This is a genomic window from Pseudomonas sp. MBLB4136 (assembly GCF_051904765.1).
Classification (GTDB): Bacteria; Pseudomonadota; Gammaproteobacteria; order Pseudomonadales; family Pseudomonadaceae; genus Aquipseudomonas.
Map to the genome: position 1 here is coordinate 3,165,626 of NZ_CP196713.1, position 53,085 is coordinate 3,218,710.

The window sequence follows — 53,085 nt, forward strand, 5'->3', positions numbered from 1 at the left end:
TAGAGCGGCCTCGGGGTGCGCCGAGGCCATTGCACCGCCAGCTGCCGCTAGCTACGGCGCTTCCTGTAGAGCTTCGGCTCACCGCTGGGTCGCGTCTTGAAGCGCCGGTGCGCCCACAGGTACTGCTCCGGGCAGGCAGCCACCGCCTGCTCTATCCACTGATTGATGCGCAGGCAGTCGGCCTCCTCGTCGTCGCCGGGGAAGTCCGTCAGCGGCGGATGCACCATCACCTTGTAGCCCGACCCGTCGGCCAGGCGCACCTGAGTGAAAGGAATCACCCGCGCCCGCCCCAGGCGGGCGAACTTGCTGGTGGCGGTGACCGTGGCGGCCGGCACGCCGAACAGCGGCACGAAGATGCTGCGTTGTGCGCCATAGTCCTGATCCGGCGCATACCAGACCACCCCGCCGGCACGCAGCAGCTTGAGCATGCCGCGCACGTCGTCGCGCTCGATCACCCCCAGCAGGCGCTGTTCGCGACCGCGACGCTGGATGTAGTCGAACAGCAGGTTCTTGTGCGGTCGATACATGCCGTACATGTCCTGCTGCATGCCCAGCAGGCCGCCGCCCATCTCCAGGGTGGTGAAATGCAGGGCCATGAGGATCACCCCCTGGCCATCCGCCCGGGCCTGCTCTAGATGCTCGAGCCCCTCGACGCTGCCCAGCTTGCGCAGGCGATCAGCTGGCCACCACCAGCTGATCGCCATCTCGAAGAAGGTCATGCCGGTGGAGGCGAAGTTCTCCCGCAGCAGGCGCTGGCGCTCGGCCGCCGACATTCGAGGAAAGCACAATTCCAGATTGCGCGCGGCGATCTGCCGCCGCGAGCGTGCCAGGTGGTACATCAGCCCCCCCAGCCAGCGCCCCAGGCGCATCAGCACCGGATACGGCAGCAGCGAGACCAGCCACAGCAGGCCAAGCCCCAGCCACAGCGGCCAGAAACGCGGATGGAGGAAATAACCCCGAAACACTGGACGATCCATGAACGATCCCGCACGACATCAAAAGCCGGGCATTCTATCAGCACTTGCCCGAGGACTCGCCGCGGCTTGCGACCCACGGTGCTTCTCGCTATAAGTCCCCGGCAACTTTCGTGACATGCTTCCTTCTTCTATATAGGCGCACCAGGCAGACCATGAGCCAAGCCGATCTACTCGACCAAGACCCCGTGTTCCAGCTCAAGGGCAGCATGCTGGCCATCACCGTGCTGGAGCTGGCGCACAATGATCTGGAGCGCCTCGATCAGCAGCTGACAGAGAAAGTCGCCCAGGCGCCGCAGTTCTTCAGCAACACACCGCTAGTGGTGGCCCTGGACAAACTGCCCGAAGGCGAAGGCGACCTCGATCTCGCCGCCCTGATGGCACTCTGTCGCAAGCACGGCCTACGCACCCTGGCCGTGCGCGCCAGCCGCGAAGACGATATCGCCGCCGCCAACAACCTGGACCTGCCGGTGCTGCCGCCCTCCGGCGCCCGCGAACGCCTGCTGGAACTGACCCCGAAGCAGCCGGAGAAGCCGACCGAACCGGAGTTCAAGCCGAGCAAGATCATTACCAGCCCGGTGCGCGGCGGCCAACAGGTCTACGCCCAGGGCGGCGACCTGATCGTCCTGGCCCCGGTCAGCGCTGGCGCCGAACTGCTGGCCGACGGCAATATCCATGTCTACGCCCCCATGCGCGGACGCGCCCTGGCGGGCATCAAGGGCAACACCCAGGCGCGGATTTTCTGTCAACAAATGGGCGCCGAAATGCTGTCGATCGCCGGCCACTACAAGGTCGCCGAAGACCTGCGCCGCGAGCCGCTTTGGGGCGATGCGGTACACGTCAGCCTGTCGGGTGACGTGTTGAACATCACCCGCCTTTAACGGATACTGCGGCCAATTTTCAGGGACACAAAAGGGCATCCGGACGCCTCGTGCGGCCGCCAGATTCCCGCATTTATCTTCACATTTTGGGGTGAATCACCTTGGCCAAGATCCTCGTAGTCACGTCCGGCAAGGGTGGCGTGGGTAAAACCACCACCAGCGCCGCCATCGGTACCGGCCTCGCCCTGCGCGGGCACAAGACTGTCATCGTCGACTTCGACGTCGGCCTGCGCAACCTCGACCTGATCATGGGCTGCGAGCGCCGCGTGGTGTACGACTTCGTCAACGTGGTCAACGGCGAAGCCACCCTGAGCCAGGCCCTGATCAAGGACAAGCGCCTGGAGAACCTCTACGTGCTGGCCGCCAGCCAGACCCGCGACAAGGACGCGCTGACCCTGGAAGGCGTGGAGAAGGTCATCAACGAGCTGTCGCAGAACTTCGAATACGTGGTCTGCGACTCGCCGGCCGGCATCGAGAAGGGCGCCCACCTGGCCATGTACTTCGCCGACGAGGCGATCGTGGTGACCAACCCGGAAGTCTCCTCGGTGCGTGACTCCGACCGCATGCTCGGCCTGCTGGCGAGCAAGTCGCGGCGCGCCGAGAAGGGCGAGGAGCCGATCAAGGAACACCTGCTGCTGACCCGCTACAACCCGGAGCGCGTGACCAAGGGCGAAATGCTCGGCGTGGAAGACGTCGAGGAAATCCTCGCCATTCGCCTGCTCGGCGTGATCCCCGAGTCGCAGGCGGTGCTCAAGGCCTCCAACCAGGGCATCCCGGTGATTCTCGACGACCAGAGCGACGCCGGCCAGGCGTACAGCGACGCCGTCGACCGCCTGCTCGGCAAGGAAGTGGCGCACCGCTTCCTCGACGTGCAGAAGAAAGGACTCATGCAACGCCTGTTCGGAGCCCGCTGATGAATATTTTCGACTTCTTCCGCGAACGCAAGAAGGAAACCCCCGCCTCCATCGCGAAAGAGCGTCTGCAGATCATCGTTGCCCACGAGCGCGGCCAGCGCAGCCAGCCGGACTACCTGCCGGCCCTGCAGCAGGAGCTGGTCGAGGTGATTCGCAAGTACGTCAACATCGACTCGGACCAGGTCCAGGTCGCCCTAGAGAACCAGGGCAGCTGCTCGATCCTGGAGCTCAACATCACCCTGCCCGATCGCTGATCCGGCGCCCAGGTTTCTTTCGCTTCCCCCATCGGCGACCTCGGTCGCCGATGGCGTTTTCGGACCGCCCAGATGCCCCTCAGCCAGATTGAAATCCTCCACCAGGACGCCGCCCTGCTGGTGATCAACAAGCCTACCCTGCTGCTCTCGGTGCCCGGCCGCGCCGAGGACAACCGCGACTGCCTGGTCACCCGCCTGCAGGAGAACGGCTACCCGGAAGCGCGCATCGTCCACCGCCTGGACTGGGAGACCTCGGGGATCATCGTCCTGGCCCGCGACGCCGACAGCCACCGCGAGCTGTCCCGGCAGTTCCACGACCGCGAGACCGAGAAGGCCTACACCGCGCTGTGCTGGGGCCAGCCGGAGCTGGACAGCGGCAGCATCGATTTGCCGCTGCGCTACGACCCGCCGACCAAGCCGCGCCACGTGGTCGATCATGAGCTGGGCAAGCATGCCCTGACCTTCTGGCGCGTGCTGGAACGCTGCGGCGACTACTGCCGGGTCGAGCTGACGCCGATCACCGGCCGCTCGCACCAGCTGCGGGTGCACATGCTGTCGATCGGCCACCCGCTGCTCGGCGACCGCCTGTACGCCCACGAACAGGCCCTGGCCGCCCATGAGCGCCTGTGCCTGCACGCCAGCATGCTCAGCCTGACCCACCCGCAGAGCGGCGAACGCCTGCGCTTCGAGTGCCCCGCACCATTCTGAGCAACGCGCTCCGGCGCGCCTTGCCCCTCCCCACACACCCCAGTCAGTTGCGCCCAGAGGCATAAATAGCCGGCCGGCATAACGCATTACCCAATGTTCTAAGGCCCGGCCTTGAAGGGCGCGGGGTGCGCCAACATATTGTCCTGCGACGGGGCTTGAGGCCTCGACCCCAAGCACCGCGAACGAATCTCTGGTCAATTCGCCAAGGAGGTTTGCGATGTACGAATCCCTTCTCAATTTCCCCGGCGGCCTGCTCGCCGAGTTCGAACGCCTGCAACGCGAGTTGCAGCAGGAGCATGCCGGCCTCGGTCGCCCCGGCAGCATTCGTGCAGTGGCCAGCGGCGCCTTCCCGGCACTCAACGTCGGCAGCACGACCTCGAGCATCGAGGTCTACGCCTTCGCCCCCGGCATCGATCCGGCCAAGCTCGACCTGCAGATCGACCGCGGCCTGCTGACGATCGTCGGCGAACGCACGAGCGCCCAGCCGGGCGACAACGGCAGCCTGTCGGTATACGCCAACGAGCGCTTCTCGGGCCGCTTCAAGCGGACAGTCAGCCTGTCCGAAGATGCCGACCCGGACAAGGTCGAGGCGACCTACCGCGACGGCGTGCTGCACATCAGCGTGGCGCGGCGCGAGTCGGCCCAGCCTAAGCGCATCAGCGTCCAATGACAACCCAGGCATAAAAGGAGGAAGCCACGATGAGCGAGAAGAAAACCGTGAGCCGTTCCGAACGTGCCGAAGAACCGCAAACCCTGCTGCCACGGGTCGACGTGTTCGAGGACAAGGACGGAATCCTGCTGCTCGCCGACATGCCCGGCGTGCCCAAGGACCGGCTCGACCTGAGGGTCGAAAACGACACCCTGACCCTCGAGGGCGAGATCGCCGCCAGCACCCCGGACGACATGGAGGCGATCTACGCCGAGGTCCGCCACGGCCGCTACCGGCGCGCCTTCGCCCTCAGCAGCGAGCTGGACAGCGGGCGCATCGACGCGCAGTTCCGCGACGGCGTGCTGAATCTGCGGATTCCCAAGCACGAGCATGCGCAACCGCGCAGGATCGAGGTCAAGACGGCCTGAACCACCCGGCGGTCGAGCCCCCCGGCCCGACCGCCAATAAGCTTGGAGGTCATCGATGGATAAGCTCAATGAACTGAAACACGGCCTGGAAGAGACCTGGCACTCGCTCGGCGAGGGCTGGCGCCAGGTGCTCGACCGTGCCAGCGGTGCCCTGACCCGCTTCACCCCCAACGGCCGCAACAAACACGGCGAACAGACCGCGCCGGCGAGCAGCAGCGTCACTGGCGAGTACCCCTCGAGCAACTGGGCACTGCTGGCCGGCGACCTCTACGAGGATGCCGACAAGTTCGTCGTGCGCCTGGAGCTGCCGGGACTGGACAAGCAGGACCTGGACATCGAGGTGCGCAGCGACGTGCTGGTGGTGCGCGGCGAAAAGCGCTACGAACAGGAATCCACCAGCGGCCGCTACCGCATCCGCCAGTGCGCCTTCGGCAGTTTTCACCGCAGCATCCCCCTGCCCCTGCCGGTGATCGCCGACAAGGCCGCGGCCCACTACCGCAACGGCGTGCTGCGCATCGAGCTGCCCAAGGCCGAGCACGCCCGCGGCCGGCGCATCGAGGTGCGCACCGGCTGAGCGCGCCTGTCACCGCCCTGGCCGCTACTCGGCGTCCTGCCGACGCGGCCAGATCAGGCTGAAGCGCGCCCCTCCGAGCTCGTCGCTGCGACCGATCTGCGCCCGCCCCTCGTGCCAGTAGATGATCCGCCGCACGATCGACAGCCCCAGGCCGTGGCCACCGGAGGCGCGGGTACGGCTGTCGTCCAGGCGCAGGAAGGGGGTGAACAGGCGCTCCCAGGCCTCCTCCGGGACCCCTGGCCCGTCGTCCTCGACATCCAGGCGACAGCGCCGGTGGCCGATCCGGTAGCTCAGGCGCACCCGCGACTCGGCATGGCGCATGGCGTTGCTCAACAGGTTCTGCAGGGCGCGGTGCAGGTAGCGCGGCTCGCCCTCGACCCACGCGCCGCTGCCATCGGGGGCGTCCACCACCACCCCGCGCTCGACCCGCACATTGGCGCGCAACGGCGCCAGTTCGTCGATCACCTGGTCGATCAGCGCACCGAGGTCGACCGCCTGGAAATTCAGCGCCGGGGCGCCCTGCTCCAGGCGCGCGTAGGTCAGCATCTCGTCCACCAGCCGGTCGAGGTCCTGGATGTCGCTGTCCATTCCGTCCATGTACTTGCGCCGCGCCGCCTCGCTCTCGGCATCGCCAACCATCTCCAGGCCGAAGCGCAGCCGCGCCACCGGCGTACGCAGCTCATGGGACACCGCGCGAACCATCTCCCGCTGGATGTTCAGCGAGCGCTGCAGATGCTCGGCCATGGCATTGAAGGCGGCGGCCAGGCGCCCCACCGCGTCGGTACCGCGCGACGGCACCCGCGCATCCAGACGGCCGCTGGCGATGTGCGTGGCGGCGCCCTCCAGCTCGCGCAGGCGCTGCTCCAGCGGACGCACCAACAGGTAAACCATCAGGCCGATCAGGCTCAGGCCGATGGCGCCGATCAACACCAGCAACTGCGGCGGATAGGGGTCCATCTGGTACAACGGGCCGATCTCCAGCACCCAGTCGGTGTCGACGATGCCGGAGTACACGTGAATGCTGTCGCCGCCCTTGCCCAGGGCCATCACCGTATCGCCCTCGTCGACCCGCCGGCGCTGGTCGGCATCCAGGTTGGCCTGCTCCAGCTGGACCAGGCGCAGGTCAAAACCGAACTGCTTGGCCGCCTTCAACTCGGCCAGGCGTTGCGGCTGTTCCTCTTCGGGGTAGCGCACCAGCTCGTCGATCAGCAGGAACACGGTGGCACGCGCCAGCTGCTCGCTGATCTGCTGCACCTCGCCGGTCAGCAGCAACTGCTCCGACTCGCTGACCAGGCTGTAGATCTGCGCCGCATGGGGGCCGGTCTGCAGCACCAGCACCTGGCCACGCAACAGCCGCTTGCGCGCGCCGCCGTCGAGACCGGCCTCATCCAGGGCCTGGACGTGCAGCGGAATACCCAGCAGCCGGGCCCACACCGCCGTGGCCCGACGGCGCTCGACCTCGACCATGGGCTGCAGGTTGTCGGCCATCAGGCGGAAGGTGCCGCTGGCCAGGCGCTCGCGGTACTGGTCGGCGCGCACCTGATTGAGCAGCTGCAGGGTGCCGACGCCGAGCAGCGCGACCAGCACCAGCACCGCCAGCATGCCGGCGTAGATGCGCAGGAAGATGGAGTTCATTGCAGCGCTTCGGCGGCTTCGGCGACGAACAGGTAGCCCTTGCTGCGCACGGTCTTGATCAGCCGTGGGTGCATCGGATCGTCGCCGATCTTCGGGCGGATGCGCGAGATGCGCACGTCGATCGAGCGATCCTGGCCATCGTATTCGATGCCGCGCAAGGCGGTGAAGATCTCCTCGCGCGAGAGAATCCGCCCGGCATTCGCGGTGAGCAGCCAGAGCAGGTCGAACTCGGCGCTGGTCAGCTCGATGCTCTGCTCGCCCAGCCAGGCCTCGCGCATCGCGCTGTCGATCACCAGGGTGCCGAACTCCAGGCGCCGCGGTTCCTGCGCCGCGCTCGGCGCACTGCCCTCGTGCCGCCGCAGCAGGGCACGCACGCGGGCCAGCAACACCCGCGGGCGCACCGGCTTGCACACGTAGTCGTCGGCACCCATTTCCAGGCCAAGCACCTGGTCCATGTCGTCGGTGCGCGCGGTGAGCATCAGGATCGGCCCCGGGTAACCGGCGCGCACCTTGCGGCAGATCGCCAGGCCGTCCTCGCCCGGCAGCATCAGGTCGAGGATCACCAGATCCGGCTGTTCCTTGAGGATGCGCGCCGCCGCCCGCGCGCCATCGGCCTCAATGGCCACCGACAGGCCATTGCTCTGCAGGTATTCACGGGTCAGTTCGGCCAGACGCTGATCGTCCTCGACGATCAGGATTTGCCACGACTCTTGCTCCACTGCTGCCTCCCAAGGACAGATCAACCGGGGTCAAACTGGCCGGCATTGTAGCAACGCCGCACCCGGCCGCGACTGTTCAATCCCACGCCAGGGCGCCACAAGAGCGCCGCGCGGCGACCTGCACAGAGCAGGCCAACAAGCAAGCAAAAAACCTACATCTTGTGTTTGTGTGACGGGGGCAAAATAGCGCCGCAGAAGAATGAAAAAATCCGCCGCCACCACGACGAACGGTCCGCCGGGGGCAACCCCAGCTAACACGCGGGCTGGCGAATGTTACCCAAAGATAACCCACAGATTTATCCACAGGGGAACATCAAGCCTTGGCTTGTCTTCACCCAAGCACCGCACTATCTTGTATCTCCATCGCGCCAAACACCTACATGTTGGGTTTTGACAGCACGAACGACACAAGCACATTTGCACCCGAAAGGTCCAGACCGAGAACAAGAACAGTGCAGGTGAATGCTTCTGCTGCTGCCACCGCAGCAACAAGGCCGACCGCCTTCCCGCACGGCGCCCATCGCCAGGCGGGTACGAAAAACAGTGCAGAGTTCTTGCACACGAACCACTAGATATAGTAGTGCCGACTCCGGTCGACACTAGACTTTTGAGCCAGGACGGCGCCTTAGTCGTGCCCTCCCTGCCCAGTTTTGCAAGTCCCGTGCGCCCGGCTCTGCGGCCGGCGCATGGCGTTGTTGAAATGGAATGAACGGCGGGTACGCCGCGGCATAGCGTCCAACTATCAGAATTTCAGAGCACGGAGACCTACATGCATACCGACACCACTCGCGAGAATCCGCAGGCCAAGGCGCCGCAGGCCGCCGATGCCAGCCAGGACCTGGCCGCCACCGCGCCGGGCCAGCTGCGTGTGATCAAGCGTAACGGCACCGTGGTGCCGTACACCGACGACAAGATCACCGTCGCCATCACCAAGGCCTTTCTCGCCGTGGAGGGCGGCACCGCCGCCGCCTCGTCGCGCATCCATGAGACCGTCGAACGCCTGACCGAGCAGGTCAGCGCCACCTTCAAGCGCCGCATGCCGTCGGGCGGCACCATCCACATCGAGGAGATCCAGGACCAGGTCGAACTGGCCCTGATGCGCGCCGGCGAGCAGAAGGTCGCCCGCGACTACGTGATCTACCGCGAATCGCGCGCCCAGGAGCGCAAGCGCGGCGCCGCCAGCGACATCGCCCAGCCGCACCCGAGCATCCGCGTCACCGCCGCCGACGGCAGCGTCGCGCCGCTGGACATGGGCCGCCTGCAGACCATCATCCGCGAGGCCTGCGAAGGCCTGGCCGAGGTCGACGGCGCGCTGATCGAGCGCGAGACCCTGAAGAACCTCTACGACGGCGTGGCCGAGAAGGACGTCAACACCGCCCTGGTGATGACCGCCCGCACCCTGGTCGAGCGTGAGCCGAACTACAGCTACGTCACCGCCCGCCTGCTGATGGACAACATCCGCGCCGAAGGCCTGGGCTTCCTCGGCGTCGCCACCAGCGCCACCCACCACGAGATGGCCGAGCTGTACGCCAAGGCGCTACCGGCCTACGTGGCCAAGGGCATCGAGTTCGAGCTGCTCGACCCCAAGCTGCAGAGCTATGACCTCGAGCGCCTGGGCCAGGCGATCAACCACGAGCGCGACCAGCAGTTCACCTACCTGGGCCTGCAGACCCTGTACGACCGCTACTTCATCCACAAGGATGGCGTGCGCTTCGAGCTGCCCCAGGTGTTCTTCATGCGCGTGGCCATGGGCCTGGCCATCGAGGAGCAGGACAAGGAAACGCGCGCCATCGAGTTCTACAACCTGCTGTCGTCGTTCGACTACATGTCGTCCACCCCGACCCTGTTCAACGCCGGCACCCTGCGTCCGCAGCTGTCCTCCTGCTACCTGACCACCGTGCCGGACGACCTCTCGGGCATCTACAGCGCCATCCACGACAACGCCATGCTGAGCAAGTTCGCCGGCGGCCTGGGCAACGACTGGACCCCGGTGCGCGCGCTGGGCTCCTACATCAAGGGCACCAACGGCAAGAGCCAGGGCGTCGTACCCTTCCTCAAGGTGGTCAACGACACCGCCGTGGCGGTCAACCAGGGCGGCAAGCGCAAGGGCGCCGTGTGCGCCTACCTGGAAACCTGGCACATGGACATCGAGGAGTTCATCGAGCTGCGCAAGAACACCGGTGACGACCGTCGCCGCACCCACGACATGAACACCGCGAACTGGATTCCGGACCTGTTCATGAAGCGCGTGTTCGACGACGGCAAGTGGACCCTGTTCAGCCCGAGCGAGGTCCCGGACCTGCACGACCTGACCGGCAAGGCCTTCGAGGAGCGCTACGAGTACTACGAAGCCCTCACCGAGTACGGCAAGATCAAGCTGTTCAAGACCATCCAGGCCAAGGACCTGTGGCGCAAGATGCTCTCGATGCTGTTCGAGACCGGCCACCCGTGGCTGACCTTCAAGGACCCGTGCAACCTGCGCAGCCCGCAGCAGCACGTGGGCGTGGTACACAGCTCCAACCTGTGCACCGAGATCACCCTGAACACCAACAAGGACGAGATCGCCGTGTGCAACCTGGGTTCGGTCAACCTGCCGAACCACATCGTCGACGGCAAGCTGGACACCGCCAAGCTGGCGCGCACGGTGAAGACCGCGGTGCGCATGCTCGATAACGTCATCGACATCAACTACTACTCGGTGCCGCAGGCGAAGAACTCCAACCTCAAGCACCGTCCGGTGGGCCTGGGCATCATGGGCTTCCAGGACGCCCTGTACCTGCAGCACATCCCCTACGGCTCCGACGCCGCAGTGGAGTTCGCCGACAAGTCGATGGAAGCGGTCAGCTACTACGCCATCCAGGCGTCCTGCGACCTGGCCGACGAGCGCGGCGCCTACGAGACCTTCCAGGGCTCGCTGTGGTCCAAGGGCATCCTGCCGCTGGACTCCCAGCAGATCCTCATCGAGGCTCGCGGGCAGAAGTACATCGACGTCGACCTGAGCGAGTCACTGGACTGGGAACCGCTGCGCCAGCGCGTGCAGAAGGGCATCCGCAACTCCAACATCATGGCCATCGCGCCGACCGCGACCATCGCCAACATCACCGGCGTGTCGCAGTCGATCGAGCCGACGTACCAGAACCTCTACGTGAAGTCGAACCTCTCCGGCGAGTTCACCGTGATCAACCCCTACCTGGTGCGCGACCTCAAGGCCCGCGGCCTGTGGGACTCGGTGATGATCAACGACCTGAAGTACTACGACGGTTCGGTGCAGCAGATCGAGCGCATCCCCCAGGAACTCAAGGACCTGTACGCCACCGCCTTCGAGGTGGAGACCAAGTGGATCGTCGACGCCGCCAGCCGCCGCCAGAAGTGGATCGACCAGGCCCAGTCGCTGAACCTGTATATCGCCGGCGCATCCGGTAAAAAACTCGACGTGACCTACCGCATGGCCTGGTACCGCGGCCTGAAGACCACCTACTACCTCCGTGCCCTGGCTGCCACCAGCACCGAGAAGTCGACCATCAACACCGGCAAGCTCAACGCCGTATCCAGCGGCGGTGGCGACGGCCTCAGCGCGGCACCGGCCAAGGCCCCGGAGCAGGCCGCACCGGCGCCGGCACCCGTGCCGAAGGCGTGCGCCATCGACGAGCCGGACTGCGAAGCGTGCCAATAAACGCGCGAATCTGAGCGGCATTCGCGTCGTTGCCGCGTGAACCGACCCCGGTCATGGACACGGGGCCGGCCCACACGGCGCCTAGCGACTGCTCGCTCAGCTTCACGCTGGAATCGTTGAGGACTCGCCGCTTAGGCGAGCTCCGGAGAAAGGCGCCTGGCCCCTCCCCCGCGACCGACGGTCGCCACTGCGCCACGCCACAGACTAGTATTTAACTGTATATCCATACAGGCCGGTCATTCACCGGCCCTCAAGCAGGAGCCAAGCCATGCTGAGCTGGGATGAATTCGACAAGGAAGACGGCAGCGAAGCCGCCGTCGCCAGCAACACCAACGCCCAAACCACCGACCTGGGTCTGGACAAGCTCGACCAGGCCGGCGACGCCGCCGCCCACGAAGCCCGTGCCGTGGCCGCCGACGACAGCGCCGCGGTAGCCCGCGCCAAGGCTGCCCTCGACCAGCTGGACATCCAGGAAGGCCTGGACGAGCTGGAAGGCTCTGCCGCCCGCGTCGCGGTCGACGAGAAGCGCATGATCAACTGCCGCGCCGACCTCAACCAGCTCGTCCCCTTCAAGTACGACTGGGCCTGGCAGAAGTACCTGGATGGCTGCGCCAACCACTGGATGCCCCAGGAAGTGAACATGAACGCGGACATCGCGTTGTGGAAGAGCACCGACGGCCTGACCGACGACGAGCGCCGCATCGTCATGCGCAACCTCGGCTTCTTCTCCACCGCCGATTCGCTGGTGGCCAACAACCTGGCCCTGGCCGTGTACCGCCTGATCACCAACCCCGAGTGCCGCCAGTACATCCTGCGCCAGGCCTTCGAGGAAGCGATCCACACCCACGCCTACCAGTACTGCATCGAGTCCCTGGGCATGGATGAAGGCGAGATCTTCAACATGTACCACGAGATCCCGAGCGTGGCGAAGAAGGCCAGCTGGGGCCTGAAGTACACCCGCTCGATCTCCGACCCGACCTTCAACACCGGCACCGTGGAGACCGACAAGGAACTGCTGCGCAACCTGATCGCCTACTACTGCGTGCTAGAAGGCATCTTCTTCTACTGCGGCTTCACCCAGATCCTCTCCATGGGCCGCCGCAACAAGATGACCGGCGTCGCCGAGCAGTTCCAGTACATCCTGCGCGACGAGTCCATGCACCTGAACTTCGGCATCGACGTGATCAACCAGATCAAGATCGAGAACCCGCACCTGTGGGATGCGGCGATGAAGGACGAGGCCACCCAGATGATCCTTCAGGGCACCCAGCTGGAGATCGAATACGCCCGCGACACCATGCCCCGCGGCGTGCTGGGCATGAACGCGGCGATGATGGAGGACTACCTCAAGTTCATCGCCAACCGCCGCCTGACCCAGATCGGCCTGAAGGAAGAGTACCCGGGTACCTCCAACCCCTTCCCGTGGATGAGCGAGATCATGGACCTGAAGAAGGAGAAGAACTTCTTCGAGACGCGGGTTATTGAATATCAGACGGGTGGGGCGTTGAGCTGGGATTGATTCTGGCTTACTCACTGAAGAGTTAAGAGCGCTTTGCCTGAAATGGATGTTTGGGGTAGCGAGAGAAACTCAAAGCCCCGCCTAGTGCGGGGCTTTTTACTTGAACTACCGAATGAACATGACCGATAGAACCCCTCAAAAATAATTCTAAGCAGAGTGTGACATATGGTTCCTCTAGAGCAGCCAGACGAGGTAAATACTCCTGAAGAAACGGAAGAAATACCGTGCAGAGAGGCTCGAAGAACCATGCGCAAGCTCTATGAATCAGCACACACGCTATTTATGGAAAAGCTTGAGACCTTCATAGATAAAGCTGAATACCCTTTATCTTATGATCTCTCGGACGAAATTCGGAAAGTCTATTGGGGACCAGCCATAATGGAGCTCTCCATAGCCAACGACCTGAAAGAAACTATCAACCAGCTTCACTGCTGGTATGGACACTTAGTAGATTGGTCTCTCTGGATTGATGTACTCAAGCAGTTCGAAGGTGAACAGGAATGGTACATACGCCGGCAGTATGTTGAGCACCATGCGTTCTACTGCATGTTACAACCAAGCTCTACCCGCGAACGCTTCGGGTCTATAGCAACAAATGCCCTACATCAAGCCAGTCTGTTATTACAGGAAGGTTACAAGGATCAATTGGATCAAGACGAACATGGTTACTTGAGTCGCCGAAAACGTGAAGCACAGGTAAAACGGCTAGGAACAAATTACACTTGCTTTGCTCCTTTTCTGCAGGCACTGACTCACTTAGACAACAAGAGCTTCAGTACAGCAAGCTGCAACTTTCGCGACCTTGCCAGCCACGGAATTGCGCCACGTTTCGAGCAAGGCGAGACTAGTTTCGTGAGGCGCTATATAAAGCCTTGGAGCGAGTTAACAAAGAACCCTGACGGCACCGCGCAGTTTGTCGAGCATCCGACCAAGAAGGCGGTATGTTATGACTTCGGCGGTACCCAGCCATTGAGTCTCCAAAAGGCTTATGACGCCTGTTGGCAGGAATACCTTAAAGCAGTTCAATTGTTTCATGCCTACCAAACGCTGCTTAGAGAGCTTTTGTCCGCTCTCGCGTCACGTTCCCCGAGATAAAAGGGCAAGATAAAAGGTTCTTCGCGGACTCTGGGGAAAGAGCGAGTTGACAGTCAGGGAAATGGGTAGATTGGCAGTCGCCAAACACACCAACTCCCAGTCCCTGCTGTCGCCGTGCATCCTATTGATCTTGCCGCTTTCTGGCCAGGCTACGAGGTCGTCGCCTGCCGCCCCGCCGCTGAAAACACCCTGCTGATTGAGCTGGAGCCCCAGGCCAACCGGCTACCCCAGTGTGGGCGCTGTGGCCAGCCCTGTCCGTTGATCCACGAACGGCGCATGCGCCAGGTGCGTGACCGTGACCTGCTGGATCGGCGTGTTGTTCTGCAGTTACCCGTGCGCCGCATCGACTGCCTGACCTGTGGACGCGTGACCGAGCGTATCGACTGGTTGGGACCGGCCGCACGCCTGACTCGGCGCTTGCAGATCTGGCTCGAAGGCCTGTTGCAGCTCTTGCCGATAAGCCATGTCAGTCGCCTGACCGGCTTGCACTGGCACACCCTCAAGGCCATCGACAAGCGTCGATTGGAAGCCGCAGTGGGCGCCTTCGAGCCCGCTGACGTGCGGCGCTTGGTGATGGACGAGTTCGCCCTGCACAAGGGCCATCGCTACGCCACGGTGATCATGGATGCCGAGCGAACCCGCGTGCTGTGGGTCGGGCACGGCAACAGCCGCGAGGCTGTTCGGCCGTTCTTCGAGCTGCTTGGCGAGCGCTGCCAGCAGATCGAGGCGGTGGCGATGGACATGAACACGGCCTTCGACCTGGAGGTGAAGCGCCATTGCCCGCGGGCCGAGGTGGTGTACGACCTGTTCCATGTGGTGGCGCGCTACGGCCGCGAGGTGATCGACCGTATCCGCGTCGACCAGGCCAACCTGCTACGGCATGACAAACCGGCGCGCCAAGTGGTCAAGAGCAGTCGCTGGTTGCTGCTGCGCAACCGGGCCAACCTCAAGAGCGAGCAGGCGGTGCAGTTGCAGGAGCTGCTGCAAGCCAATCAATCACTGGCCACCGTCTACCTGCTCAAGGATGCGCTCAAGGACATCTGGTACGCGCCCGGCGTCTGGGAGGGCTGGCGGCGCTGGCGGGACTGGCAACGGCACGTCCGGGACAGTAGCCTGGCGCCGCTGCAGCGCTTCGCCAAGAACCTCAGGCGTTACCTCCGCGGCATCCTCGCCAGTGCCCGCTTCCCGATGCACACCAGCGTGCTGGAGGGGGTGAACAACCGCATCAAGGTCATCAAGCGCATGGCCTATGGCTTCCGCGACTCGGACTACTTCTTCCTGAAAATCAAGGCCGCCTTCCCCGGGAAAGTGCGATGAACCAGATAAAAGGGGGCAGATTTATTTTCTTCGTCGCCGGCCACTACCGGTTTCGCCCTTACGGCGAGTTACTTTCTCTTTGCACGCGCAAAGAGAAAGTAACCAAAGAGAAAGCGCGCCCGGCATCCGGGTTTCGCTACGCTCAACTCCCCTCGCTCCGGCGCTGTTCCGAGGGTCGGCAAGACGGGCCATCCATGGCCCGACATGCCTCGTTTGGCATCCATGCCAAACGTCCCTCTCCACAGCACCTCCACTCGGCCTCCTGACGGGATTCGGAAACCGCGTCGCCTGGTCTGATGGTGCAGGTAAATCAAATGAAAAAGCAGAGCGAGCGCATCACGGCTTTGCCGCAATACTCTCGCTCCTTATCGGTTCTAGAACACCAATCTTGCAGACGACGCCAAACGCCCCTTCAGGAGGCCGAGTGGAATCATTGCGTAAGGGTTGAGCGGCATGGATGCCGCGAGAGCCGCGATGGGCCAGGGATGGCCCTTCGCGGCGGGCCCTCGGAGCAATGATGGAGTGAGGGAACCCGCCGCAGGCGGGCCGGATGGCGGGGCTAGACCTTTTGGTTACTTTTGGGGCAATGCCAAAAGTAACCCGCCGTAAAGGCGGAACCATTGCCACGAACAAAGCTGCACCCGCACGGGTTACCCATCAGGAAAGAGGGAGAATGAGGATTGATCGTTCCCACGCTCCGCGTGGGAACGCCGCCCGGGACGCTCCGCGTCCCTTACGCAGAGTTCAAGGAGGAACTTCAATGGGGCGTAGCCGCTACGTCATCACCGAACCGGATCAGCCGCACTTCCTGACCTGCACGGTGATGGAATGGCTGCCGCTGTTCACCCGCCCTGCCCTGGTGGGCATCCTGCTCGATTGCTGGCGCTACCAGCGGGCTAATCAGGGCCTGCGCCTGTATGGCTATGTGGTGCTGGAGAACCACCTGCACTTCGTGGCCCAGGCGCCGGAGCTGGATAAGCGGCTCAGTGCCTTCAAGTCGTATACGGCGCGAAGGCTCATTGACCATCTGGAGCGCAACGGTGCCGAGCGTGTCTTGCAGCGGCTGCGCTTCGCCAAGCGCGCCCACAAGGTCGACCGGGTCTATCAGCTCTGGCAGGAGGGCTCGCATGCGGAGCTGGTGTACAGCGAGGCGGTGATGCGGGAGAAGCTGGACTACATCCATCTCAACCCGGTGAAGCGCGGGTACGTGGACCGGGCGGAGCACTGGCGTTATTCGAGTGCCCGGAATTATGCCGGGGTGGAGGGATTGATCGAGGTGGACCGCTGGGATACGTGACGCCGAGCGTCACCGGCTGCGTTCCCACGCGGAGCGTGGGAACGATCAAAACGCTCAACCCCCACGGGCGTTACAATGCCGCCACCACCGATTCCCCGAGCGGGCACGCCCCGGAGCCAGACTGCCGATGTTCACCCTTGTACACCTGGACACCCCACCACCCGAATCGCTGAAAAGCCAGGTCCTGCAGATGGTGGTGGACTACCTCGGCGACATCAGCCCGGTGTCGCTGACGCCCAGCAATCCCCTCTACCAGCTGTACCAATACGTGGTCGGCTACGAGGTGCACCTGTACCTGCAGGCCATGGACAGCGCCGTGGACAGCAGCGCGCAGCTGGTCCTGGCCCTGGACGATCTGGACCCGGCCCAGGTGCTGGGCTTTGCCCTGTACCTGCCAGCCCAGGACGACCCCGAGGCCTGCACCCTGGCCTATACGGCGGTACAGGCCAGCCACCGCCGGCACGGCGTTGCCCGGGCCATGCTGCGGCACATGGTCGCCCGTCGCCCCCATGCAGATCTGGCCTGTGTGGCGGGCAAGGTGCCGACCTTCGAGGCCATGGGTTTTCAGGTGCTAGCCGCGCACGGGCCGCAGGTGCTGATGAGTACACGGGAGCAGCGCGCGGACGGCCTGGTGGCCGTGCAGGACCTGGAGGCGATCTTCCAGTCCAAGGAAGTCCGGCAGATCCACGCCTACCTGGTGAAGCAGCACGGCCAGCAGGCCATGCGCGAAGCGGAGCAACAGCGCGATCACCAGCTCGACCAGCTGGCCCGGCAAGCCCAGGCGCTGGTACGCGAACGCCTCGCGTAGGGCGTCATCACGGACAGGCCACGCTTTAGCCCAATCCGCAGGCCTGGCGACAGCTGGCCACTAATCAAGGTCAAAACCCTATGAACCCGCGGCGCCGAGTATTTCGTTCGCTTTCCCTCCTGCTCGCGAGCCTCGCCTTACTCACCGGCTGCACGTTCTTCGTCGCCACGGCGAGGATCGACAGCCTCACGCTGGAGGTCGCGCCCCAGGCCAACAACGGCGTGCCGTTGGCCGTCGACTTCGTTGCAGTGCGCGATCCCGCGCTTCTCCAACGGCTTTCGCAGATCAGTGCCAGGCAATGGTTCGCCGAGCGCGAGCACTATCGCCGCGAGGCAGGCCAGTTGCTCGAGGTATGGAGCTTGGAGCTGGTGCCTGGACAGTTCATGGAATCGTCGGCCCCTCCACTGGCAGGCAGCAAGGCGGCGGAGCTGCTGGTCTTCGCCAGCTACGACAGTCCCGGTGCGCATCGCCTGCGGCTGGCGATGCACAGCCGCGTGTGGCTCAGGTTCGAGAGCAGGGAAATGCGTCTCCTCGACGAGTAGCCTGGATGGCCACCCTGCGCGCTAGATCTTCACGCAGGCGAAGATGGCGTTGCCGGAGTTCTGGTCCCAGGGGACGATCCTGTCGTAGTCGTGCTCGAACACATGGACGTCGAAATAGGGCCGCAGGATGGCCTGCAGCTCCTCGAATCCCACGGCGACCATGGGGTGTTCGTCGTGCCATACCTGGGTTTGCCCGGCGGTGGTTTTCTCGATACTGAGCCTGAGCGACTGCCGCTCGCCCTCACCGCGGTAGTTCCAGCCTGAGCTGAACCTGAACAGGCTGTCGTCCTGCCTGGCCGCATGGGTAACGAACAGGTCGCTGTCGATCCTGTTCTTGTCGACCCCGTTGAAGCAGAAGATGCCACCGGCCTTCAGGGCACGATGGACGCTGCCGACGCAGGCCTTGAGCTTCTCGATTCCAGCGCTGTAGTGGATGGAGTAGAGGAAACAGGTGATCAGGTCCAGCGGCTCGCTCACGCTGAAGTCGCACATGTCCTGCAAGGAAAACTGCGCCTGCGGACAACGCAGCGCGGCGCGCTCCAGCATCGGCAGATTGATGTCGAGCCCGCCGCTCCGGTAGCCGAAGTCGAGGAAATGGCGAACGTGCGGCCCGGTGCCGCAGGCCAGGTCCAGGTGCGTCCTGCCGCCGCCACCGAATATCTGGTGCAGCCGGTGAATACAGTGGCTTTGTGCCTGATAGTCGATGTCGGCACACATCAGGTCGTAATAGCCGGATAGGTCGGTATACAGGGCGTTGGCGGACATGGTGACCTGATGCTTTGGCGGGGGAAATTTTCGGTGGCGCATCCTACACCAGCCGCCGGCACGGCCGCCTGAATACCGGATTGGCGGACAAGGCCTGGCGCTGTTCCGCCCTGCGCCTGCGCGCATATGGGACTGGTGGACGATCCACGCCATGGACGGCACGACTCGCGGTGATCGCGCTCAGGTTGCTCGCGTGATGCCCCGGCGCGGACTTTCCATGGGGGGGCAGGCGCAGCAACGCCGTCGCCCGGATATCCCCGGCGGAACCGGTTTCGCCGTTCTCCACCCGGCGCGGCGGAGGTCCGATCTTGCGTGCCCGCCTCCCCCCGCGAGCTACATTTGCTGTACGTCCTTGCCGCCGAGGCAGCGGATGCCCGAGCAAACAGCCATTTAGACGGGGGTGAGCATGCCAGTTGAGAGTGCGTTTTACCGATGGCTGCGCCGTCACCTGCTGATGAGTTTCCTGCTGATGACGGCGAGCTTCCTGGCGTTTGGCTACTTCACCATCGACCTGGTGAGCCTTATCGGCAGCAATGCCGCCTTTATCGTCCGCCATGGCTGGCTGGCGCTGATGAGCGGCGGCCTGCTCCAGCTGGGCGAACTGACGCTGATCGCGCTGCTGGCCATGGCCTGCTACCTGCTCTTTCGGTTGTGTGAACAAGCCGTGCTGCAACGGCTGTCTGGCCGCGCTCGCACGATGGAGCGCGAGTAGCCACAGGCCGTCGGTGGAAAAGGCTGTGCCGCGTTCCACCCTGGAAATGACCGCTCAGCGCGTGCCGAACAGTGCCGTCCAGTAGATGCCCGCGTCGCTCTGGGGATCGACCGCGTAGGCCGCACCCAGGTCGCGGAACTGCGGGTTCATCAGCGTGGCACAGTGGCCGGGGCTGGCCAGCCAGCCGTCGACCACCTTGCGCGGGCTGTCCAACCCGGCGGCTATGTTCTCGCCGACCAGCCGGGCGTTGTAGCCGGCCAGTTCCGCCCGGTCTCCCGGGGTGCGGCCGTCGCGGCCGCGGTGGGCGAAGAAGTTGCCGTTGGCCATGGCCCGGCTGTGGACCTCGGCCGCCGCGCCCAGTTCGGCGTTCCAGCTCAGCGGCGGCGCGGCGGCGAAGGCCTGGCCGCCGCACTGGCGCGCCTGCCCGCGGGCGGCGTTTAGCTGCTCGAGCAACTGCTGCCCCTCCGCCTGCCAGTCAGCCAGCTGCGCCGACAGCAAAGGCCGCGCCAGCACGATGCGCCAGTCGCGCCCCGCCTGGCTCACGCCGATATCGACGAACTGCGGGTCCAGCAGCACCTGGCAGTAGTGGCTCTGCAACGCCGCCATGGCCGCCGCCGCATCGCGCGGGCCGGACAGGCTGATCGCCTGTGCGCTGACCATGGGATAGCCGGTGCGCCCCAGCGCCTGCTGCAGCTCCGCGCCGCCGGCGGCGGGCAGGACCAGGCGCGAATCGTCCGCCAGCGGCGGCAATACCTCGAATGCCTGGCCGGCACAACGCTGCACCTGAGCGCGATAGGCATTGATCGACTCGACCAGCCGCGCCTCCTCGGCCGCAAGGGCGGCGACGGCGCTGAGCAGCCCCAGCGACAACGCGGCGAAACGCACAATGGACGACGTGACACGCATGAGCAGCTCCCTTGACCTGACTGCGATCATCATGCGCGATTTCGCGCATTTGCGCTCCAGGTTGCCCCTCGATGATGGGCGCCCGGCAGCAGACGGCGGCCACTCGGAGTCCAGCGCCTGCATCAACGTGCAGGCGGCCTTTACGCGCACACGTCGACGATACGCCGCCGCTCTCCACCCTGGAGGCTGATGCACGGCATCGATCCACCGGCGGACCAGGGAACCTTCGCGCCATTGCCGGTACTAACCCCCACCATTCCTCCACTGTCGGGATTCCCTGCCATGCGCCCCCTCGTCCGCCTGTTTCTGCTGAGCACCGCCGCCCTGTCGTTGTCCGCCTGTTTCAGCGACGTCACGCCCATCGATCAGGCCGGCCTATGCACCTACAACACCGACCCGCAGGCGCAACGCTGCACGCCTGGGCAGATGGCCTGGTTCCGCCCGGAACAGGGCCAGCCGATCAGCGAGCAGATGGCCCTGAGCGTGGCGGCGGCCTACTGCGACTTCAACCACCAGGTGATGCACAACAAGGCCGGCGTGCTCTGCGTGTTCACCGACCAGCGCCTGGATACGGTCAAATAGCGGCTCGTCTCGCCCGCTCCACCGTCCTGCCGCCCGGGCGCGTCGTGCGGCTGGCGCGGGCGACAGCTGACGCGAGACGGCCCGCTCATCCCTGAGCTGAGCCAGGCGCCGTCGATTCAGTTTCGCGCCGAAAGCCGTTAGGCTGCAGGGCTACACGGCAGAACCAGGTTCCCCCCATGCACGACACACCCCTGCAAGATTTGGCCGCACCGGAAGGTGTCTGTTACGGCTGCGGCAGCCGTAATCCCCATGGCCTGCACGTCAAGAGCCACTGGCATGCAGATGGCGTGCATGTAGTGGCCGAGTACCGCCCGGACGACAAGTACTGCGGCTGGCCGGGCCTGGTCTACGGCGGGCTGATCGCCATGCTGGTGGACTGCCATTCGAACTGGGCGGCCATGGCCTACCACTACCGCGCGGAACAACGCGAAGCCGGCAGCCTGCCGCGGATCGACTGCGTCACCGGCAACCTCGGCATCAAGTACATCAAGCCGACCCCGATGGGCGTGCCCCTGACCCTGCGCGCCCGGGTCGACGGCGAGGTCGGGCGCAAGACGCGGGTGATCTGCGAGGTGTATGCCGAGGACGTGCTCACCGCCATCGGCGATTCGACCTTCGTACGCGTCGACACCGAGCAGCTGCGCGCCGCGGCCCACGCTCGCGAAGCCTAGTTCTCGGCCGCTGGGCTCGACGGCACGGGGCGCTAGATGGCTGGCTTGGGCCGGGAAGAGCCGCGCGCGGCGCCCGAGCGCCGCTGCTTTGGCCGTTACCCTTCTGCCACAGGTGGCGTATCGTGGCAGCTACAGCCCACTGTGCAGAGGTGGTTATGTTCAAGGTGAGCCGCAACGGCGAGAACCGCATCGATGTCGACTTTGCCGGCAAGCTCGACAGCGCCGACATGCAGATGGCACTCAACCAGCTGATCGAGCATTCCGAGGGTATCCGTCACGGCCGGATACTCTATCGCGTCAGCGAGTTCGAGTTCCCCACCCTCGGCGCCATCGCCATCGAGCTGTCACGCTTGCCCGAGCTGTTCCGCTTCGTTCGCCAGTTCGACCGCATCGCCGTGGTCGCCGACAAGGAATGGCTGAGAAAGGCCAGCGAGATCGAAGGCGCGCTGATTCCCGGCCTGACGATCAAGGCGTTCGACCCAACCGAGAAGGCCGCAGCCGAGACCTGGCTTCTGGAATAGCTGCGGTTGCACGGGCCGGCCGCCCTTCGCGACTAACCCAGCTGATCGACCATCACCGCATTGGTGTACACCAGGGTGCCGTCGCTCTGGCGGTGCCCTACCAGATGGAACTGGCCGCGCTGGCCGGCACTCAGGTAGACACGCAGCTGGCAGTCGGCCAGCGGGCCGCACTCCTCCGGGGTGACCAGCTCCATGGTGCTCATGTCGACGTCGATGAACACCTCCTTCTCGTCGGTCTGCTGCAGCCGTTCCTCGGCCTGCTCCAGACGCAAGTGGTCCGACTCGTTGACGCGGAAATGGAACTGCCCCATTGGGGTGGACTTCTTGTCGCTGGCCGGTTTGTGCCAGCCGTCGATGGTCAGGGTATTCATGCGGTCACCTCCTGATGTGGGCGCCTGGGCACCTCGCGCCTTCCTGAGCAATTCTAGCCAACAAGTCTGCAGGTGCCGCTTCCTCATGCGGCTGCGGGCCGGGCGCCGGCATTTGATTGAGCGGACTATTGCGGTAGGCTTTGCAGCTTCATTGAAAGGAGTATCCCCCATGGCCCGCGCCACTGCCCGTCACATCCTGGTTGCCACCGAAGACAAGTGCAATGAACTGAAAGCCGCCATCGAAGGCGGTGCCGACTTCGCCCAGATCGCCAAAGACAACTCCACCTGCCCGTCCGGCCGCAATGGCGGCGACCTCGGCTCGTTCGGCCCGGGCCAGATGGTCAAGGAATTCGACACCGTGGTATTCAGCGCCCCGCTGAATGTCGTGCAAGGCCCGGTAAAGACCCAGTTCGGTTACCACCTGCTGGAAGTCACCAGCCGCCAGGACTGATCCTGATCGCCCCCGCTCCGCACAGGGCTGCGGGGGCGCTTGTCATCCCCTTCCCCCTCGGTCCCACGCGGAGCAGCCGCGCAAGGCCGGCGACTCTCCAGCAGCCCCCTCAGGCCAGGCGCAAGCGCCCATACAGCCAGCCGCCCCAGACGTTGATCAGCAGCCCAAGCATCACCAGCAGCGCCCCGAGCAGCTGCAGCGCGCCGAAGCGCTCGCCCAGCAGCAGTGCCGAAGAACTCAGCCCGATCACCGGCACCAGTAGCGAGAACGGCGCCACCTGGCTGGCCAGGTAGCGCGACAGCAGCCGGCTCCACAGGCCGTAGCCGAGAATGGTCGCGCCGAAGGCCAGGTAGATCAGCACCAGGATCGAATCCAGGCTGATATCGCGCAGTGCGGCCGCCATCGCCTCTGGCCCCTCCAGCATCCAGGACAGCGCCAGGAACGGCAGCGGCGGCACCAGGCTGCCCCAGACCACCAGCCCCACCAGGTTCACCTTGCCGACCTTGCGCGTGACGATATTGCCCAGCGCCCACATCGAGGCGGCGCCTATGGTCAGCACGAAACCGGCGAGGGTCATGCTGAAATCGTTCTGCAAGGCGATCAGCAACAGGCCGCCGGCCGCCACCAGCAGGCCGACCACGTTGCTCGCGCGCAGGCGCTCGCCGAGCAGCAGCACGGCGAAGAACAGGGTAAAGAACGCCTGGGACTGCAACACCACCGAGGCCAGGCCGGCCGGCATGCCCACCGACATGGCCGAGAACAGGAAGGCGAACTGGCCGAGGGAGATGGTCAGGCCATAGGCCAGCAGCCAGCGCAGCGGCAGCTGCGGCCGCTTGACCAGGAGAATCGCCGGAAAGGCCGCCAGCATGAAGCGCAGCGCCCCCAACAGCATGGGCGGCATGTCGTGCAGGCCGACCTTGATCACCACGAAATTCAGGCCCCAGACGATGATCACGACCAGCGCCAACAACAGATCCTTGGGTGACATAGCGCTTTCTCATGACGGGCAAGGCGTCATTAGACCAGCCACGCTGGCGCCTGCCTATTTACAGTGACGGGGCAATCGAGGCGCACAGTGGCGGCATCCGAGCTACGCAGCGCTCGCGCGAGCCGCATGGCTTGCCGGCGCTACTTCACCAGCAGCACCGGCACCTGCACCTCATGGATCACCCGCGTGGCCACCGAGCCCAGCAGCAGGCCGGTGAAGGTGCCCAGGCCGCGTGTACCCATCACCACCGTGTCGCACTCCAGGCGCTTGACCGCGAGATTGACCTGCTCGGCCACGTTGCCGAGCGCCACATGCCGCTCACATTGGATGCCCGCGGCCTTGAGCTGGGCCGCCGGCCATTCGAGCTTCCCGCCAGCCTCGGCCAGCTGCGTTTCGCGCATGTTGGCGATCATCTCGTCGTTGACATATTCACCGTACAGCATCACTTCATGCTGGACGTTGAGCAGGTGCACCTCCAGGGTGGCGTCATGAATGCGCGCGAAGTCGATCACGTACTGCAGGGCACGTTTCGCGCTGTCGGAACCATCGAATGCAACCAGTACCTTGCGCATGGCGAATCTCCTCTGCCGTCATACTGAAAGCATAGATAGGCCTGGGCAGGCTGATGGAGCGCTATGTCTGCCTGGCCACCGGACCGCTGGCGCGGACGGCGGCATCAGCCCTCAGGCGGGCGAGGCCAGATAGGGCTCCAGCATGGCGAGCATGTCCTCGCTCAGCTCATCGATATGCCGGGCAGGAACATCGCGCTGGGCGAAGGCGCGCAGGCCGATCAGCTGCGCCTGCAGCAGGCGGGCCAGGCGCTGGCAATCGACCTCCGGGCGCAGCTCGCCGGCTTGCTGGGCGAGCCGCAGGAGTTCGGCGAAACGGACCTCGACGCCCTGCAGGATGAGATTGACCTGTTGCTGCAACGCCGGCTCCTGGTCGTTCACCTCGAGCAGGGTTTTGACCAGCATGCAGGCACGGGCCGGCGGCGGCTCCGCGGCCAGGCAGAGCCGGGCGACCGCCCGCAGGTAACTCTGCAACCCGGCAACAAGCGTCGGCTGGTCCGCCAGATGAGCGGCCAGCTCCTCGGCCATCTGCCGCGAATACTCATCCAGGGCCTCGCCGAACAGCCCGCTCTTGCTGCCGAAGGTGGCATACAGGCTGCCCGGGCGCATATCCAGCGCCTCCTCGATCTGCTTCATCGAAGTGGCGAAGTAGCCGCGCTGCCAGAACAGCAGCACGGCCTTGTCCAGGGCGGTTTGCCTGTCGTAGCGGGAGGTTCTCGGCATGCGCTGTGACCGTTCGGGAAAATGGCGAGTATATCCTCGCCGTCGCGGTTGTTGAGCAACTGCTCAAAATAAACTTGAGCGATCACTCAATTACCGCTAGGGTTGAATGCGTTTCTGAACGATCACTCAAGATAAAGAGGACAGCCCGATGAGCGACTTCACCCTTCACGACCAAGCTTCCGCCCCCGAGCAATCCAAACCGCTGCTGGAGAAATCCATGAAGGCGTTCGGCATGATTCCCAACCTGCATGCGGTGATGGCCGAGGCACCGGGCGTGCTGGAGGCCTATCAGCAGCTCCACGACCTGTTTCTGCACAGCAGTTTCGATGCCGACGAGCAGACCGTGGTCTGGCAGACCATCAACGTCGAACACGCCTGCCACTACTGCGTGCCCGCGCACACCGCAATCGCCAAGTCGATGAAGGTCTCCGACACCATCGTCGAGGCGCTGCGCAACGAAACGGCGCTGCCCAGCGACAAGCTCGAGGCCCTGCGCACCTTCACCCTGGCCATGCTGCGCCAGCGCGGCGTGGTCAGCCAGGCCGAACTGCAGGCCTTCTACGATGCTGGCTACAGCCGCCGGCACGCGCTCGACGTGGTGCTCGGTCTGAGCCAGAAGGTGATGAGCAACTACATCAACCACCTTGCCCAGACGCCGGTGGATGAGCCGTTCAAGGCGTTTGCCTGGAGCAAGTCCGAGTAGGGCGGATTCTCGAGGCCGCTGGCCGTTTGGCTACTTCACCAGCACCACCGGCACGTCCACCTCATGAATCACCCGGGTGGCCACCGACCCCAGCAGCATGCCGGTCACGGTACCCAGGCCACGGGTGCCCATGACCACGGTGTCGCACTGCAACTGCTTGACCGCATCGTTCACCTGCTCGGCCACGTTGCCCAGCGCCGTGTGGGATTTGTGGGCGATGCCGGCCTCCTCCAGCTGGTCGGCCGGCCACTCCAGGGCCTGGGCGGCGGCCGCCAGCAGCGACTGCTGCAGCTGCTCGACGAACTCGCTGGTGACGTACTCGCCGTACAGCAGGGGCTCATGCTGCACGTTGATCAAATGCACCTGCAGCTTGGCCTGGTGAAAGCGGACGAAGTCGATGACGTACTGCACGGCGCGTTTCGAGCTGTCGGAACCATCGAATGCCAGCAATATCGTGCGCATCACGGCTCTCCTCTAAGTCCCCAAGGCAAGCATAGACCAGCGGCTCTCCGCCCCGGCCGACAGCCCAAGGGACGGGCGCCGCGCGCCAGGCTCCCGGGCATGGCATCATGCCCCTCAACGCCGCCGCGCAGGCCCACGGAGTGGCCATGAGCAAGCACAGCCTCAGCCATAACATCTACGCCAAGCTGGTCAACGAGGAAGATGCGCGGGTCTGCACCGACATCCACGAGCAGGCCTGCCGCGATGTGCCGGGCAATTTCCTGCTGATGATCCTCAGCCACTTCTTCACCAAGCTGGGCGACGCCCTGGCCAACCCGAAGGTGGTGTTGCCCTGGGTGATGGAGACCCTGCAGGCGCCGCTCTACCTGATCGGCTTTCTGGTGCCGATCCGCGAATCCGGCTCGCTGATCCCCCAGCTGTTCATCGCCAGCTATATCCGCGCGGTGGCCGTGCGAAAATGGGTCTGGATCGCCGGCAGCCTGGTCCAGGCCGCGGCCATCGGCGGCATCGGCCTGGTGGCCTGGACCCTGCACGGCACGGCGGCCGGCTGGGCGATCATCGGCCTGCTGGTGCTGTTCAGCCTGGCCCGCGGCTTGAGCTCGGTGGCCTCGAAGGACGTGCTCGGCAAGACCATCCCCAAGACCCGCCGCGGCCAGGTCAACGGCTGGTCGGCCAGCACCGCCGGCCTGGTCACCGTCGGCCTGGCCCTGCTGTTGCTGCTCGGCGCCAGCGAGCGGCTGCCACCCCAGGCCTACGCTCTGCTGCTGGCCGGCGCCGGCCTGCTGTGGCTGATCGCCGCGGCGATCTACGCGCGCATCAATGAGTTGCCCGGGGAGACCGAGGGCGGCGGCAATGCCGTGGTCGCGGCCCTCAAGCGCCTGGACATCCTGCGCAGCGACCCGCCGTTCCGGCGCTTCGTCATCACCCGCGCGCTGCTGCTATGTTCGGCCCTGACCGCGCCCTACTACGTGGTGCTGGCCCAGCAGAAGCTCGGCTCGGCCGCCGCCACGCTGGGACTGTTCATGCTTGCCAGCGGCGCCGCGAGCCTGGTCTCGGCGCCGCTCTGGGGGCGCTTCGCCGACCTCTCCAGCCGCCGGGTGATGATCCTCGCCGCCGTGCTGACCGCCAGCCTGGGCCTGGTCGTCTACCTGCTCGACAGCCTGCAACCGGGCTGGCTGGCCATCGGCTGGCTGCTGCCGGCCCTGTACTTCGGCCTGAGCATCGCCCACCAGGGCGTGCGCATCGGCCGCAAGACCTACGTGGTCGACCTGGCGCAGGGCAATCGGCGCACCGATTATGTGGCGGTGGGCAATACCCTGATCGGCCTCGTCCTGTTGCTGCTGGGCTTTGCCGGTGCCCTAGGCTCGGTGCTGGCGGTCAGCCAGATCATCCTCCTGCTGTCGCTGCTCGGCGCGCTGGGCGCGGCGATGGCCGCCACACTGCCGGAGGCCGAATGAGCCACAACGGCACCAGAGGCGGCCACAAGCGACGCGCCCAACGGTGCATTTGAGGGGGTGCCAGCAAGCGGCAGACCGACTAAAATCCGCGGCTGACCTGCGCCTGCCTGCCGGCGGCCGGCCACGCCACTCACCTGGCCGCCCGCCTCTGCCGCAGTCACGCGACTCATCCGACCGCACAGACCGAGAGGACATCCATGGGCGCTCAGTGGAAAGCCAAACCTAAAGAAGCCGCCGCCAACGCCAGAGGCAAGATCTTCGGCCGGCTGGTGAAGGAAATCATGATCGCCGCGCGCAACGGCGCCGACCCGGACATGAACCCCAAGCTGCGCCTGGCCGTGCATCAGGCCAAGAAAGCCTCGATGCCCAAGGACACCCTGGAGCGGGCGATCAAGAAGGGCGCGGGCCTGACCGGCGAGACCGTCAACTTCGAGCGCACCACCTACGAAGGCTTCGCCCCGCACCAGGTTCCGGTGATCGTCGAGTGCCTGACCGACAACGTCAACCGCACCGTCGCCGAGATCCGCGTGCTGTTCCGCAAGGGCCAGCTCGGCGCCTCCGGCTCGGTGACCTGGGACTTCGACCACGTCGGCCTGATCGAAGCCTCCAGCGACAGCGGCGCCGATCCGGAACTGGCGGCGATCGAAGCCGGCGCCCAGGATTTCGACCTCGCCGATGAAGACAACACCCTGTTCATCACCGAGCCGACCGACCTCGACGCCGTCAGCCGCGCCCTGCCGGAGCAAGGTTTCACGGTCAACTCGGCCAAGCTGGGCTACCGGCCGAAGAACCCGGTCACCAGCCTGACGCCCGAGCAGCTGGAAGAAGTCGAGGCCTTCCTCGAGGCCATCGACGGCCATGACGACGTGCAGAACGTCTACGTAGGTCTCTCGGGCTAAGCCCGAGCCGTTGCCGGCGCCGCGGCCCTAAGGCTGCGCGGCGTCGGCGATGATCTCCTCGGCCCAGCTCAGGGCCGCGATCACGGTCGGGAAACCTATGGTACTGGTGAGCGCCAGCAAGGCATGGCGCACCTGTTCCGCACTCGCCCCCGCCTCCAGGGCCCGCCGGGCATGGCTGTGCACCGCCCCCTCGGAGCGAATCGCCGCGGCCGCGCCGAGCTGCACCAACTGCACCTGACGCTCGTCCAACGGCCCGACATCGCGCACCGCCACGCCCAGCGCCTCCACCGCCGCGAAATAGTCCGGATGCTGCTTCTTGAACCGACCGTAGGTGTCGAGTTTCTTGTGCCGTTCCATGTGGGTCTCCCGAAGATTGGCGCTCGGCGCCTGCTAGAAGGGTCTACTTCAGGGTAGTCGGCCAGCGCCGCTCACGACGGCGCAGCGCTGGATGGCCCAGCACGAGGCCAACCCTGGGCATCGGTCACAGTAACGAGCGGGATAAACGGCTATAGTGGGCGGCTTCCGCGCCGGAAGGCAGGAAACGCACACAAGGACGTCGTTCACACAGGAGATTCACCGTGCACAAGCTCTTCACCCTGGGCGCCTGCCTGCTGCTGGGCGCCTGCGCCGGTCCCCAGCAGGGGACTCAGCAAGCCGACCACAGCGCCCTCCCCACCAGCACCCTGGCGGCCGTGCATGATGCCGCGGCGATTCCCCTGCCGGTGAATCCCGCCCTGCTGCCGGCGCCGCGTGGCAACGGCAGCGAGCAACCGCGTCTGGCGCTCGGCCGTTCGCTGGCCGACTACCGGGTCTTCGCCCTGCAACTGAAGCAGGGTGAGCGCTACCGGCTCAACGTCAGCTCGCTGTGCGACGACGCCTGCCTGGAGCTGAACGAGCTGGCCCTGACACCTCACGCGCTGCTGCTCGATGCCAACGGTGCGGTGATCGCCAGCCAGAAATCGCGCGCGCTGAGCGGCGTCGGCCCGCAGAGCCTCGGCTGGGATGGCGAGGCGCCGGAAGATGGCACCTACTATCTGCTGGTGGCGGCGAATGACGCGAACAGCGGCAGAACCCTGGTGATCGACGACGTATGGGTCAACAATTCGCCGCTGATGGCCGTGGACACCGGCCTGCACCGGGGCTCCTTCGACCCGCGCGGCGCGGTTGCCTCGCCCTCGCTGGACTGATGCTGCACGGCTGCTGGCCACCCCGGACAACCAGCAGCCGATAGCCACTATCGAGGCGAATGATTTCAGCTTCGCCCCACCGCCCAGTAGCCTGTGCGCCTGCCGTTACCGCAGCCACCCACAGGTACTCCGATGCAACGCCCCATTGCCCTCATCCTCGCCGGCCTCAGCCTGGCGCTTGCCGGCTGCAGCTCCGCGCCACCAGCCGAGCGCCCTTACAGCGACGCCGAGATCAGGCAGTTTTCCCTCGAACTGCTGAGCCGCAGCGGCCTGCCCTACGAAGACTACGAACGGGTTCGTCGCGCCCTGCTCAAGCCCGGGCAGCCTCAGTCCAATGCCGGGCCGGACCTCGACGCGCAGCCAGCAGCGGAACCACGGCGCAGCTGACGCCGACCCGCCCGGGCTATTCGCAGTGCAACGCCTGAACCGGCTGCAGGCGCGCCGCCCGACGCGCCGGGGCGATGCCGGCCAGCACGCCGATCAGCGCGGCCAGCAGCAGCGCCAGCAGCAGCAACAGCGGCTGCAGGCTGAGGGGCAAGCCAGGCAACAACAGGTGCAAGGCCAGCAGCAACAGCCCCATCAGCAGCAGCCCCAACACCCCGCCCAGCACGGACAGCAGCAGTGCCTCGCCGAGAAACAGGCCCAGCACCTGCTGTGGCGTGGCGCCTATGGCGCGCAGCAGGCCTATCTCCGCGGCGCGTTCGCCGACCGTGGTGGTCATGATGGTGAGGATGCCGACCGCCCCGACCAGCAGCGAAATACTCCCCAGGGCGCCGACCACCAGGCTGAGGATGCCCAGAATGCGGTCGAGGCTGCGCAGCATGTCGTCCTGGGTGGTCAGGCTGAAGTCCTCGCCGCCGTGGCGCTCGCGCAGCAGCTGGCGGATCTGTTCGCTGAGCGCCGCGGAGCTGGTGCCGCCATTGAATACCAGGTTGATCTTCGCCAGGCCGTTGCGGTTGAACAGGTATTGCGCCCAGTCCACCGGGATGTAGGCGATGTCGTCGATATCGAAGCCGAGCAGGTTGCCCTTCTCCTCCATCACCCCGATCACCCGGAAGCGCATGCCGCCGACGCGGACCATCTGGCCGAGGGGGTTGGCCGCGCCGAACAGCTCCTCGCGCAGGGTGTGGCCGAGCACCACGTAAGGCGGCGAGCGACCATCGCGTGGCTCGGGCAGGAACTCGCCCATGGCCAGCTGGAAGCGCCAGGCCTGGGCCATCTGGTGGCCGCTGCCGAGGATGCCGATGCGCCGATCGAGACGGCCGTACTGCACATCGCCGTGGCCCTGGATGATCGGCACCACCGCCTCGACATGGGGCAGACGGCGCAGCGCATCGGCGTCGGCGATGCTCAGCGGGCGCACGCTGCCGAGCAGGGCGCCGAGACCGGCGGTCTTGTTCAACCCCGGGCGGATCGACACATTGCGGGTGCCGAACTGGGCGAAGTTGTCCTGCACGTAACCCCGCAGGCCTTCGCCTATGGCGGTGAGCAGCGCCATAGCGGCGATGCCGATGGCCACCCCGAGCAGCGTCAGCAGGCTGCGCAGCGGCCGGCTGAGCAGGGCCGAGCCGGTCAGCCGCAGGCCATCGTGCAGGTACATCAGTGACCTCCCGCCAAGGGCCGCAGGGCCGCCACCGGTGCCATGGCCGCGCCACGGCTGGCCGGCAGCCAGGCGAACAGCAGGGCACTGGCCAGCGCCAAGGCCAGGGCGCCGATCCGCGCCCACCAAGGGGCATACAGGGGCAGTTGCACCAGCAGACGCACGCACCAGAGCAACAGTTCGCCGAGCAGCAGCCCGGCCAGGGCGCCGCCGAGGGCCAGCAGCGCCGCCTCGCCGAGAAACAGCAGGCGCACCTGTGCCGCCGTCGCGCCTATGGCCTTGAGCAGGCCGATTTCGGCGGTGCGCTGGCTGACCGAGATCCAGGTCACGTTCATGATCAGGATGCCGGCCACCAGCAGGCTGATGGCGGCTATCCCGCTCACCGCCAGGGTCAGGGTCGCCAGAATATCGGTGAAGGCGCCGAGCAGGCTGCCCTGGCTGATCAGGGTGACGTCCTCGTCGCCGCCATGGCGCGCCCTGAGCGTGGCAAGTATCTGCACCTGGCTGCTGGCCAGGAAGCGCGGCCCCTGGATCTCGGCGAACACCCGCAGCAAGCCCTCGCGGTTGAACAGCGCCTGGGCACTGGCCAGCGGAATGATCAGCAGCTCGTTGAAGTCCATGCCGAAGGATTCGCCGCGCGGCGCGAGGACACCGATCACCCGGAAACGCCGGTCGCCGGCACGCAGCCACTGGCCGAGGGCCGGCCCGGAGCCGAACAGCTCCCGGCGCAGGCGCGCGCCGATCACGCAGACCGCTTCGGCCTGGTCGTAAGCCAGCTCCGGCAGGGACTGCCCCTGGGCGACCCGCAATTGGCGAATGGCGAAGAACTCTCGGCTGGTGCCCAGGGCCAGGGCATCACGGCTGCGATTGCCGGCGCTGACCTGCAGCTGTCCGGCCTGCTGCGGCGCGACCCGCCGCACATGGGGCAGGCGCGCGATGGCCCGAGCATCCTGGGCCGTCAACTCGCGCGGCGACAGGCCGGTGATCGGCGGCATGCCACCGGTGGTCTCATTGCGGCCCGGGAGGATGATCAGGGTGTTGCGCCCGAGGCTGGAGAACTCGTTGAGCACGAAGGCCCGCGCGCCCTCGCCCAGACCGGTCAACAGGATCACCGCGAGCACGCCGATGCCCACGGCCAGGAGCAGCATCAGGCTGCGCGAGCGATGCCCGCGCAGGGCGCCGAACCACAGCTGCACGGCGTCGGCGGCGCGCATCAGGCCAGCTCCCGGCTCGCCTCGTGCACCGTGCGCCCGTCACACAGCCTGAGCTGGCGCCGGGCACGGGCCGCGTGCCGGGCATCGTGGGTCACCACGATCAGCGTCAGGCCCTCGGCATTGAGTTCCTCGAGCAAGGTGAACACCTCTTCGCCGGCCCGGCTGTCGAGGTTGCCGGTGGGCTCGTCGGCCAGCAGCAGCTCAGGCTGCATGGCCATGGCCCGCGCAATCGCCACCCGCTGGCACTGGCCGCCGGACAGCTCCCCCGGCCGATGCCGCAGGCGACTGCCCAGCCCCAGGCGCTCGACCAGCTCGAGGCTGCGCTGGCGGCGCACCTCGGGCTCGATGCCGGCCAGGACCATCGGCAGCTCGATGTTCTCCAGGGCGTCCAGGCGCGGTATCAGGTGGTACGACTGGAACACGAAGCCGATCCAGCGGCTGCGCAGTTCGGCGCGACGCGCCTCGGCGAGGGGCGCGGTGGCCTCGCCATTCAGCCAGTACTCGCCGGCATCCGGCGCATCCAGCAGGCCGAGGATATTGAGCAGGGTCGACTTGCCGGAGCCGGACGGCCCCATCACCGCCAGGTAATCGCCGGCGGCGACCTCCAGGTCCAGGGCGTCGAGGCCCATCACCCGCTGCTCGCCGGCCTGGAAGCAGCGCGTCAGCCCGCACAGCCTAATCATCGCCGCGACTCCAGTTGCTCGGCCAGGATCACCGAGATGCCGTCCTTGAGGCCTTCCTGATCGAGACTGGCGAGGATCCGCTCGCCCTCCTCCAGTCCGCCGAGCACCTCGGTCCAGCGCCAGTTGGCCAAGCCGGTGTTCAGGGCCACCTCGCGCAGCAAGCCGGTATTGGGGTCGTAGCGCAGCACGCGACGGCCCTCCAGCAGGGTTTCGGTGGGGATGCGCAGACCCGCGACGCTCTGCTCCAGGAGTATCTCCACATCGGCGCTATAGCCGGTCAGCAGGGCCACATCCACGGGCAACTGGACGAAGCGCACCTCGACATCGACGGTGCGCGCCTGCTTCTCGAGCTCGCGGACGAAGGGCGCGATGCGGCTCACCTGGCCGGCGAACGAGCGCCCACGAAAGGCATCCAGGCTGATGCGCACCGGCATGCCGATGCGCACACGACCGGCGTCGACCTCGTCGATCGGCGCATCCACGTACAGGCAGCTGTCGTCGATCAGGTCCACCGCCGGCGGGGTCGGGATGCCTGGCGGCGAAGGGGTGACGAACTCGCCCAGCTCGCCATTGATCTGCGCCACCGTCCCGGAGAACGGCGCACGCAGGCTGGCCTGATCCAGCAGCGCGCGCTGCAGCGCCAGGTTGGCATCGGCCTGGCGAATCTGCGCATCGCTGGAGGTGCAGGACAGCTGCGCCAGCCGGGCGCGAGTCTCGGCCTGGTCCAGGCGGTCGGCGGCCACCAGCTTGCGCGCCGCCAGGCGCTCCAGGCGCTGGTAGTCACGCTGATCGAGCCTGGCCTGGCGACAGGACTGCTCGCGGGCATTGCGTGAGGCATCGAGGCGCGCCTCGGCCTCCTGCACCCGGGCCAGACGATCATCCTGACGCAGGCGCATCAGCACCTGACCGGCCTTCACCGACTGCCCCTCGTCGACCAGCAGCTCGCTGACCTGGCCGCCGATATTGAACGACAGACGCGAACGCCGGCAGGACTTGAGGGTGCCGGCGCGGGTATTGGCCACCAGCGTCTCCACCGGTCCTCTCTCCACCGCGACCAGCTGCACGGGCAGGGGCTGGGGGCGGCTCCACCACCAACCAGCCGCCAGAATTCCGGCAAATATCACTAGACTGATCGATAGGCTACGCATATGTGCCTCTATTTTGACACTGGCATCTTGAGCCTAGGACAGCCCCCCTCAGATGCAACGAGGCATTTCGGCTATTGGTCGCCTGATAACCGTTCTTGGTTCGCTTCGGCATCGGCGCCGACAGAGCGGCGCCCGAACCAGCCGAGCGAAAAGGCTAGCGGCCGCGCCGCAGAAGGGGCCGATGGCCATACGGCCACGGCAACCGGCAGGAACACCCAGGCGCCAAGTCCGGCGAGCAGCTCGCGGCTGCGCCCGATGCATGCCAAAAGCACGTCCGCCAGCTCGTCGTGCAGCCTTGAGGACGGCAGGCGGGCGATGCTCCCCGCCAGCGCCGCACGCTTGGGCAAACCGTACTGGTCTGATGCGGACATTGACACCGCCATTGCTCTGGGGCGGCGCCAGCCCCGGCTAGAGCAGGACCTTGGCCGCCAGGGTCGCAGCGACCCCGAACAGGAGAAGCGCCAGCAGCGCCAGGCCCAACGACGCCACGCCACTGAGTCGCTGCCTGGGCTTCTGCGCCGGCGCCGCAGGCGCGCCGGCGGGCTGGGCCTGGGCCGCGCCGCGCAACGGGTTGAGGGGGCCCGCTCCAGAGGCGGCGGCCTTGCCCTTGAGCGGCCTGGGCAGGTCGATGGCGCGCATGAACTGGGTGGCGTCCTCGTCCGGGGCCGGCGCCACCGAGACCTTGGGCCCTATCACCAGCAGGCTCACCGAACCCATCTTCAACTGGTCACCCGGCTGCAACACCGCGGTCGTCACCTTCTGCTGGTTGACCAGCACGCCGTTGGCCGAGGCCAGGTCCTTGACCTCCAGCACGTCGTCCTTGAGGAAGAACTCGCAATGCCGGCGGGACAGCTCCAGGTCGCTGAAACTCATCTCGCACTTGGCCGAGCGACCGAAGGTCATCGAACCATGGACGTGGAACTTCTTGCCTTCGTGTTCGCCCTTGATCACCTGGAGGAACCAGCGCGGCGCCGCATCGCTCTTCGACCTGCTCCTGGCCGGATCGAGCAGCTGCAGCTCCAGGGTGCCCAGACGTACCCGGTCGTTGGCGCGCAACTGGTAGCGCGCGGCGATGCGTTCGTCGTTGACGAAGGTGCCGCTCTGACTGCCGCAGTCGCTGAGGTAGTAGTAGCCGTGGTCCTGGCGTACCTCGGCATGGAACGGGGCGATCTGCGGATCGTCCAGCACCAGGCTGTTGCGGCTGTCGTGGCCTATGGTGAAGCGCTCGTCCGCCAGCCAGATGGGCGCCTGACGATTGTCACTGAACTGAATTCTGAGCATGTTCCGTACTGCCTCGAGAATGACCCGAACCGATGGGGCGACCCGTTACGCGCCCCCGGTCGTTCACCTGTTGAAGATGTTTTTCCACAGCCGCTTGATCGGGTTCTGCCCGTCCTGCTGCCGTGCCCCCGCTTTCGCCGGTTGACGCGCTGCGGCCGGCGCCCGAGCGGCCTGGGCCAGGCGCACACGCCGCTCGTGATTGTCATAGAGTTTTAGCAGAGTTTCGTTGTCCGGCTCGACCTCCAGCCCCTGCTTGATGTGCTCCAGCGCCAGGGCCGGCTCGCGGCGGGCATAGCCCCCTTCGCTCAGCTCGATGAAGCGCCGCACCACGCGGTTCAGGCCGGCCAGGGCCAGCAGGTTGTCCGGCTCCCAGGCCAGCACACGACGAAAATAGAAGGTTGCGCTGTCGTCCTCGGGCAATAGCAGGCGGTTCTCGGCAATGCGCTCCTCGGCCAGCGCCAGGTAGCCCTCGATACGCGCCTGCAGCACCCGCTGCAGGCCATCCTGGGCCTGGCCGTTGTCCGCGTCCAGGGCCAGGGCCTGGCGGAAGAAGTAGTCGGCGTTGTCCCGATGCGGCTCGAGCAATTTGCCCTCAGCCAGGCGCTGTTCGGCCTGGGCCAGGTAGTCGGCCAGTTGCAGTTGCCGGTAACCGTAGTAGCCCGCCCCACCCGCTCCGGCCAGCAGCAGGGTGCCGAGCAGCGCCCAGACCAGCAGGCGACGACGCGGGCCGGCGGGCGCGCCGGCCTTCCCGCTGTCCAGCCTGAGCGCCGGCGCACTGCGGGTGCTGTCCGGGTCGTCGTCGCACAGCTCGTCGAGGCTCGCCAGCAGCACGCGACAATCGCCGAAGCGCTCGTCCGGATCCTTGGCCAGCATGCGCGCGAGCAGCCACTGGTAGTCCTGCAGCGCCGAGGGCAGCAGCGGTGGCTCCAGCTGCAGGTGGTTCATCACGGTCTGGGTGTAGTTGGCGCCCCGGAAGGGATTAGCGCCGGTCAGCATCTCCAGCAGGATCACGCCGAGGCTATAAATGTCGCTGCGCGCGTCCAGCGCCTGGCACTGCGCCTGCTCCGGACTGCTGTAGGCCGGGCTGCCGACGGCGATGCCGAACTGGGTGAGGTCCTGGTCGAGGCTCACCTCCTTGGCCACGCCGAAATCGGTCAGCACGGCGGTGCCATCGTCGCGAAAGAGGATGTTGGCCGGTTTGATGTCGCGGTGCACCAGGCCGCTGTCGTGGACCACGGCGAGGGCGCTGGCGATCTGCCTGACTATGCGCAGGGCCCGTGCCGGCTCGAAGCAGCGGCCCTTGAACTGCGCCAGATCGCCGCCGGGAACAAACTCCATCGCCAGGTAGTGGCGGCCATCGTCCAACTGGTCGATGTCATGGATGGTGATGATCGAGGGGTGATGCAGCGAGGCGACCAGGTGGCCTTCCTTGATGAAGCGCTGACTGAACCCCTGATCGTCGGCGCTGAGCAGCACCTTTACCGCCACCTTGCGATGCAGCGACAACTGAGTGGCCAGGTAGACCTCGGCCATGCCGCCCTTGCCGAGGCGGCCATGCACACGGTAACCCGGAATTTCGAGCAGTTCTTCGGTCATGACGGCGGTCGGGCGTCCAATGGTCAGGATTTCAGGGGTTTGAACAGCCTACTGAGGAAACCGCGCGGCTGTTCGACGTCACTCGGCTCGCACGGGCTGCAGCCCAGCACTATGCAGGAAATATTGTCATGCCCTCCCTGTTGATTGGCTTGCGCGATCAGCGCCGCCACCAGCGCGTCGAGGGTCGCCGCGGTGGCGCACTGCTGCTGAATCTGCGTGTCGTCCAGTTCGCCGGTCAAGCCGTCGCTGCACAGCAGCAGCAGCTCCTGTGGCTGCAGGCGGCCTTGCACCAGGCCGATCTCCAGGGTGTGCTCCTCGCGCCCCAGACACTGGAAGATCACCCCGCGCTGGGGGTGGCAGCGCGCCTCGGCCTCGCTCATCTCGCCGGCATCGATCATCGCCTGAACCCAGCTGTGATCATGACTCAGACGCTCGATGGCATGCGCGTCGAGCCGGTAGGCGCGGCTGTCGCCGACCCAGGCGATCTGAAAATCGGCGCCTCGAAACTGCACGGCGACCAGCGTGGTACCCATGCCGCGGCAATCGGCATCGGCCTGGGCGGCAGCCAGCACGGCGGCATTGGCGGCATGCACCGCGGCGCACAAATCCGCGCCGTCCATGCAGGCGGCACGCAAGACTTGCAGCGCCAGGGCACTGGCCACCTCGCCGCGCCGATGTCCGCCCATGCCGTCGGCGACCGCCCACAACTGGAGATCGGGACAACAGAGCAGCGCGTCCTCGTTATGCCCGCGCACCAGGCCAACGGCGGTGTCCGCCGCGAACACCAGGGATTGTTCGTTCGCTGTCATCGACATGCCCGCTGCTTCCACCTCATGGACCGAGCGCCCGAGTAGAGACCATGGCCCGCATGATGCGACTGCGAAGCACGGGCTGTCATCGCCCTCGGCGGATTTTCCAGCAAAGTGTTAACCCGTCGAGATACCGCTGAAGTCCACGGGCGCCACATCGTAAGACGGCCCGCGAGCTATCATTAAACCAAGGCTGATGATCGTCGGCTCAAGCAGGCTGGTGCAGCCTGGGAGGTGGGAGTGATCGGAAAACCAGGGTCCGCAACACATTCGCCAATACCTTCTTAGAGCGAGATAACGATCATGAGCAAAGGTCTGGATGCGAAAAAACAGGCGAAGAAAAAGCCACTGAAGAGTGCCCACGAGAAGCGCATGGAGAAGAAAGACAAGCGCTCCGGCAAAGGCCTACTGGGTAGCCACTCCGCCAATTCCTGAACCCTCCGCCCAGCACGGACCAGGCGTCCGCCGCTGGGCATCCATCCCCATTACAGCGATCCCACGTCCGATCTGCACCTGCGCGTTCTGCCTTCCGAGCGAAGAGCGCTGGCCGAGAGGTTCTATCGCAGCCATCGCTCGGCGATGCGCCCGAGCCTGCGAGACCGGGTATGGGTGGCCCAGCACCAGGACATCATCGCCGCGCTCTGCCTGCGCCCCATCGCCTGCGGCCAGTGGCTGACCGGTCTGTTCGTCGCGCCACAACAGCGGCGCCAGGGGCTGGCCCGGCAACTGATCGCGCGGGCCCTGGCCGCAACAGATGGTCCAACCTGGCTGTTCTGCCACCCGCAATTGCAGCTCGTCTACCAACGGCTAGGCTTTGCCAGCTGTGATTAGCTGCCGCCAGTGCTCGATGAGCACCTGCGGCGATACCAGCGGCACAAGACACTGGTCGCCCTAGCCCACCACGGCGCAGGCAGGCAAGCCGGCCCCTGATACCCGGCCCCGCCCGGCCATCAAGCGAGCGGCGGCCAACAGCACTGGCACTGGCCGGGAATTGATCCTTGCCAGATCGAGGCAAAGCTCTGCATGCTTGTCCAGCCTTTAGCCATAAAAATAAAAGTACCGGCTATGCCCAAGCTCCCAATGCTGCTGCTCAAGCGGCTGCGCAAGAACTACCAGCTGTCGATCATCACCCTGATGGGCCTGTTCGGGGTCATGGCCGTCACGCCTTACGCGGTGTACCGCCTGGTGCAAGGCAACTACCTGGTCAGCTTCGCCGATACCACCATGGTGGTATCGACCATTCTCGCCGTGCTCCACGCCTGGCGCAGCGGCGACACGGTGAAACCAGGCCTGTGGCTGGCGGTGATCTTCTCCGCAGGCGCCACGGTGATCGCCATCAACCTCGGGGTCAACGGGCTGTTCTGGATCTACCCGCTGATTCTGTTCAACTTCTTCATGGTCTCCCCGGGCAAGGCCATGATCACCATGCTGCTGGTACTGGGGACCCTGCTCGGTTACGCGCTGTTCGTGCCAGGCACGGTATTCGAGAGCAGCTATCAGATGATTTCGTTTCTGGTCACCGGCTTGATCGCCAGCCTGTTCACCTACATCTTCGCTTACCGCACCAACACCCAGCGCGATCAGTTGCAGGCCATGGCGATCCTCGACCCACTGACCGGCGCACGCAATCGCCGGGCGATGAACGACGAACTCAGAATCGCCGTATCCACCCACCGCCGCCATGGCAGCAGCTACGGCGTCCTGGTGATGGACCTAGATCACTTCAAGCAGATTAACGACAAGTTCGGCCACCCCGCCGGCGACCAGGTGCTGACGGATTTCGTCGAGCTGATCCAGCAGTGTTCGCGCCAGGAAAACCGCCTGTTCCGCTTCGGCGGCGAAGAGTTTCTCCTGCTGGTACCGAATACCGACAAGGCGGGCCTGCAGGCCGCCGCCGCCCATCTGCAGAACCAGGTCAGGGAACACCTGCGCGGCCCGGGCGGTCCGGTAACCATGTCCGTCGGCGGCGCCATCCTGCGTAGCGGCGAGCCTTGGGAGAGCTGGCTGCAGCGAGCCGATCAACACCTCTACGAGGCGAAGAGTGCCGGCCGCGACTGCTCAATCATCGAGGCAGACCCCACTCCCGTGTCGGCCCTGGCCGCCGCGCCCAGCAGCCCGTAGGTCCGCTGAAACACGTGTTCCCGGGCCACTGTGGCGCCGCGTCCGCACCATACTCGTGACGATCGACTTCCACTGCGCCACTGAGAAACTCCGCGCCCCCCCAAAAAAGATGCGGCCGCTCGCCATGATCTAGGCAAGAGCCGGGCCCGGCAGAGCGATCACCTGTAACAACCTGACGACAAGACTGTCTACAGATCGAACCCTTGGACAGAGAACCGCCATGAAACGTCGCTCCCTCCTCCAGGGCATGGCCCTGCTACCTCTACTAGGCAGCCACGCTCCACTTGGCCTGGCCGCCGGCGCAACCAACGCCGGGGTGGTGCCGCTGAACAAACCGCACAGCGCCTGGCGCGAGCTGCTCGAGCCCGACGCCTATGCGGTGCTGTTCGAGGAAGATACCGAGCGCCCGGGCAGCAGCCCGCTGAACGACGAGAAGCGCGCCGGCACCTACATCTGCGCCGCCTGCTACCTGCCGCTGTTCGACAGCCAGCACAAGTACGAAAGCGGCACCGGCTGGCCGAGTTTTACCCAGCCGATCGAAGGCCATACCGGCTTCAAGCGCGACTTCAAGCTGATCTTTCCGCGCACCGAATACCACTGCGCGCGTTGCGGCGGCCACCAAGGCCACCTGTTCGACGACGGCCCGGCGCCACGCGGCGAGCGCTGGTGCAACAACGGCCTGGCCCTGCGCTTCATCCCCCAGGGCGACGCCCTGCCCCCCCTGAGGAGTTGAACATGCGCCCCGACCAAGATTTCCGCCTCGGCCTCGGCGCATGGGCAGCGCTGCTGTTATCCGCCTTGCTGCTCGGCGCCTGCAAACCCGGCGCGCCCCAGGTGCAGCAGGCACAAGCCAGCCCAGCCACCGACCTCCCCCCGGGCGAACAAGGGGTGGCAGTCTTCGCCGGGGGCTGCTTCTGGTGCACCGAATCGGACTTCGACAAGCTGCCCGGGGTGATCTCCACCACCTCGGGCTACACCGGCGGCCACCTCGCCAACCCCAGCTACCAGCAGGTTTCCGCCGGCGGCACCGGGCATACCGAGGCCGTGCTAGTCAGCTACGACCCACGCAAGACCAGCTATGCCGATCTGCTCGAAGCCTTCTGGCCGACCATCGACCCGCTGACCGCCAACGCCCAGTTCTGCGACCACGGCTCGCAGTATCGCAGCGCGATCTTCTACAGCACCCCCGAGGAAAAGGCCTTGGCCGAGGCCTCGAAGGCCGCACTTGAGTCCTCGGGCCGCTTCGACCAGCCAATCGTCACCGAGATCCTGCCCGCCACCACCTTCTACCCGGCCGAGGAGTACCACCAGGACTACTACCGGAAAAACCCGCTGCGCTACACCTACTACCGCAGCGGCTGCGGCCGCGATGCGCGGCTGGAACAGCTCTGGGGCGAGAAGCACTGATCCGCAACCAACCCAATCGGGCCGCGGACCACGGCTTGAAGCCAATAACCGGGTAGGTACGGCTGATCTCCTGCTTATCGAAGAGCGAGCCCCGTCGAGCAGCAAACAGGGGCAATGCCCCGCCATCGCCGTCGACTGCCGCGGGACACCACCAGAAACGACAAAGGGCTAGCTTTCGCTAACCCTTTGATTTTATTGGTGCCGTTGAGAGGAATCGAACCCCCGACCCCATCATTACGAATGACGTGCTCTACCAACTGAGCTACAACGGCACGTTGCCTGCGCATTATTCATGGGAGCAGGCAGGGGCTCAAGCGAGTTTTTCGCGTTTTGTGTACGGGCCGTTCGCGACTAACGCATCACCTTCCAGGCTGTCCAAGAATTAAGGTTCGAGCAGCTCGATACGGTCGTCGTGGATGCGGATGTGGCCCTGCTTATACAGGCCGCCGATGGCCTTCTTGAAGTTGCCCTTGCTGACGCGAAACAGTGCGCTGATGGCCTCCGGCGAGCTCTTGTCGCTGAGCGGCAGCACGCCATCCTGTTCGCGCAGCTTGGCCAGGATCTGCTCGCTCAGGCTGCCCAGCACGTCCTGCCCTACCGGCTGCAGGCTCAGGCTGATCTTGCCGTCGGCGCGCACTTCCTTGATGAAGCCCTTCTCGCGCATGCCACTGCGCAGGAACTTGAACAGTTCGTTTTTGTGGATCAGGCCCCAGTGCTGGCCATTGATGATCGCCTTGAAGCCCATGTCGGTGGACTCGACCACCAGCAGGTCGACCTCCTGGCCGTCCTGGTAGGTCGCCGGCAGCTTGTCCAGATAGCGGTCCAGGCGCGCGGTGGCGGTGATGCGCTTGCTGCGCTTGTCGAGGAACACATGCACCACACAATAGTCACCGACCTGCAATGGGCGCTTTTCCTCGGAATGGGGCAGCAGCAGATCCTTCGGCAACCCCCAATTGAGAAACAGTCCGACCCGGTTGATATCCACGACTTTCAGGCTGGCGAATTCACCCACCTGAACTTTCGGTTTTTCCGTGGTGGCAATTAACTTGTCGTCGCTGTCCAAGTAGATGAATACATTGAGCCAGTCTTCCACTTCGCTCGGCGTATCCTTGGGGATATATCGCTTGGGCAATAATATTTCGCCATCCGCGCCGCCATCCAAATACAGGCCGAAGTCAGTATGCTTGACGACCTGCAAACAATTCATGCGTCCAATAACCGCCATGGTGCCCTACCCTCGTTGCCAGGCCGGCATTCTACCCGAGTTGCCGCCGGCTTTGCCGAGCGGACTGCGTCGAGCTGGCGCCCACCGAATGATCCGACCAGTGGTACGGACCTGCTTTGTCGCGCGCCTGTAACTCGCCAGGAAAGATGACGACTCTCAATAAAACAAGGGCTTAGTCACGAATCAGGATTTATTTTGGCTAGTTCTGGCGGTTGTGAAATCAGCCCGATAAACACGTCCCAATATTATTTATCAAGCAATTGTCAAGCCGTTCGCGTACAATGCCCGGCCAAATTAATTTTTAAACAGGTTAATGGCTGCCATGCGTGTGAAAGCATCCCAGAGTAAACCCAAGCCGGCCCCTGCCGTTGAAACGAGCGCCTCGATCGACGCGCAGATTGCGGCCTTCCTGAAGGCCGGCGGCGAAATTCAGCAGATCGAAAAAGGCGTCAGCGGCCAGGTCTACGGCGCCAGCAAGCAGATCACCATCGGCAAGAAGTAGCCGAGCTCCAGCCCAGCAGCGCTTTGCTCGCCATGACAAAGCGCCAGGCGCCCCTCACATTCCCCTCCTCCGCCACACCAGCTTGCTTGCCACCCGGCGGGCAAAGCCCTCCGCCGATTGAAACGCGGCGATCTTCACTCGTCCCTCAGGCCCAGGCGCAGCAACTGGCCGTTGCGCGCATCGGTCAGCACGTACAGGTAGCCGTCCGGCCCCTGACGCACGTCTCGAATGCGCACATCCAGCGCCTCCAGCAGACGCTCTTCGTGGATGACCCGATCGCCATCCAGCTGCAGGCGCAGCAGCGCCTGTCCGGCCAGCGCGCCGATGAACAGGCTGCGCCGCCATTGCGGGAAGCGCGGCGCATCGTAGAACGCCATGCCGCTGATCGCCGGCGACTTTTCCCAGACATGATGCGGCGCCTCGGTGCCGGCGACGGTTTCGCCCAACGCCTCGGGAATCGGCAGGAACGAGTAGTTCACCCCATGGGTGGCGAGCGGCCAGCCGTAGTTCCTACCTGCCTGGGGAATATTGATCTCGTCGCCGCCCCGGGGGCCGTGTTCATGGACCCATAGCCGTCCCGTCCAGGGATTGAGGGCAGCTCCCTGGGGATTGCGATGGCCATAGGACCAGATCTCCGGGCGCGCGCCGGCCTGGTCGACAAAGGGATTGTCGGCCGGCACGCGGCCGTCCGGGTGCAAGCGCACCACCTTGCCCTGCAGTTTGTCGAGGTGCTGGGCGGTAGGTCGCTGGTTGTTCTCGCCGAGGGCGACGAACAGGTAGCCGTCACGGTCGAACACCAGGCGCGAACCGAAGTGCACGCCACTCGACAGCTTGGGCTGCTGGCGGAAGATCACCTCGAAGCCTTCCAGCGCTCGCTGGTCCGCCGACAGGCGACCACGGCCCACCGCCGTGCCAGCACGGCCGTCCGCCCCGGCCTCGGCATAGGCCAGGTAGACCCAGCGCTCAGCGGCGAAATCGGGCGACAGGGCCACATCCAGCAGCCCCCCCTGGCCACGGGCGTAGACCGCCGGCACGCCCGCCAGGGGCTCGGACAGCCGGCCGTCCGCGCCGAGCACACGCAGGCGCCCCGGGCGTTCGGTCAGCAGCAGACCCTGCTCATGCGGGAGGAAAGCCAGGGCCCAGGGATGCTCCAGCCCCGACAGCAGCGTGGTGACCTGCAGCGTACCGCGCTCGCTCGGTAGCTCGCGCGCCTGCGCGACCGGCAGCGACATCGCCAGCACGGCAAGCAGGCCCAACATCGCCAATGAACGCCTGTTGCGCATGCTGCACCTCCGCGACTCGATGGGCATGGACCGACGCCAGTTCCGCGGCGCCGGCCTTCGACTAGGCCATAGTGCACCAGGCGGCGATGATCAACGAGATGGATTGCGCAGGATTCGTCCGGTCGCAGCTCCAGGGGTCTAGACTGGGGCGCTGATTCACTCGCATCTCACGGAGAACCCCGATGCTCAAAGCCCAGTACCAGACCCGCGGCCCGCAGCCGCAGGACGTGATCGAAGCCGTCGAACTGCAGTTGGCCGCGCCGGGGCCCGGCGAGGTGCGGGTCAAGGTCCAGGCCGCACCGATCAACCCCTCCGACGTGCTCACCCTGACCGGCGAGTACGGCATGCTGCCGCCGCTGCCGGCGATCGGCGGCAACGAGGGCGTCGGCCGTGTCGAGGAACTCGGCGCCGAGGTCAGCAACCTCAAGGTCGGCCAGCTGGTGCTGTTGCCGGTCGGCTGCGGCACCTGGGTCAGCCACCTCAACGCCCCGGCGAACAAGCTGATTCCCCTGCCGGAGGGCGACCCGCAGCAACTGGCGATGATGACCGTCAACCCGCCGACGGCCTCGCTGCTGCTCAGCCAGTTCGTCGACTTGCAGCCCGGTGACTGGGTGATCCAGAACGCCGCCAACTCCGGCGTCGGCAGCTATCTGGTGCAGTTGGCCAAGCTGCGTGGCTTCAGGACCATCAACGTGGTGCGCCGCGAGTCGGCGCTGGCCGCCGTCGAGGCCGAAGGCGGCGACGTGGTCCTGATCGATGGCCCGGACCTGGCCAAGCGTGTGCGCGCGGCCACCGGCGGCGCGGACGTGCGCCTGGGCATCGACGCGGTCGGCGGCGCGGCCACCGACCACCTGGCCGCGTGCCTGTGCGAGGGCGGCGTGCTGGTCAACTACGGCATGATGAGCCGCCAGCCCTGCCAGGTGTCGGCCGCCTCCTTCGTGTTCCGCGACGTCACCCTCAAGGGCTTCTGGCTGGCCAAGTGGTTCCGCCAGGCCACCCAGGCCGAGCAGATGCGGGTGTTCGGCGAACTGACCCAGTTGATCGCCAGCGGCAAGCTGCGCGCGCGCGTGGCCGCCACCTACGACGTCAGCGAGATCAAGCAGGCGGTGGCCGCGGCGGCCAGTGGCGAACGCGACGGCAAGATCCTGATCGTGCCGAAGTAAGCGTCGAGGCTGGGCGGGCATGCGGTGACGCCCGCCTCGTTCAGAACAGCGCCTGCAGCGACTCGGGCCAATGGTCCAGCCACAGCACCAGCGCGCCGAGCGCCAGGTGTACCGACACGATCAGCCAGAATTTCAGCTGGTAGGCGAGTTTGCGATTCTTGTGGCGGAACAGGCGCTGCGCCAGCAGGCCTCCCGGCCAGCCACCCAGCAGCTCATACAGGTGCAGACGCGCCTCGGGCGTGCGCTGCGTGCCGCGAATGGCGAACTGCTTGTCGCGGTAGTAGGCGATGAAGCAGATCAGGCTCATCAGCCCATAGACCAGCAGCAGATAGGCCAGCACCTCGCCCCCAACGAACAGCGGCTGCCGCTGCTCGTGCCACAGCTTGGCCAGGTCGCGCAGCATGGGCGGATAACTGGCGTAGCCACTGACGCTCAAGGCCAGGTTGCTGTGCGCCAGGCTGCAGACCTGATCGCTGTAGAGCACCACGCCGTCGGCCTGCAGGCACTTGTGGACACCGCCCTGCCCCTGCGCCAACGCCGACCACGGCAAAAGCGCGCTCGCCGCCGGCAGGCGCATCGCGCTTACTCGGCGGCCGGCTTGCGCCGCTTGAGCGGTGCCAGGCCGTCCTGGCTGACCAGCACCGGCGCGTCGCTCTTCGGCTTGTTGATCGTGTTGCGCTTGCTCTTGGCCGCGGGCTTCTTCGCCACCGCCTTCTTGCCGCCCTTGGCGTCGGTCTTTTTCTTCTTGGTGCCGGCCGCCTTGCCGGACGCCTTGAGGTTCTTCGGCCCCTGGTAGCTGCCCTTCAGGTCCTTGATGGAGCGCCGCTCGAAACGCTGCTTGAGGTAACGCTCGATGCTCGACATCAGGTTCCAGTCGGTGTGGCAGATCAGCGAGATCGCCAGGCCCTCGGCGCCGGCGCGGCCGGTACGGCCGATGCGGTGCACGTACTCGTCGCCGGAGCGCGGCATGTCGAAGTTGATCACCAGGTCCAGGCCGTCGACGTCCAGGCCGCGGGCCGCCACGTCGGTGGCCACGAGGATCTTCACCGCCCCCTGCTTGAGACGGTCGATGGCCAACTTGCGGTCCTTCTGGTCCTTCTCGCCGTGCAGCACGAAGGTCTTGAACTCGCGGGCCACCAGCTTGCCGTAGAGGCGGTCGGCCTGGACCCGAGTGTTGGTGAAGATGATCGCCTTGTCGTAGGTTTCGTTGGCCAGCAGCCACTCGACCAGCTGTTCCTTGTGGTAGTTGTGGTCGGCGGTGATGATCTGCTGGCGGGTGCCTTCGGCGAGTTGGCTGACCGCGTTGAGCTGCAGGTGCTGCGGGTCCTTGAGCACCTTGGCGACCATCTCGCGCAGGCCGGAACCGCCGCTGGTGGCGGAGAACAGCAGGGTCTGGTGCGGCCCGCTGCAGGCTTCGGCCAGGCGCTGCACGTCTTCGGCGAAGCCCATGTCGAGCATGCGGTCGGCCTCGTCCAGCACCAGCACCTCGACCTCGTCCAGCGGCAGGTTGCCGGCGTTGGCGTGCTCGATCAGCCGCCCCGGCGTGCCGATCAGGATGTCCACCCGGCGCAGCATGGCCGCCTGCGACTTGAAATCCTCGCCGCCGGTGATCAGCCCGGCCTTGATGAAGGTGAACTGGGCGAAGCGCTCGACTTCCTTGAGGGTCTGCTGGGCCAGCTCGCGGGTCGGCAGCAGGATCATCGCGCGCAGGCTCACCCGCGGCTTGGGCGCGCCGTCACCGAGCAGGCGGTTGAGCAGGGGCAGGACGAAGGCCGCGGTCTTGCCGCTGCCGGTCTGCGCGATCACCCGCAGGTCACGCCCTTGCAGCGCCGCCGGGATGGCCGCCACCTGCACCGGGGTGGGCTCGACAAAGTTCAGCTCGGCCACGGCTTTCAGCAGGCGTTCGTGCAGGGGGAATTGGGAAAACACGGGGTCAACCTCGGCAAAATACGGGAATCAGCTGCATAGCCTAACGGTTTCCCGCGCCGTGGCCGAATTTCTTTGTGCAACCGTACCCACTGAATGCGTACCGACCCTTGAACGAATGCCGGTTCAGGCGCTCAATTCAAATGGGATAACCACCAATCGAGTCTGGAGACTGCCATGCACCGTTCCTTGCCCTTGCTGATCTGCAGCGCCCTGACCCTGAGCCTGGCCACGCAAGGCGCCCTGGCGGCGCCGAAAGCCGACAAGCATGGCGCTGGCCATGGCGACGACGTCAGCGTGCACCTCAACGGCCCGACGATCGACATCGGCCGGGTGCGCATCATCCTCGGCGACAACCGTCAGCTGATCGGACCGGTCAGCTCGCTGCCACCGGGCATTGCCAAGAACCTGGCGCGCGGCAAGCCGCTGCCACCGGGCATCGCCAAGCGATTCGACCCACGCCTGGCCAGCCAGTTGCCCCGTTACGATGGCTACGAGTGGCAGCAGATCGGCCGCGACGTGGTGCTGGTGGCCATCGCCACGGGCATCGTCTACGAAGTGCTGAGGAACGTGCTGGACTGATCGCTGCCGGCGCCTTCGCGCAGGTGGCCGACCTTGACGTAGATCAGGCAGCCCGCGCTGGAAAACGGCGTGTGCTTCGAGCCCGGCGGGTTGCGCAACCAGGTGCCGGCCGGGTAGGCGCCGGACTCGTCCTCCAGCACGCCCTCCAGCACCAGGATTTCCTCGCCGCCGGGCTGGCGCTGGAGCGGCACGCGGGTGCCCGGCCCCCAGCGCAGCAGGGCCGTGTGCACCCCGCCGTAGCTGTCCAGCGGCAGCACCCGCAACCCCGGCACCTGGCCCGGCTGCCACTGCGCCGCCCGAGTGTCGAGGCGCGCGCTGCGCTGATCCTCTGACGCCTGGTAGCACAGCTTGACCAACAGCAGGCAGCCCGCCGGGCTGGACGGGGTGTGACCACTGCCCGGGGGATTCTTCAGCCAGTAGCCGGCCGGATACTCGCCATGCTCGTCGACGAACACGCCGTCGAGCACCAGGATCTCCTCACCGCCCGGGTGCAGGTGACGGCTGAACGCCGAGCCCGGGGCATAACGCACCAGCGAGGTGGCGCGGCCGCTTTCCGCGGCAAAGCGCTCCAGGGGCCGACGCTCCACGCCGGGCAGCGGCGAGGCCTGCCAGGCCATGGCCTGGGTGTCGAGCACCACGCGCCGGTCGAGGTCCGCATTGATCCGCATATCATTCACCTGTAGTTGAGCGACGCAGGCGTTCTGCGCGAGTGCGTCGGTTCAGATGCGCCGCTGCTTGATCAGCAGACGGGTACTGTCCCAGGCGACCAGCAGCACCGCCAGCCAGATCGGCAGGTAGGTCAGCAGTTGCCCCATGTCGAAATGCTCACCGAGATAGACCAGGGACACGGCGAACAGCAGCACCGGCTCGACATAGCTGAGGATGCCGAACAGGCCCATCGGCAGTAGCCGGCTGGAGGCCATCATCGCGGCGAAGGCCAGGGTGCCGAGCAGGCCCAGCCCCGGCAGCCACCACCACAGCTGCGGCGCCAGCTCGAAGAGATCCGCCGGCCCCCAGGCGATGATCAGCCAGATGGCGATCGGCGCCAGCATCAGCATCTCCAGGATAAACCCGGACAGCGCGTCCATGCGCATCCAGCGGCGCAGCATGAAGTACGGCGGGTAGCCCAGGGCGGTGACCAGGGTCACCCAGGAAAACGCCTGGGTGCGCCACAGCTCGTGCAACACGCCGATCACCGCACAGAACACCGCCACCTTGAGCAGGGGCCGCAGGCGTTCGCCGTAGAACAACCGCCCGGCCAGCACCATGACCAGCGGCAGGAGGAAGTAGCCCAGGGAGACGTCGAGCATGTAGCCGGCCAGCGGCGCCCAGACGAACAGGCCCCACTGCACGCCGATCAGCAGCGCCGCCACGGGACTGGCCAACAGCAGCAGCGGCTCGCGGCACATGCGCCCGAGCACCGCGGCCAGGGTACGCCACTGCCGGGTCAGCGCCACCAGCAGGAGGATCGCCGGAATCGACCAGAGCACGCGCTGGGCGAACACCTGCACGCCATCCAGCGGCTGCAGTTGCTGCACGTAGCCGGGAATCACGGCGAACAGCACCGAGGCGATCACCGACAGCGCCACCCCACGTCCAGACAGATTCATTGAGTCGCCTTCGCTCCTTGCAGGGTGCCCACCCGACCCAGCATCAATGATGCGGCGATCACCGCGCCGCCCAGACCCAGGCGCAACAGGTCGGCATCTCGATTCCACAGCAGCAGATTCACCAGCAGGCCGGCCGGCACCAGGGCGTTGTTCATTACCGCCAGCGTGCCGCCATCGACCAGGCTGGCGCCTTTGTTCCACCAGTAAAGCCCCAACCCGGAGGCCACGATACCGAGCCAGGCGAGCACGCTCCACTGCAGGGCGCTGCTGGGTAAGCGGGCGGCGTTCCCGAACACCAGGAAGGCCGGCAGGGCCACGGCCAGCGCGCCCAGGTAGAAATAGCCGAAGCGGCGGTAGGGCGGGATGGTCGAGGGATGGCGCGCCAGCAGATGCTTGTACAGCACCTGGCCGGCGGCGAAGGTGGCGTTGGCGATCTGCAGCAGGAAGAAGCCCAGGTAGTAGTCCGCGCCGACATGCTCGTAGCGGATCAGCGCCGCGCCGGCCACCGCCACCAGCGCGGCGACCAGGGCCATCGGATTGAAACAGCGCCGCAAGGCATCTTCGATCAGGGTCACGTACAGCGGGGTGAGCACGGTGAACAGCAGCACCTCCGGCACGCTCAGCACGCCGAAGCTCAGGTACAGGCAGACGTAGGTGACGCCGAACTGCAGGGCGCCGATCAGCAACATGCCGCGGATGAAGCCCGGCGCCACGCCGCGCCAGCGGGTCAGTGGCAGGAACACCAGGCCGGCGATGACGATCCGCGTCAGCACGGCGAAGTAGCTGTCCACCTGACCGGCCAGGTACTCGCCGATCAGGCTGAAGGAAAACGCCCACAACAGGGTCACAACGACTAGATAACGCATGGCCACCTCGCAGAAAACCGGCGACCTTAGCCGCTCGCGGCGCTGGCAACAATCGCGGATGCAGGTGCGGGGCTGGGATGGCGCGGGCGGCAGGCTGAGCTTGCGGCCGGGCCGGAGACGCAGTGCCCCCAGCGTAGCGCTGGGGGGCATAAAAAAGGCCCGAGGGACCAGTTCGCGCTGGTCGACCGGGCAGGGGCGCCCCCAAGGAGCGGAGGGGGCGCGAAGGCAGTCGCCGATGCCTAAAGATTAGGCCACTTGCGCCAGCTTTGCCTGTGCCTCGGCCAAACCTTTTTCCGACATGTCGCCGCCCATGTTGAGACCTTCGGCATGGATGAAGCTGACGTCATGGATGCCGATGAACCCCAGGGCCTGGCGCAGGTAGGGTTCCTGATGATCCAGGCTGCCGCCGGCGTAGATGCCGCCGCGGGCGGTTAGGACGAAGGCACGCTTGCCCGTGAGCAGCCCCTGGGGGCCGTTCTCGGTGTACTGGAAGGTCACCCCGGCACGCAGTACATGGTCGAGCCAGGACTTCAGGGTGCTGGGTATGGCGAAGTTGTACATGGGCGCGGCCAGCACCAGCACATCGGCGGCCAGCAGTTCGTCGCTGAGCCTATTGGACAGCGCCAGGGCGGCCTGCTCCGCCTCGCTCTGCTGCTCGGCCGGGGTCATCCAGCCGCCCAGCAGGCTGGCATCCAGGTGCGGGACCGGCTCCACCGCCAGGTCGCGGACCTGGACGCTGTCGGCCGGATGGGCGGCCCGCCAGCGGGCGATGAATTGCTCGGTGAGTTGACGCGATACCGAACCCTGTTGACGGGCGCTGCTTTCGATTACCAGTACGTGGGACATGATTGGGACTCCATCGTGAGTTGTTGTGTCTCGATGGGCACAGACTATGACCACGCCAGCCGATTAAAAAGCGCAAAAATCGGACATAAAGGATCGACTAAGTTGATTTATTATTTCCACCGATCTAGGCTCACTCCGCGCCGCCAGGCATCGAGGGATAAGCCCGTCCGGACTACTGCAGGGTGCAGGTCAGCTGCACGCGCAGCCTGATGATGCTGCGCGAGAACTTCACGGTCATGTTGCTGCTCTCCCCCGCTGCCAGCACCACCTTGCGGGTGCGCGGCCGCTCGGGGCCATTGCGGAACACCCCAGTGCACTGCGCATCGGTCTGGCCATAGTTGTAGAGCCGCAGCGCGCCCATGTTGTGGTCGATCTCCTGGGTGGTGGCGGACACCTCGGTGCCGTTGAGCTGCTTGTCCAGCTCGATCGGGTAGGCAACAGCGCTCAACGGCAACAGGGCGATCAGGGCACAACAGAGGTTTCGCATCGGGCAGTCTCCAGCAGGGGGCCGCCAGTTTAGGACGATATCGCCGCCGCATGCACCCGGCGTGTCGGGTGAATAGGAGAACATAATGAAAGCGCCACGCGTGACCCTCGATCAATGGCGAACCCTGCAGGCGGTGGTCGATCAGGGCGGCTTCGCCCAGGCCGCCGAGGCACTGCACCGTTCGCAATCCTCGGTCAGCTACACGGTGGCGCGCATGCAGGAGCAGCTCGGCGTGCCACTGCTGCGCATCGACGGGCGCAAGGCGGTGCTCACCGAGGCCGGTGACGCGCTGCTGCGCCGCTCGCGCCAACTGGTCAAGCAGGCCAGTCAGCTGGAAGACCTGGCGCACAACATGGAGCAGGGCTGGGAAGCCGAGGTGCGCCTGGTGGTCGATGCCGCCTACCCCAATGCCCGCCTGGTCCAGGCGCTCAGCGCCTTCATGCCGCAGAGCCGCGGCTGCCGTGTGCGCCTGCGCGAGGAAGTGCTGTCCGGCGTCGAGGACGTGCTCAAGGAAGGCACCGCCGACCTGGCCATCAGCGGCCTGAACATCCCCGGCTATCTCTGCACCGAGATGAGCACCGTGGAGTTCGTCGCCGTCGCCCACCCCGACCATGCGCTGCACCGCCTGCAGCGGGAGCTGAGCTTCCAGGATCTGGAGAGCCAGATGCAGGTGGTCATCCGTGATTCCGGCCGCCAGCAGCCGCGCGACGTCGGCTGGCTCGGCGCCGAGCAGCGCTGGACGGTCGGCAGCCTGGCCACCGCCGCCAGCTTCGTCAGCAGCG

Annotated in this window: 61 protein-coding genes and 1 tRNA gene (1 of these 62 running past the window's edge); 33 read left to right on the top strand and 29 right to left on the bottom strand. The window is 65.7% G+C overall.

What is annotated here, in order from left to right:
* Nucleotides 1–47: 47 nt before the first annotated feature.
* Nucleotides 48–977, bottom strand: a complete 930-nt coding sequence (locus ACSX1D_RS14235; RefSeq protein WP_439859118.1) for a lipid A biosynthesis lauroyl acyltransferase — start codon at nt 975–977, stop codon at nt 48–50.
* Nucleotides 978–1,129: 152 nt separating this feature from the next.
* On the opposite strand from ACSX1D_RS14235, the gene minC reads away from it, so the two are divergent.
* From minC to ACSX1D_RS14270, 7 genes are all read left to right on the top strand, one after another.
* Complete coding sequence (gene minC / locus ACSX1D_RS14240) at nt 1,130–1,855, top strand: septum site-determining protein MinC (protein ID WP_439859119.1); 726 nt, start codon at nt 1,130–1,132, stop codon at nt 1,853–1,855.
* A gap of 101 nt (nt 1,856–1,956) precedes the next feature.
* Nucleotides 1,957–2,769 (top strand): septum site-determining protein MinD, encoded by an 813-nt coding sequence (minD, locus tag ACSX1D_RS14245; RefSeq protein WP_439859120.1) that lies wholly within the window; start codon nt 1,957–1,959, stop codon nt 2,767–2,769.
* Complete coding sequence (gene minE / locus ACSX1D_RS14250; protein WP_021443221.1) at nt 2,769–3,023, top strand: cell division topological specificity factor MinE; 255 nt, start codon at nt 2,769–2,771, stop codon at nt 3,021–3,023. The genes minD and minE overlap by 1 nt, the downstream gene beginning before the upstream one ends.
* Nucleotides 3,024–3,095: 72 nt before the next feature.
* Complete coding sequence (locus tag ACSX1D_RS14255; protein WP_439859121.1) at nt 3,096–3,731, top strand: RluA family pseudouridine synthase; 636 nt, start codon at nt 3,096–3,098, stop codon at nt 3,729–3,731.
* 217 nt (nt 3,732–3,948) lie between these two features.
* Entirely contained in the window at nt 3,949–4,401 is a 453-nt protein-coding gene (locus ACSX1D_RS14260) for an Hsp20/alpha crystallin family protein (RefSeq protein WP_439859122.1), read from the top strand.
* Nucleotides 4,402–4,430: 29 nt separating this feature from the next.
* A complete protein-coding gene (locus ACSX1D_RS14265; protein ID WP_439859123.1) occupies nt 4,431–4,808 on the top strand; it encodes an Hsp20/alpha crystallin family protein in 378 nt (125 codons plus the stop codon).
* Between the two features lie 55 nt (nt 4,809–4,863).
* The gene (locus ACSX1D_RS14270; protein WP_439859124.1) at nt 4,864–5,382 is read left to right on the top strand and encodes an Hsp20/alpha crystallin family protein; all 519 of its coding nucleotides are present in this window, start codon (nt 4,864–4,866) and stop codon (nt 5,380–5,382) included.
* 24 nt (nt 5,383–5,406) lie between these two features.
* Here ACSX1D_RS14270 and ACSX1D_RS14275 read toward each other — a convergent pair whose 3' ends face one another.
* Nucleotides 5,407–7,017: an ATP-binding protein gene (locus tag ACSX1D_RS14275; protein WP_439859125.1), complete on the bottom strand. Its 1,611-nt coding sequence runs from the start codon at nt 7,015–7,017 to the stop codon at nt 5,407–5,409.
* Nucleotides 7,014–7,736 (bottom strand): response regulator, encoded by a 723-nt coding sequence (locus tag ACSX1D_RS14280; protein ID WP_439859126.1) that lies wholly within the window; start codon nt 7,734–7,736, stop codon nt 7,014–7,016. The genes ACSX1D_RS14275 and ACSX1D_RS14280 overlap by 4 nt, the downstream gene beginning before the upstream one ends.
* Before the next feature lie 769 nt (nt 7,737–8,505).
* Between ACSX1D_RS14280 and ACSX1D_RS14285 the strand changes: the two genes are divergently transcribed.
* From ACSX1D_RS14285 to ACSX1D_RS14315, 7 genes are all read left to right on the top strand, one after another.
* Complete coding sequence (locus tag ACSX1D_RS14285) at nt 8,506–11,409, top strand: ribonucleoside-diphosphate reductase subunit alpha (protein WP_439859127.1); 2,904 nt, start codon at nt 8,506–8,508, stop codon at nt 11,407–11,409.
* A 268-nt stretch (nt 11,410–11,677) separates the two neighbouring features.
* Nucleotides 11,678–12,928 (top strand): ribonucleotide-diphosphate reductase subunit beta, encoded by a 1,251-nt coding sequence (locus tag ACSX1D_RS14290; RefSeq protein WP_439859128.1) that lies wholly within the window; start codon nt 11,678–11,680, stop codon nt 12,926–12,928.
* A gap of 246 nt (nt 12,929–13,174) precedes the next feature.
* Nucleotides 13,175–14,023, top strand: coding sequence for a hypothetical protein (locus ACSX1D_RS14295; RefSeq protein ID WP_439859129.1), 849 nt, complete (start codon nt 13,175–13,177; stop codon nt 14,021–14,023).
* 114 nt (nt 14,024–14,137) lie between these two features.
* Nucleotides 14,138–15,340 (top strand): ISL3 family transposase, encoded by a 1,203-nt coding sequence (locus tag ACSX1D_RS14300; protein WP_439859130.1) that lies wholly within the window; start codon nt 14,138–14,140, stop codon nt 15,338–15,340.
* 760 nt (nt 15,341–16,100) lie between these two features.
* Nucleotides 16,101–16,637 (top strand): REP-associated tyrosine transposase, encoded by a 537-nt coding sequence (locus tag ACSX1D_RS14305; protein ID WP_439859131.1) that lies wholly within the window; start codon nt 16,101–16,103, stop codon nt 16,635–16,637.
* A gap of 127 nt (nt 16,638–16,764) precedes the next feature.
* Nucleotides 16,765–17,445 (top strand): GNAT family N-acetyltransferase, encoded by a 681-nt coding sequence (locus ACSX1D_RS14310; RefSeq protein WP_439859132.1) that lies wholly within the window; start codon nt 16,765–16,767, stop codon nt 17,443–17,445.
* Between the two features lie 80 nt (nt 17,446–17,525).
* Nucleotides 17,526–17,987: a type VI secretion protein gene (locus tag ACSX1D_RS14315; RefSeq protein ID WP_439859133.1), complete on the top strand. Its 462-nt coding sequence runs from the start codon at nt 17,526–17,528 to the stop codon at nt 17,985–17,987.
* A 21-nt stretch (nt 17,988–18,008) separates the two neighbouring features.
* Here ACSX1D_RS14315 and ACSX1D_RS14320 read toward each other — a convergent pair whose 3' ends face one another.
* Complete coding sequence (locus tag ACSX1D_RS14320; protein WP_439859134.1) at nt 18,009–18,752, bottom strand: class I SAM-dependent DNA methyltransferase; 744 nt, start codon at nt 18,750–18,752, stop codon at nt 18,009–18,011.
* A 406-nt stretch (nt 18,753–19,158) separates the two neighbouring features.
* Between ACSX1D_RS14320 and ACSX1D_RS14325 the strand changes: the two genes are divergently transcribed.
* Nucleotides 19,159–19,464, top strand: coding sequence for a hypothetical protein (locus tag ACSX1D_RS14325; RefSeq protein ID WP_439859135.1), 306 nt, complete (start codon nt 19,159–19,161; stop codon nt 19,462–19,464).
* Nucleotides 19,465–19,518: 54 nt separating this feature from the next.
* On the opposite strand, the gene ACSX1D_RS14330 is transcribed toward ACSX1D_RS14325, so the two are convergent.
* Complete coding sequence (locus ACSX1D_RS14330; protein WP_439859136.1) at nt 19,519–20,370, bottom strand: CAP domain-containing protein; 852 nt, start codon at nt 20,368–20,370, stop codon at nt 19,519–19,521.
* A 282-nt stretch (nt 20,371–20,652) separates the two neighbouring features.
* On the opposite strand from ACSX1D_RS14330, the gene ACSX1D_RS14335 reads away from it, so the two are divergent.
* The 3 genes from ACSX1D_RS14335 (at nt 20,653) to ACSX1D_RS14345 (ending at nt 22,144) form a co-directional block, all read left to right on the top strand.
* Complete coding sequence (locus ACSX1D_RS14335; RefSeq protein ID WP_439859137.1) at nt 20,653–20,952, top strand: hypothetical protein; 300 nt, start codon at nt 20,653–20,655, stop codon at nt 20,950–20,952.
* Nucleotides 20,953–21,128: 176 nt separating this feature from the next.
* A complete protein-coding gene (locus ACSX1D_RS14340; RefSeq protein WP_439859138.1) occupies nt 21,129–21,623 on the top strand; it encodes a PaaI family thioesterase in 495 nt (164 codons plus the stop codon).
* A gap of 155 nt (nt 21,624–21,778) precedes the next feature.
* The gene (locus tag ACSX1D_RS14345; protein ID WP_439859139.1) at nt 21,779–22,144 is read left to right on the top strand and encodes an STAS/SEC14 domain-containing protein; all 366 of its coding nucleotides are present in this window, start codon (nt 21,779–21,781) and stop codon (nt 22,142–22,144) included.
* 32 nt (nt 22,145–22,176) lie between these two features.
* On the opposite strand, the gene ACSX1D_RS14350 is transcribed toward ACSX1D_RS14345, so the two are convergent.
* On the bottom strand, nt 22,177–22,515 hold the full coding sequence (locus tag ACSX1D_RS14350) for a hypothetical protein (RefSeq protein WP_439859140.1): 339 nt from the start codon (nt 22,513–22,515) through the stop codon (nt 22,177–22,179).
* A 169-nt stretch (nt 22,516–22,684) separates the two neighbouring features.
* On the opposite strand from ACSX1D_RS14350, the gene ACSX1D_RS14355 reads away from it, so the two are divergent.
* Nucleotides 22,685–22,966, top strand: a complete 282-nt coding sequence (locus ACSX1D_RS14355) for a peptidylprolyl isomerase (RefSeq protein WP_439859141.1) — start codon at nt 22,685–22,687, stop codon at nt 22,964–22,966.
* A 109-nt stretch (nt 22,967–23,075) separates the two neighbouring features.
* Here ACSX1D_RS14355 and ACSX1D_RS14360 read toward each other — a convergent pair whose 3' ends face one another.
* The 3 genes from ACSX1D_RS14360 to ACSX1D_RS14370 all read right to left on the bottom strand — a co-directional run bounded on the left by ACSX1D_RS14360 (nt 23,076) and on the right by ACSX1D_RS14370 (nt 25,246).
* Nucleotides 23,076–23,954, bottom strand: coding sequence for an EamA family transporter (locus ACSX1D_RS14360; RefSeq protein WP_439859142.1), 879 nt, complete (start codon nt 23,952–23,954; stop codon nt 23,076–23,078).
* A gap of 140 nt (nt 23,955–24,094) precedes the next feature.
* On the bottom strand, nt 24,095–24,526 hold the full coding sequence (locus tag ACSX1D_RS14365; RefSeq protein ID WP_439859143.1) for a universal stress protein: 432 nt from the start codon (nt 24,524–24,526) through the stop codon (nt 24,095–24,097).
* Between the two features lie 111 nt (nt 24,527–24,637).
* Entirely contained in the window at nt 24,638–25,246 is a 609-nt protein-coding gene (locus ACSX1D_RS14370) for a TetR/AcrR family transcriptional regulator (RefSeq protein WP_439859144.1), read from the bottom strand.
* A gap of 148 nt (nt 25,247–25,394) precedes the next feature.
* On the opposite strand from ACSX1D_RS14370, the gene ACSX1D_RS14375 reads away from it, so the two are divergent.
* Complete coding sequence (locus tag ACSX1D_RS14375; protein ID WP_439859145.1) at nt 25,395–25,949, top strand: carboxymuconolactone decarboxylase family protein; 555 nt, start codon at nt 25,395–25,397, stop codon at nt 25,947–25,949.
* Nucleotides 25,950–25,979: 30 nt separating this feature from the next.
* Here ACSX1D_RS14375 and ACSX1D_RS14380 read toward each other — a convergent pair whose 3' ends face one another.
* Nucleotides 25,980–26,411 carry a universal stress protein gene (locus tag ACSX1D_RS14380; protein ID WP_439859146.1) on the bottom strand — a complete coding sequence of 144 codons (432 nt, stop codon included), beginning with the start codon at nt 26,409–26,411 and terminating at the stop codon, nt 25,980–25,982.
* 146 nt (nt 26,412–26,557) lie between these two features.
* Between ACSX1D_RS14380 and ACSX1D_RS14385 the strand changes: the two genes are divergently transcribed.
* Both ACSX1D_RS14385 and ACSX1D_RS14390 read left to right on the top strand, forming a co-directional pair.
* A complete protein-coding gene (locus tag ACSX1D_RS14385; protein ID WP_439859147.1) occupies nt 26,558–27,868 on the top strand; it encodes an MFS transporter in 1,311 nt (436 codons plus the stop codon).
* A gap of 197 nt (nt 27,869–28,065) precedes the next feature.
* Complete coding sequence (locus tag ACSX1D_RS14390; protein ID WP_439859148.1) at nt 28,066–28,767, top strand: YebC/PmpR family DNA-binding transcriptional regulator; 702 nt, start codon at nt 28,066–28,068, stop codon at nt 28,765–28,767.
* A gap of 27 nt (nt 28,768–28,794) precedes the next feature.
* Here ACSX1D_RS14390 and ACSX1D_RS14395 read toward each other — a convergent pair whose 3' ends face one another.
* The gene (locus tag ACSX1D_RS14395; RefSeq protein ID WP_439859149.1) at nt 28,795–29,124 is read right to left on the bottom strand and encodes a carboxymuconolactone decarboxylase family protein; all 330 of its coding nucleotides are present in this window, start codon (nt 29,122–29,124) and stop codon (nt 28,795–28,797) included.
* A gap of 221 nt (nt 29,125–29,345) precedes the next feature.
* On the opposite strand from ACSX1D_RS14395, the gene ACSX1D_RS14400 reads away from it, so the two are divergent.
* Complete coding sequence (locus ACSX1D_RS14400; RefSeq protein WP_439859150.1) at nt 29,346–29,954, top strand: hypothetical protein; 609 nt, start codon at nt 29,346–29,348, stop codon at nt 29,952–29,954.
* Nucleotides 29,955–30,086: 132 nt separating this feature from the next.
* A complete protein-coding gene (locus ACSX1D_RS14405; RefSeq protein WP_439859151.1) occupies nt 30,087–30,341 on the top strand; it encodes a hypothetical protein in 255 nt (84 codons plus the stop codon).
* A 16-nt stretch (nt 30,342–30,357) separates the two neighbouring features.
* On the opposite strand, the gene ACSX1D_RS14410 is transcribed toward ACSX1D_RS14405, so the two are convergent.
* The 8 genes from ACSX1D_RS14410 to ACSX1D_RS14445 all read right to left on the bottom strand — a co-directional run bounded on the left by ACSX1D_RS14410 (nt 30,358) and on the right by ACSX1D_RS14445 (nt 38,291).
* Nucleotides 30,358–31,554, bottom strand: a complete 1,197-nt coding sequence (locus ACSX1D_RS14410; RefSeq protein WP_439859152.1) for an ABC transporter permease — start codon at nt 31,552–31,554, stop codon at nt 30,358–30,360.
* On the bottom strand, nt 31,554–32,768 hold the full coding sequence (locus ACSX1D_RS14415) for an ABC transporter permease (protein WP_439859153.1): 1,215 nt from the start codon (nt 32,766–32,768) through the stop codon (nt 31,554–31,556). Before ACSX1D_RS14415 ends, ACSX1D_RS14410 begins: the two co-directional genes overlap by 1 nt.
* Nucleotides 32,768–33,451 (bottom strand): ABC transporter ATP-binding protein, encoded by a 684-nt coding sequence (locus tag ACSX1D_RS14420; protein WP_439859154.1) that lies wholly within the window; start codon nt 33,449–33,451, stop codon nt 32,768–32,770. Before ACSX1D_RS14420 ends, ACSX1D_RS14415 begins: the two co-directional genes overlap by 1 nt.
* Entirely contained in the window at nt 33,448–34,599 is a 1,152-nt protein-coding gene (locus ACSX1D_RS14425; protein WP_439859155.1) for an efflux RND transporter periplasmic adaptor subunit, read from the bottom strand. Before ACSX1D_RS14425 ends, ACSX1D_RS14420 begins: the two co-directional genes overlap by 4 nt.
* A 71-nt stretch (nt 34,600–34,670) precedes the next feature.
* On the bottom strand, nt 34,671–34,970 hold the full coding sequence (locus tag ACSX1D_RS14430; RefSeq protein WP_439859156.1) for a hypothetical protein: 300 nt from the start codon (nt 34,968–34,970) through the stop codon (nt 34,671–34,673).
* 37 nt (nt 34,971–35,007) lie between these two features.
* Nucleotides 35,008–35,880, bottom strand: coding sequence for an FHA domain-containing protein (locus ACSX1D_RS14435; RefSeq protein ID WP_439859157.1), 873 nt, complete (start codon nt 35,878–35,880; stop codon nt 35,008–35,010).
* A gap of 63 nt (nt 35,881–35,943) precedes the next feature.
* The gene (locus ACSX1D_RS14440; RefSeq protein ID WP_439859158.1) at nt 35,944–37,476 is read right to left on the bottom strand and encodes a protein kinase domain-containing protein; all 1,533 of its coding nucleotides are present in this window, start codon (nt 37,474–37,476) and stop codon (nt 35,944–35,946) included.
* Nucleotides 37,477–37,499: 23 nt separating this feature from the next.
* Nucleotides 37,500–38,291 carry a PP2C family protein-serine/threonine phosphatase gene (locus tag ACSX1D_RS14445; RefSeq protein WP_439859159.1) on the bottom strand — a complete coding sequence of 264 codons (792 nt, stop codon included), beginning with the start codon at nt 38,289–38,291 and terminating at the stop codon, nt 37,500–37,502.
* 297 nt (nt 38,292–38,588) lie between these two features.
* Here ACSX1D_RS14445 and ACSX1D_RS14450 point away from each other — a divergent pair, with 297 nt between their 5' ends.
* The 5 genes from ACSX1D_RS14450 (at nt 38,589) to msrA (ending at nt 41,813) form a co-directional block, all read left to right on the top strand.
* Nucleotides 38,589–38,720 carry a hypothetical protein gene (locus tag ACSX1D_RS14450; RefSeq protein ID WP_439859160.1) on the top strand — a complete coding sequence of 44 codons (132 nt, stop codon included), beginning with the start codon at nt 38,589–38,591 and terminating at the stop codon, nt 38,718–38,720.
* Nucleotides 38,721–38,864: 144 nt separating this feature from the next.
* Entirely contained in the window at nt 38,865–39,116 is a 252-nt protein-coding gene (locus tag ACSX1D_RS14455; protein ID WP_439859161.1) for a GNAT family N-acetyltransferase, read from the top strand.
* Nucleotides 39,117–39,350: 234 nt separating this feature from the next.
* Nucleotides 39,351–40,406 carry a GGDEF domain-containing protein gene (locus ACSX1D_RS14460; RefSeq protein WP_439859162.1) on the top strand — a complete coding sequence of 352 codons (1,056 nt, stop codon included), beginning with the start codon at nt 39,351–39,353 and terminating at the stop codon, nt 40,404–40,406.
* A 220-nt stretch (nt 40,407–40,626) separates the two neighbouring features.
* Nucleotides 40,627–41,139, top strand: a complete 513-nt coding sequence (gene msrB / locus ACSX1D_RS14465) for a peptide-methionine (R)-S-oxide reductase MsrB (protein WP_439859163.1) — start codon at nt 40,627–40,629, stop codon at nt 41,137–41,139.
* A 2-nt stretch (nt 41,140–41,141) separates the two neighbouring features.
* Nucleotides 41,142–41,813 carry a peptide-methionine (S)-S-oxide reductase MsrA gene (gene msrA / locus ACSX1D_RS14470; RefSeq protein ID WP_439859164.1) on the top strand — a complete coding sequence of 224 codons (672 nt, stop codon included), beginning with the start codon at nt 41,142–41,144 and terminating at the stop codon, nt 41,811–41,813.
* 196 nt (nt 41,814–42,009) lie between these two features.
* Here the strand turns inward: msrA and ACSX1D_RS14475 are convergent.
* Nucleotides 42,010–42,085, bottom strand: a tRNA-Thr gene (locus ACSX1D_RS14475).
* A 110-nt stretch (nt 42,086–42,195) separates the two neighbouring features.
* Nucleotides 42,196–43,038, bottom strand: coding sequence for a CvfB family protein (locus tag ACSX1D_RS14480; RefSeq protein WP_439859165.1), 843 nt, complete (start codon nt 43,036–43,038; stop codon nt 42,196–42,198).
* A gap of 313 nt (nt 43,039–43,351) precedes the next feature.
* On the opposite strand from ACSX1D_RS14480, the gene ACSX1D_RS14485 reads away from it, so the two are divergent.
* On the top strand, nt 43,352–43,540 hold the full coding sequence (locus ACSX1D_RS14485; RefSeq protein WP_439859166.1) for a hypothetical protein: 189 nt from the start codon (nt 43,352–43,354) through the stop codon (nt 43,538–43,540).
* 134 nt (nt 43,541–43,674) lie between these two features.
* Here the strand turns inward: ACSX1D_RS14485 and ACSX1D_RS14490 are convergent, their stop codons facing one another.
* Entirely contained in the window at nt 43,675–44,823 is a 1,149-nt protein-coding gene (locus ACSX1D_RS14490; protein WP_439859167.1) for a PQQ-dependent sugar dehydrogenase, read from the bottom strand.
* 182 nt (nt 44,824–45,005) lie between these two features.
* On the opposite strand from ACSX1D_RS14490, the gene ACSX1D_RS14495 reads away from it, so the two are divergent.
* Complete coding sequence (locus ACSX1D_RS14495; RefSeq protein ID WP_439859168.1) at nt 45,006–45,986, top strand: zinc-dependent alcohol dehydrogenase family protein; 981 nt, start codon at nt 45,006–45,008, stop codon at nt 45,984–45,986.
* Nucleotides 45,987–46,026: 40 nt separating this feature from the next.
* On the opposite strand, the gene ACSX1D_RS14500 is transcribed toward ACSX1D_RS14495, so the two are convergent.
* Nucleotides 46,027–46,563 carry a DUF1294 domain-containing protein gene (locus ACSX1D_RS14500; RefSeq protein ID WP_439859169.1) on the bottom strand — a complete coding sequence of 179 codons (537 nt, stop codon included), beginning with the start codon at nt 46,561–46,563 and terminating at the stop codon, nt 46,027–46,029.
* 5 nt (nt 46,564–46,568) lie between these two features.
* Nucleotides 46,569–47,915 (bottom strand): DEAD/DEAH box helicase, encoded by a 1,347-nt coding sequence (locus ACSX1D_RS14505; RefSeq protein WP_439859170.1) that lies wholly within the window; start codon nt 47,913–47,915, stop codon nt 46,569–46,571.
* 174 nt (nt 47,916–48,089) lie between these two features.
* On the opposite strand from ACSX1D_RS14505, the gene ACSX1D_RS14510 reads away from it, so the two are divergent.
* Nucleotides 48,090–48,494, top strand: a complete 405-nt coding sequence (locus tag ACSX1D_RS14510) for an anti-virulence regulator CigR family protein (protein WP_439859171.1) — start codon at nt 48,090–48,092, stop codon at nt 48,492–48,494.
* Here ACSX1D_RS14510 and ACSX1D_RS14515 read toward each other — a convergent pair.
* The 5 genes from ACSX1D_RS14515 to ACSX1D_RS14535 all read right to left on the bottom strand — a co-directional run bounded on the left by ACSX1D_RS14515 (nt 48,464) and on the right by ACSX1D_RS14535 (nt 52,303).
* Nucleotides 48,464–49,162, bottom strand: a complete 699-nt coding sequence (locus ACSX1D_RS14515) for a cupin domain-containing protein (RefSeq protein ID WP_439859172.1) — start codon at nt 49,160–49,162, stop codon at nt 48,464–48,466. The genes ACSX1D_RS14510 and ACSX1D_RS14515 overlap by 31 nt on opposite strands.
* A 51-nt stretch (nt 49,163–49,213) precedes the next feature.
* The gene (rarD, locus tag ACSX1D_RS14520; protein ID WP_439859173.1) at nt 49,214–50,104 is read right to left on the bottom strand and encodes an EamA family transporter RarD; all 891 of its coding nucleotides are present in this window, start codon (nt 50,102–50,104) and stop codon (nt 49,214–49,216) included.
* A complete protein-coding gene (locus ACSX1D_RS14525) occupies nt 50,101–50,970 on the bottom strand; it encodes a carboxylate/amino acid/amine transporter (RefSeq protein WP_439859174.1) in 870 nt (289 codons plus the stop codon). Before ACSX1D_RS14525 ends, rarD begins: the two co-directional genes overlap by 4 nt.
* Before the next feature lie 246 nt (nt 50,971–51,216).
* Nucleotides 51,217–51,816: an FMN-dependent NADH-azoreductase gene (locus ACSX1D_RS14530; RefSeq protein ID WP_439859175.1), complete on the bottom strand. Its 600-nt coding sequence runs from the start codon at nt 51,814–51,816 to the stop codon at nt 51,217–51,219.
* A 172-nt stretch (nt 51,817–51,988) separates the two neighbouring features.
* Nucleotides 51,989–52,303, bottom strand: coding sequence for a 3-phosphoglycerate kinase (locus ACSX1D_RS14535; protein WP_439859176.1), 315 nt, complete (start codon nt 52,301–52,303; stop codon nt 51,989–51,991).
* Between the two features lie 85 nt (nt 52,304–52,388).
* On the opposite strand from ACSX1D_RS14535, the gene ACSX1D_RS14540 reads away from it, so the two are divergent.
* On the top strand, nt 52,389–53,085 hold the 5' portion of the coding sequence (locus ACSX1D_RS14540; RefSeq protein WP_439859177.1) for a LysR family transcriptional regulator. Its footprint extends 239 nt past the window's final position; 697 of the gene's 936 nt are visible here — the first part of the coding sequence; the start codon lies at nt 52,389–52,391; its stop codon lies beyond the right edge, outside the window.

What these genes read in the sequence shown, in the direction of transcription:
- ACSX1D_RS14415 (WP_439859153.1), bottom strand. Translation starts at nt 32,768, where the DNA reads ATGCGCGCCGCCGACGCCGTGCAGCTGTGGTTCGGCGCCCTGCGCGGG.
- ACSX1D_RS14330 (WP_439859136.1), bottom strand. Translation starts at nt 20,370, where the DNA reads ATGCGTGTCACGTCGTCCATTGTGCGTTTCGCCGCGTTGTCGCTGGGG.
- ACSX1D_RS14500 (WP_439859169.1), bottom strand. Translation starts at nt 46,563, where the DNA reads ATGCGCCTGCCGGCGGCGAGCGCGCTTTTGCCGTGGTCGGCGTTGGCG.
- ACSX1D_RS14535 (WP_439859176.1), bottom strand. Translation starts at nt 52,303, where the DNA reads ATGCGAAACCTCTGTTGTGCCCTGATCGCCCTGTTGCCGTTGAGCGCT.
- ACSX1D_RS14365 (WP_439859143.1), bottom strand. Translation starts at nt 24,526, where the DNA reads ATGCGCAAGGTACTGGTTGCATTCGATGGTTCCGACAGCGCGAAACGT.
- ACSX1D_RS14255 (WP_439859121.1), top strand. Translation starts at nt 3,096, where the DNA reads ATGCCCCTCAGCCAGATTGAAATCCTCCACCAGGACGCCGCCCTGCTG.
- ACSX1D_RS14335 (WP_439859137.1), top strand. Translation starts at nt 20,653, where the DNA reads ATGCGCCCCCTCGTCCGCCTGTTTCTGCTGAGCACCGCCGCCCTGTCG.
- ACSX1D_RS14430 (WP_439859156.1), bottom strand. Translation starts at nt 34,970, where the DNA reads ATGTCCGCATCAGACCAGTACGGTTTGCCCAAGCGTGCGGCGCTGGCG.
- ACSX1D_RS14490 (WP_439859167.1), bottom strand. Translation starts at nt 44,823, where the DNA reads ATGCGCAACAGGCGTTCATTGGCGATGTTGGGCCTGCTTGCCGTGCTG.
- ACSX1D_RS14460 (WP_439859162.1), top strand. Translation starts at nt 39,351, where the DNA reads ATGCCCAAGCTCCCAATGCTGCTGCTCAAGCGGCTGCGCAAGAACTAC.
- ACSX1D_RS14305 (WP_439859131.1), top strand. Translation starts at nt 16,101, where the DNA reads ATGGGGCGTAGCCGCTACGTCATCACCGAACCGGATCAGCCGCACTTC.
- ACSX1D_RS14235 (WP_439859118.1), bottom strand. Translation starts at nt 977, where the DNA reads ATGGATCGTCCAGTGTTTCGGGGTTATTTCCTCCATCCGCGTTTCTGG.
- ACSX1D_RS14530 (WP_439859175.1), bottom strand. Translation starts at nt 51,816, where the DNA reads ATGTCCCACGTACTGGTAATCGAAAGCAGCGCCCGTCAACAGGGTTCG.
- minC (WP_439859119.1), top strand. Translation starts at nt 1,130, where the DNA reads ATGAGCCAAGCCGATCTACTCGACCAAGACCCCGTGTTCCAGCTCAAG.
- msrA (WP_439859164.1), top strand. Translation starts at nt 41,142, where the DNA reads ATGCGCCCCGACCAAGATTTCCGCCTCGGCCTCGGCGCATGGGCAGCG.
- ACSX1D_RS14425 (WP_439859155.1), bottom strand. Translation starts at nt 34,599, where the DNA reads ATGCGTAGCCTATCGATCAGTCTAGTGATATTTGCCGGAATTCTGGCG.
- ACSX1D_RS14440 (WP_439859158.1), bottom strand. Translation starts at nt 37,476, where the DNA reads ATGACCGAAGAACTGCTCGAAATTCCGGGTTACCGTGTGCATGGCCGC.
- ACSX1D_RS14260 (WP_439859122.1), top strand. Translation starts at nt 3,949, where the DNA reads ATGTACGAATCCCTTCTCAATTTCCCCGGCGGCCTGCTCGCCGAGTTC.
- ACSX1D_RS14435 (WP_439859157.1), bottom strand. Translation starts at nt 35,880, where the DNA reads ATGCTCAGAATTCAGTTCAGTGACAATCGTCAGGCGCCCATCTGGCTG.
- ACSX1D_RS14360 (WP_439859142.1), bottom strand. Translation starts at nt 23,954, where the DNA reads ATGTCACCCAAGGATCTGTTGTTGGCGCTGGTCGTGATCATCGTCTGG.
- ACSX1D_RS14285 (WP_439859127.1), top strand. Translation starts at nt 8,506, where the DNA reads ATGCATACCGACACCACTCGCGAGAATCCGCAGGCCAAGGCGCCGCAG.
- ACSX1D_RS14370 (WP_439859144.1), bottom strand. Translation starts at nt 25,246, where the DNA reads ATGCCGAGAACCTCCCGCTACGACAGGCAAACCGCCCTGGACAAGGCC.
- ACSX1D_RS14340 (WP_439859138.1), top strand. Translation starts at nt 21,129, where the DNA reads ATGCACGACACACCCCTGCAAGATTTGGCCGCACCGGAAGGTGTCTGT.
- ACSX1D_RS14385 (WP_439859147.1), top strand. Translation starts at nt 26,558, where the DNA reads ATGAGCAAGCACAGCCTCAGCCATAACATCTACGCCAAGCTGGTCAAC.
- ACSX1D_RS14270 (WP_439859124.1), top strand. Translation starts at nt 4,864, where the DNA reads ATGGATAAGCTCAATGAACTGAAACACGGCCTGGAAGAGACCTGGCAC.
- minE (WP_021443221.1), top strand. Translation starts at nt 2,769, where the DNA reads ATGAATATTTTCGACTTCTTCCGCGAACGCAAGAAGGAAACCCCCGCC.
- ACSX1D_RS14390 (WP_439859148.1), top strand. Translation starts at nt 28,066, where the DNA reads ATGGGCGCTCAGTGGAAAGCCAAACCTAAAGAAGCCGCCGCCAACGCC.
- ACSX1D_RS14295 (WP_439859129.1), top strand. Translation starts at nt 13,175, where the DNA reads ATGCGCAAGCTCTATGAATCAGCACACACGCTATTTATGGAAAAGCTT.
- ACSX1D_RS14310 (WP_439859132.1), top strand. Translation starts at nt 16,765, where the DNA reads ATGTTCACCCTTGTACACCTGGACACCCCACCACCCGAATCGCTGAAA.
- ACSX1D_RS14480 (WP_439859165.1), bottom strand. Translation starts at nt 43,038, where the DNA reads ATGGCGGTTATTGGACGCATGAATTGTTTGCAGGTCGTCAAGCATACT.
- ACSX1D_RS14275 (WP_439859125.1), bottom strand. Translation starts at nt 7,017, where the DNA reads ATGAACTCCATCTTCCTGCGCATCTACGCCGGCATGCTGGCGGTGCTG.
- ACSX1D_RS14525 (WP_439859174.1), bottom strand. Translation starts at nt 50,970, where the DNA reads ATGCGTTATCTAGTCGTTGTGACCCTGTTGTGGGCGTTTTCCTTCAGC.
- msrB (WP_439859163.1), top strand. Translation starts at nt 40,627, where the DNA reads ATGAAACGTCGCTCCCTCCTCCAGGGCATGGCCCTGCTACCTCTACTA.
- ACSX1D_RS14410 (WP_439859152.1), bottom strand. Translation starts at nt 31,554, where the DNA reads ATGTACCTGCACGATGGCCTGCGGCTGACCGGCTCGGCCCTGCTCAGC.
- ACSX1D_RS14315 (WP_439859133.1), top strand. Translation starts at nt 17,526, where the DNA reads ATGAACCCGCGGCGCCGAGTATTTCGTTCGCTTTCCCTCCTGCTCGCG.
- ACSX1D_RS14420 (WP_439859154.1), bottom strand. Translation starts at nt 33,451, where the DNA reads ATGATTAGGCTGTGCGGGCTGACGCGCTGCTTCCAGGCCGGCGAGCAG.
- ACSX1D_RS14290 (WP_439859128.1), top strand. Translation starts at nt 11,678, where the DNA reads ATGCTGAGCTGGGATGAATTCGACAAGGAAGACGGCAGCGAAGCCGCC.
- ACSX1D_RS14375 (WP_439859145.1), top strand. Translation starts at nt 25,395, where the DNA reads ATGAGCGACTTCACCCTTCACGACCAAGCTTCCGCCCCCGAGCAATCC.
- ACSX1D_RS14510 (WP_439859171.1), top strand. Translation starts at nt 48,090, where the DNA reads ATGCACCGTTCCTTGCCCTTGCTGATCTGCAGCGCCCTGACCCTGAGC.
- ACSX1D_RS14350 (WP_439859140.1), bottom strand. Translation starts at nt 22,515, where the DNA reads ATGAATACCCTGACCATCGACGGCTGGCACAAACCGGCCAGCGACAAG.
- ACSX1D_RS14395 (WP_439859149.1), bottom strand. Translation starts at nt 29,124, where the DNA reads ATGGAACGGCACAAGAAACTCGACACCTACGGTCGGTTCAAGAAGCAG.
- ACSX1D_RS14495 (WP_439859168.1), top strand. Translation starts at nt 45,006, where the DNA reads ATGCTCAAAGCCCAGTACCAGACCCGCGGCCCGCAGCCGCAGGACGTG.
- ACSX1D_RS14515 (WP_439859172.1), bottom strand. Translation starts at nt 49,162, where the DNA reads ATGCGGATCAATGCGGACCTCGACCGGCGCGTGGTGCTCGACACCCAG.
- ACSX1D_RS14485 (WP_439859166.1), top strand. Translation starts at nt 43,352, where the DNA reads ATGGCTGCCATGCGTGTGAAAGCATCCCAGAGTAAACCCAAGCCGGCC.
- rarD (WP_439859173.1), bottom strand. Translation starts at nt 50,104, where the DNA reads ATGAATCTGTCTGGACGTGGGGTGGCGCTGTCGGTGATCGCCTCGGTG.
- ACSX1D_RS14265 (WP_439859123.1), top strand. Translation starts at nt 4,431, where the DNA reads ATGAGCGAGAAGAAAACCGTGAGCCGTTCCGAACGTGCCGAAGAACCG.
- ACSX1D_RS14320 (WP_439859134.1), bottom strand. Translation starts at nt 18,752, where the DNA reads ATGTCCGCCAACGCCCTGTATACCGACCTATCCGGCTATTACGACCTG.
- ACSX1D_RS14455 (WP_439859161.1), top strand. Translation starts at nt 38,865, where the DNA reads ATGCGCCCGAGCCTGCGAGACCGGGTATGGGTGGCCCAGCACCAGGAC.
- ACSX1D_RS14325 (WP_439859135.1), top strand. Translation starts at nt 19,159, where the DNA reads ATGCCAGTTGAGAGTGCGTTTTACCGATGGCTGCGCCGTCACCTGCTG.
- ACSX1D_RS14445 (WP_439859159.1), bottom strand. Translation starts at nt 38,291, where the DNA reads ATGTCGATGACAGCGAACGAACAATCCCTGGTGTTCGCGGCGGACACC.
- ACSX1D_RS14380 (WP_439859146.1), bottom strand. Translation starts at nt 26,411, where the DNA reads ATGCGCACGATATTGCTGGCATTCGATGGTTCCGACAGCTCGAAACGC.
- ACSX1D_RS14355 (WP_439859141.1), top strand. Translation starts at nt 22,685, where the DNA reads ATGGCCCGCGCCACTGCCCGTCACATCCTGGTTGCCACCGAAGACAAG.
- ACSX1D_RS14405 (WP_439859151.1), top strand. Translation starts at nt 30,087, where the DNA reads ATGCAACGCCCCATTGCCCTCATCCTCGCCGGCCTCAGCCTGGCGCTT.
- ACSX1D_RS14345 (WP_439859139.1), top strand. Translation starts at nt 21,779, where the DNA reads ATGTTCAAGGTGAGCCGCAACGGCGAGAACCGCATCGATGTCGACTTT.
- ACSX1D_RS14450 (WP_439859160.1), top strand. Translation starts at nt 38,589, where the DNA reads ATGAGCAAAGGTCTGGATGCGAAAAAACAGGCGAAGAAAAAGCCACTG.